The organism is uncultured Veillonella sp., from assembly GCF_963534045.1.
Lineage (GTDB): Bacteria > Bacillota > Negativicutes > Veillonellales > Veillonellaceae > Veillonella.
This window is the reverse complement of sequence record NZ_CAUSQT010000004.1, coordinates 1-57671: the sequence shown is the minus strand read 5'-3', so window position 1 is coordinate 57671 and position 57671 is coordinate 1. Positions and strand designations below refer to the sequence as shown.

The window sequence follows — 57671 nt, the reverse complement described above, 5'->3', positions numbered from 1 at the left end:
ATTTGGATTGCTATGGCTAAAGAAAAGATTGATCATGAACCAATCGCAATGGATTTACATATTCTCTACGAAGATGATGATTTACTCATTGTTGATAAGCCGGCCGGTGTTACAGTAAATTCAAAGAACCAAGTATCTCTTGCTAATGGCATTGCATACTATTTCAAGGAACATGGTATTAAGCGCAAAGTACGTTTTTTGAACCGTCTTGACCGGGATACAACAGGTTGTATTGTAATTGCTAAAAGCGGTCTGGCTCAAAGCCTTTATCAGCAACAGATGGATGATAATACCTTTGAGAAATGGTACATGGCAATCGTTGAAGGCATTGTCGAATCAGATGCAGACTCTTTGGTGTTACCCATGGCAAGAAGTGTTGACGGCGTTCACTATGAAGTGAATTCAATGGGAAAAGATACACGGACTGATTTTACCGTTTTACACCGCTATCCTAATGGAGCTGTGGATAACTCTGTGTATAACTTACAAAATACTGTGGATATACCCCGTGAAAATGTGGACAGCACATTAAATACTGTGGATAAACAGGGTGGAATTGTGGATAATTCTGTGCATAACTTAGGCAATCAGCCTTGTACAGCAGTGGCAGTTCGCTTATATACAGGTAAAACACATCAAATCCGTGTGGCCTTTAGCCATATAGGTCATCCTTTAGTAGGGGATACATTGTATTGGGCAAAATTTACGGGAGAACCATTTGCACTACGGGCAATGAAAGTTGTTTTTACACATATGCGTTCTGGAGAGCGTATAACCGTTCAAGCTTAACTAGAATAGGGATTAAGTAGTTGAACAGACTTTAAAATACATAAAAGTTTCTAATTGAGAAATGAGAATGACTGATAAGTTCAGTAAAATCAATGGATTTCATGAAAATATATCGAAAAATATAGTGACAAATGATAATCCATAAGCTATAATACAAATAAACGTACACATATAAATTATTTAATATTGTACATATAGTATGTAAGAGGTGTAATAGTATGATTTTACAAGAAAATAGTGCTGAACGTAATCGGGGTATTACGCTCGCCAGTATAAAGGGCATTATAGGTAATGTAGTGCTTGTCATTTTTAAAATGATAATAGGATTGGCATCGAATTCCATCGCCATAATCCTTGATGCGGTAAATAACTTAACAGACGTTCTTTCCTCGGTGTTGACAATTGCAGGCACAAAACTAGCTGCAAAAGGAGCCGATAAGGAACATCCATTTGGACATGGTCGTATAGAATACATGACCACCATGGCCATTGCTTTCATCATTCTCGGTGCAGGTATTGGTTCCCTTAAGGAATCGATTGATAAAATTCTTCATCCAGAGGTATCCACCTTTGATATTCCAAGTCTTGCCATCATCGCTGTTGCTATCGTTGTAAAGGTTGTGATGGGGCGATACATTAAGTCTCAAGGTGAAAAATACAAATCTGATGCCCTCGTAGCATCTGGTATTGATGCTCTCTTTGATGCGGTGATTACCTTTGCCACATTAGTATCCGCAGGTCTCGTTTATTTCTTCAATGTAGATATTCAAGGCTATGTAGGGGCGCTAATTTCCCTCTTAATCTTGAAAGCGGCCTATGAGATTCTTCGCGATATGTATAATCATTTACTTGGTGTTCGTGCCGATGACGATCTCATCCGTAATATTAAGGAAACCATTGCACAACATCCAAATGTAGGCGGTGTATATGACTTAGTGCTAAATAGCTATGGACCAGGTGAAGTGATTGGTTCTGTTCACATTTCATTGCCAGATTCGATGACAGTGGGAGAGGTTCATCCTTTAACTAAAGGAATCGCAGTTCATCTTTATAAAAAGTTTGGCATTAATATGACTGTCGGTGTATACGCGGAAAATAAACCAAGCGTAGAAGTTCTTGAAATCAAAAAAGCGCTAGATCAAGTTATAAGCTTGTATACTAATGTAGTTCAAATCCATGCTTTCTACGTACGAGAAGATAAAAAGATTATCTATTATGATATTATCTTTAACTTTGACGAAGAAGATCCACATGGTACATTAGAAAAGATTAAAGCGGAACTTCATAACCGTTATCCAGATTATACACAATTTGCTATTGTAGATACGGATTTTAGTAACTAATTTTATATAAGAAATGACCGATATTGACCACTGAACAGTGGAAAATATCGGTCATTTGCATATAGGATAGATACTTGATAATTATACTTTTAATTACTATAATAAATTGTATAAAATATTGTTGATATCATATATTGCCAATAGTATGGAGAGAGATATGAATAAATTTATATTATCCACATTAGCAGTTATGACTGCGGTTAGTATTTGTGGCATGCAATCTATAGATGCTAAATCAGTTAAACCAGACCCAACCATGACTATGTTACAAATGCCGACGAATGATGAAATCTCGGTAGGTAATGGTACTACAAAAGAAATCAATAAACAAACACAAACAATGGTAAATAATGTGGCCGTATCTACTAAGTCGATGATTAAAAAGAATTGGAAAACCATTTATATTAAGGCAATACCATCTGAAAATATAGTCCGTTTCTATTATACGGATACGATGGGTCAAGTTTACAGTGGTCAAACAATTAAAAATACTGGTTTATCTAAGGGAAAATATAGAGCTGGCGCATTACGTCAGTCTCAGGCGGTGCAGGACTTATATAGGTATCTACAACAAACGAATCAAGAAATCCCTAGTTCTATAGATATTATCGTTACCAGTCAAGGTCGTCGTATTCGAACCATTATGAATTACGATGAAAATATAGGAGATAGTTCAATCTATCAACAAAATTATGAGCAAATTAACTTTCCTAATTTAAAATAGTATGGATATAGTGAAAGCCCCTACCTCATCGAGGTAGGGGCTTTGTGTTAAATTACATAATCATCGTGATCATCTGTTGTTTGTTTTTTAGATTGTTTTTTAGCACCTGCAAGGTCTAAAAGTTCTTCTTCAAGAGTATCTTCATCCCCTGTATTGAGCATGGAATAGAAGGCCCATAAGATAATAAACCAAACTGGTGTAAAGAATAAGGCAACTCTTGTATCATCATTCAAGGCCAAGATAACAAGGATGAATGCAAAGAACGCAAGAATTAAATAGTTCATCACTGGATATAGAGGCATTTTAAATTTAGATTTTGCTGCTAATTCAGGATTTTTTTTGCGATATTTTAAATGGCAAATAACCATGATAGCCCAGATGAAAATAAAGCAGAATGTAGAGATGGATGTAATCATAACAAAGACTGCTTCCGGCATAACATAGTTAAGTACGACCGTAATAAGTAGTACCGCAGCAGAGAAAATTGTCGCTTGGTATGGTACGCTACTATGTGTTAAACGACGCATTGATTTAGGTGCGTGACCGCGTTTAGCAAGAGCATAAATCATACGACCTGTACTAAAAATACCGGAGTTTGTAGCCGATGCTGCAGAGGTAAGCACAACAAAGTTGACGATACCTGCCGCTGCTGTAATACCAACTGCTGTAAATACGGCTACGAATGGGCTGGCTGCAGGGTTAACGGCCGTCCATGGGTAAATACTCATGATGATAGCCAAAGAGCCAATATAGAACAAAATAATACGCAATGGAATATTATTGATGGCCATTGGAATAACCTTTTCAGGATTTTCAGTTTCACCTGCTGTCAAACCTACAAGTTCAATGCCTGTGAAAGCGAATACAACCATTTGGAAGGATAAGATAAAGCCCATCGTTCCATTCGGGAACCATCCGCCGTAATTCCATAAATTACTAAAGGCTGCAGCAACACCTGCATCGGTGCTAAATCCAGAGAAAATCATGATTAAACCGATGATGATAAGGGATACAATGGCAATAACCTTGATCATGGCAAACCAGAATTCCATTTCCCCAAAGTGCTTTACAGCGGTTAAGTTCATGAGTAATAGAGCTATTAAGACGACGAGGGCTGGTACCCATTGCGGTAGCCATGGTATCCAGTATTGCATATACAGTCCGACGGCCGTTAAATCGGCCATGGCCAGTGATAGCCAACAGAACCAATATGTCCATCCTGTGATGAACGCAGCGCGATCACCTAGATAATCCTCTACAAAGTCGATAAAGGAATGATGATTAAGATTAGATAATAATAATTCCCCTAACGCTCTCATTACAAAGAAACAAATAAGACCAGTAATGAGATAAGCAAAAAGAATGGATGGACCGGCCAAATGGATGGCTCGACCGGAACCTAAGAATAAGCCTGTACCAATGGCACCGCCAATGGCGAGCAACTGTACGTGACGATTCTTAAGGCCCCGTTCTAACTGATTCGTATCAGACATGATAAAGACCTCTTTTCTACAAACTACCTATAAATATAAAAAGCCATGGATGACCATAACTTTTACAATCTATAGAATATATAAAACTATTTTCTTATCATACAGTATCTATTATAAAAAGTCAAATGTATTTTTACAGTAGACATATCATGTAAATAGTATTATTAATATACGAATAAAAGAAAGAGTATTCATACTTTTAAAAGCATACTATGAGTTAAAAGGTTTTCAGAATTTGTTATAATAATTGATAGAGTATCTTTTACGTAAAATCGTGGAGGTCATTATGAGACGACAAGACCGAAGAATTACAGATATAGACGAAATTAAGAGCATTTTAAACAGCACTCGCATCATTCACCTAGGCATGATGGATGGTGATTACCCTTATGTAGTGCCCTTACATTTTGGTTTTGAATTTATAGATAACGTGCTTTATATCTATGTGCATGGCCATCATGAGGGAAAGAAGTTTGACTTGATTAAAGCAAATCCTCATGTATTTATCGAAATTGATGGCAGTGATGAGGCCCTTGTTTCCGGTGGAGATATTCCTTGTGCCTATAGTTCAGTTTATTCCAGTGTGATGGGCCGTGGAGAGGCTAGCTACTTAGATACTGTTGATGAAAAGTCTCATGGTTTACAGGTATTGATGAAGCATCAGACTGGTCGTGAGTTTACTTTTACCGAAGCTATGGTTAACTCTGTAGGTGTAGTTCAAATTAAAGTGTTAAACTATACCGCAAAGAGACGAAGACAGCTTGAGGAAGATGTTATTATGCCTCCCTTAACTAAATAATAATCCGACATCCTATTGAACTCTATTATGATATAGAGCTTACTAGGATGTTTTTTTATCGAACTCGTAAGTCCTAGAGACATTATTGTCTTATAACTATGCATGCAAAAATGGAAAGATAAAAGTTCTATGAAGTAGCTAGAGATACAGAATCGGTTTCTTGATTTTGATATAAATAAGAAAATATATCATTATATGTGAGAACTATATTATAAATTTTTATAATAGGAGGGAACATGAAGAAACTTATGGGGAAGTCAATTTTTGCTGCCATAGCTATGGGATTACTATCAACAAGCTATGTATCGGCAGATACTGTTGACCAGACTGTATCTACTAATAATACTGAGGTCGTATCTAATTCTAAAAATGGTACGCCTAAGATAAATAATGCGTCTGCCATTATCCAAAAACCAAGAGCACAATTAGTAGGCTGGCCTTTGATGACTCAAGATAGTGCTCGTAACTTCAAGGGCGTAGTAGAGGCTGCTGAGAAATTGCCGTATGAGGCTGAGGTACCTAGTTATATTCCTTATGGATATCAGCTGTATACAGCGCGTCTCGATCGAAATGATGTACTAGAGGTTGTATATCACAAAAGAAATGCACCTATCTATCAGGCTGGGAAAAAATTTATTACTAATGTTATGGCCTATCGAATGGGCTATTCTGTGGATACCGTAAGAGATACAGCGTATATTCCTGCTGCGTATGGCGACTTTGAATGGTCTGAACAAGGTACATCTGGTGTGGTGTATTATACGGGTAATCCTGAAACACATATGGTTCGGAGCATTACGTGGGCTCAGAACAATATGGCGTACTCCCTATTCTTCTTGGACCCTGTGAAAGCAGCTGATGCGGAATTCTATAAGGAACATATCGTGCCTGTTAAAACTATAGATAGCTCACGCTATGAACTATTAGGAAACTATCCGGTTACGAAGATTTCTGCTAAAACGCTTAAGTTAGGACATAATTTTAAAAATGTTGAGCCTAGAATGGATGGTTTACAATGGCGATTTCATGACTGGCCTATAGAGAATACACAAAAGGCTCATACCTTTAAGGGAAAACTAAGAGAGGCAGCGCAGAATCTTCCATATGAGATTAAAGCACCTAGCTATATCCCTTATGGCTATGAGGTCTATGCAGTACGTCAAGATAAAAATGATGTATTAGAGGTTGTATATTTTATAAAAAATGCCCCTAACTATCGAGATGGCAAAAATAATCTTGCTAGTATTTTTGTTTATAGAATGGGCTATTCAGTGAATGATGTAAAGGCTGTACCATATGTTCCTGATGAGTACAAAGACTTTGAATGGTCTGACCAAGGCGAATCTGGTGAAGTCTTTTACACTGGTGATCCAGCAGCACAACTAATACGTAGTATTACGTGGACAAAGGATGGCATGGCGTACTCCTTATTGTTCTTAGAACCTGTGAAAGCAGTTGATGCTGAATTCTATAAGGATCATGTGGAGATTGTAAAAATATAGATAACTCATGTAGCAATTTATTTGGAACAAAGCGGTAACGTGCGTAACCGCTTAAAGAGGAGAGAGTATGAAGAAAATAATAAGATCTGTTATTTTATGTGCCACGATGGCTGCAGCAGTAACTACGTTTGGTGTACAGCCAGTTAGTGCTACATACCCATTAATAGATAAAAATGGGAACACTGTTCCTGTTGAACGAGATGTAGATAATCAGAAAACAATTGATGATAATAAAAAATTTATGGAGCGTTATCGATGGTATGATCAATTTGATAATGGTGATATAGTACATCATAATGTTGATGCAAGTACAAATGATTTTGGCTATGATTTACAAATTCCATCTTATATTCCTAAAGACTATGCAGTACGCGATGTAAAGGCCAAGGACCATGATGTATTAGAAATCGTTTATACAGAAACAGGCCATGATGGAGAATATGGTCCGAAATTAACCTTCTCTAATACAGATATTGTATACCGCATGGGTTGGGCTATCGATACGGTGGTAAAGCCTATATTAGAAAAGACAAAATATAATGCTAAGGATGCAGTTAGCTTTATTACTCCTAATGAAATCTCTGTACATACGTTAGGTTCTAGTAAAGACGCTATTCAGATTGCTTACTGGGAAAAAGCTAATAAAGTGTATATGCTCTACTTTGCTTCTTCAAGAAACCAAAACTTTGTAAGCAAAATTGTAGACTCTGTAGGCCCTTTGAATAACGTAGCCGCTGATGATACTCGATTACGTGGTGATCGCAATGATAAGCAACATGTTGAAGAAAACGATGCGAAAAAGGTTAAACCAAATGATGAGCCTGAATGGCCTCCTTATGAAACAATCGGATTGCCATGGCGTACACATACGAATTCCGTATGGCCTATACTTACCAGTAAATCCAAGGGCTTACCAAGTGGTGTAATTGATGCATCTCATAAGGTGTCCTATGACGTATCTGTACCAAGTTATTTACCGCTGGGCTATACATACTATGCTACACATTTTTATGACAATGATGTATTAGAAACTGTATATTGGAAGCAAGGTGAAGAGTATCAAGAGCGCAGTGGCCGTTGGGTAAATCATACTATGGTCTTCCGCATGAGCTACTCTATGGATACTGTATGGCCTGAAGAATATATTCCAATGGAGTACCATGACGTACAGTGGACTGACTCTACCCCAATAGGTGATGTTCACTATACAGGGGATGTAGATAAGGGATTAGTACGCAGTGTTACGTGGTACAAGGATAATATGGCTTACTTCTTGTTCTTCCAAGTGCCTGTGAAAGCATCTGAAGCAGACTTTTATAGAGAGCATGTAGTGCCATTAAAAGATATCGATCCAAGTCGTACAGATTTAATCGGTGTAAAAACAACTCGTTAATACAAAGCAGTATATAAAAAAAGAACCTATCTCCTAGATATTTTACTAATATCTTTAGAGATAGGTTCATTTAGTTATGTTAGAAGAATACGTAACGGATGATTACGAGTACCGCCAATACGTACATAATCCAGTTAACTTCTTTTGCACGGCCTGCAATGATTTTGAGTAGAGGATATGCAATAAGACCTGCAGAAATACCGTTTGCAATGCTGTATGTGAAAGGCATCAAAACGATAACGAGGAATGCAGGGAAGCCTTCTGTCCAATCATCGAAGTCGATATTGCGGATAGCACCTAACATAAGGGCACCAACAATGATAAGAACAGGAGATGTGGCTGCATTTGGCACTAAGGATACCAATGGAGCCAAGAACAAGCAGATTAAGAAGAGAACGCCTGTTGTAACAGCTGTTAAGCCTGTACGGCCACCAGCACCTACACCTGCTGCACTTTCAACGAAAGCAGTAATCGTAGAAGTACCGAGCAATGCGCCAGCACTAACGCCGATAGCATCGACAGTCATCGCTTTACCAAGACCTGGGAATTTACCAGATTTAGGATCTGCAATCTTTGCCTCTGTAGCAGTACCGATTAAAGTACCCATAGAGTCGAATAATTCTACGAAGGTGAAGGAAAAGATAATCGTGATTAAGCCCATGTGGAGTGCACTAGGAATATCTAATTGAAGGAATGCTGCTTTTGAGAAATCAGGCACTGCTAATACAGTGAAGTTCTCAGGCATTGTGGATAGTCCTGTTATATAGGATACAATTGTTGTTACTAATACGCCAATCAAGAGAGAACCTTGAATTTTACGAGCCATCAATAGGGCTGTAAAGATAAGGCTGAATAGTGCCAATAATGTTTCTCCACTATGTAAGTTACCTAGTGTTAACAGTGCTTCCGATGCTGGAGGGACTAAATTACCATGTGTTTGTACAACTTGGCCTAAGGAATTAGGAGACAAACTGATGGAAATCGCCATCAAACCGGATAATTTTAAGCCGATAATGGAGATGAAAAGCCCGATACCAACGGTAATAGCGACCTTCATAGAGGCCGGTATGCCTACAACGATCATTTGTCGTATCGACGTCAGTGTTAAGACGAGGAATACGAGGCCAGAAATGAACACTGCACCTAGTGCCGTTTGCCATGATACGCCCATACCGAGAACTACGGTAAAGGAATAAAAGGCTAAGAGGCCAACCCCTGGAGCCAGTGCGATTGGATAGTTAACAAATAAACCCATAGCAATCGTTACGAGGCCACCACCTAAAGCTGTAGCGATGAGGACTGCATCCTTGTCCATGCCGGCAAGACTCAAGATGTTTGGCGCCAAAAATAGGATGTACGCCATCGTGATGAACGTGGTTATGCCTGCTAAAATTTCGGTTTTAACAGAGGTCCCTCGTTCATTGAGTTTAAATAGTTTATCTAACATTAGATAAATCCTCCCTGTATGAAATTATAAATCATATCAAATAAAAATATTTCGATATACTTATAGTGTATCATATTTCCCACCATTTTTTGTATGAATTTATGTTATACTATACATATATTGTGAATGACTTAGAGGTTAACTTATGAAAATATCTACAAAAGGGCGGTATGCCTTGCGAATCCTTGCGGATATTGCAGAACACGGAACGGAAAAAAACGTACCAATCCGTGAAATCGCAGAACGCCAAGGATTTTCAGATAAATACTTAGAAGGAATTGTGTCTCGTTTATCCGCAGCGGGCCTCGTAAAAAGTGGACGCGGTAAATACGGTGGATATCGATTGGTTAAAGATCCTGCTGAATATAATGTATATGAAATCTTATATGCTGCAGAGGACTCCATTGCTCTCGTATCCTGTTTAGAGGATGACGTAGAACCATGTCCTATGTTTAATGATTGTTTGACTGCTCCATTATGGCAGTATTTACAAGATGAGTTCCGCCATGTTATGGAACGCGTTTCATTGCAAGATGTAATGGACCACAAGTTTCCCGTGGAATAATTGATAGAGTCGCGTTTTATATGCGACTCTTCTTTATATATTTTTATTGTAAAGGCATATTTTTATACACGTTTATATATGGAAAGAAGGCGAAAGATGAGTACAATCGCAGATGATACGCGTGGTGGCATGCGAAATGTATGGATCATTACGGCTGCTATGACGGTATTAGCTATATGCTACACCATGATTATTCCTTTTTTGCCTATATATCTCTTGGAATTAGGTGTTCCAAAGGCTGATGTAGCCCTTTGGTCGGGACTCGTTTTTGGGATTACCTTCCTCATTGCCGGTATTATGGCTCCTATTTGGGGCAAAATCGCCGATAATAAAGGGAAAAAACGGATGGCCTTACGAGCAGGTTTTGCCATTGCTTTCTGTTATGTATTGATTGGTTTAGTTACTGACCAGTATCAATTGCTCATGGGTCGAGCCTTGGTTGGCTTTGCCAATGGATTTTATCCAGCAGCGATGACCATGGTATCCCTTAGTGTCGATGAGAAACAGGTAGGCCGAGCACTTGGCATATTCCAAACTGGTCTTATTTTAGGCAATGTCATCGGCCCATTTTTAGGTGGTGCAGTTGAAAGCGTCGTCGGTATGCGCCCCGTATTTTATGTTTCCGGTGTGGCCGTATTCATTGCTACCTTGGCGGTATTGTTCTTTGTGAAAGAACCAAAATTACATGCTACAGGTGCTGATGGAAAAGAACAGCCGGCTCAACTTACTAAATCTACATCCTTACGTGAAGACTTTAAAGTAGTTCAACAACAGCCTGTGTTAGTACGACTGCTTTGGATTTTCTTCTTCATGCAATGCGTCATTATGATGTTGCAACCTATCTTGGCCCTTTATGTAGGGGATATACAAGGTACCATGGAAGGGGCTGCTATTGTGTCAGGTACCATTCTTAGTATCGGTGGTTTGGCAGGCTCTTTAACGACAAATCTTTGGGTACGCCTCGGCGAACGCCGTGGTTATTTTAAGACCATTTCCTATTGTATGATGGGCAGCGGTGTTGTTTTGTTGCTCCAAAGCTTACCAGTGGGAATATGGTGGTTTGGTGTGTTACAAGTACTAATCGGTTCATGTATTGTAGGGATAAATCCATCCTTGAGTGCAGCTGTAACTCTCAATACAGATCCAAGCTTTAGAGGTCGCATGTTTGGCATGACGACGACGGCTCAACAGTTTGGGTCCATGGTAGGTCCTGTATTTGCTAGTATTGTATCGACCTATGTGGGCATATCTTACGTATTTAGCATTACCGGATTATTATTGCTGTATATGGGCTTTCAGTCTCGAAAATTATCTAAAAAACATGAATAATACCATGTTGAGTCATAGATCGTATTAAGTGAATCATTTGTTTTGTATGGGATGCAAAGGAGTTGTTATGGTCCGTATCGGTCAAACTGTACTAGGAGAAAAAGGTACAAAGATATGCGTGCCTATTGTGGGCACAACGATGAAAGAAATTCTAGATGCTACTGCGGTGGCATGTAATACACCTTGTGATGTGGTGGAGCTGCGCATTGATTATTACGAACGAGCTCACTCTATCGATGCGATTATTGAATTATTGATGCTCATAAAGCCTCAGTTAAAAGGTCGTGCACTACTATTTACATGGCGCACGAAGGGGGAAGGTGGCGAGAAATCTATTTCCTCCCAAGATTACTTTATAATGTTAGAACGTCTTATCCCAACGGGGCTGGTAGATGCTATTGATATTGAATTATTCTTTGATCAAGAAAGAATGCTCAAAACCATAGAATTCGCTAAGGTTCATGGTGTAACAATCGTCATGAGTAATCATGATTTTAATGGTACACCAAGTAGAGACGTTATTGTAAATCGACTCATTCAAATGAAAGAATTTTTGGCTGATGTACCTAAGATAGCTGTTATGCCTCATACAACAGGTGATGTATTAACGCTCCTTGAAGCGACAGCCGAGGTGAAATCTTTGTATCCATCAGATCCAATCATTACCATGGCTATGGGCCCATTAGGTGCTATTACACGCGCTTCGGGAGCTTTATTTGGCAATGCTATGACCTTTGCCTCTGCAGGCAAAGCATCTGCACCAGGCCAAATCGATGTGCATGAACTAAAACGAATTCTTGACACCATCGACGTAGATGGCGTATTCGACGAACAACAACATAAACGCGTTAAAGTACATTAAAAAGTCGGCGAGAGCCGACTTTTTTTATTTGTCTTGTAGTTCTTGTAATATATTCATACGAGATGGTCGAATATAGAAAATATAGATGTAATTACCTATAACTTTATATAGAATGAGATACTTTTTGTGTGATAATTTTCTGTATTTTGTCTCACTATTTATAATAGGGTATCGTTCCGGAAAGGTTGTTAGTGAAGATATTTTTTTATAGATTGATTCTAATTCTTTTCTGATGACGGTTTTAGCTGTAAGTCGCTGCTCTAATGAAAGTTTGAGACTTACCATGTCAGATTTAGCTGTAGGAGTCAAAATTATTGTATATCTCATTTTAACCTCCGAACTTATAAATCCTTAAGGAGCTCATTAAAGACTTTTTCAGCAGGTTCGCCAATTCCCTTTTTTGCTTGATTAAGTCCTATCTCTATTCTTGTGCTTAAATCTTCTTTAGTCCATAAATCATCATTTATAGCATCAATCCATTCTGGGCGATGGATAGTGGAAGGAATATCGTTAGTGAATTGTATTTGTTTTGATACAAGTGTGACAGTTTGTGATATAGTTAATCCCATCTCTTTTAAGATAGCTGTTGTTAGTGTCTTAACTTTAGGGTTTATACGGATATTAAGTATGCCCGTTTTATCAATTTTATCAAAAGAGATTTCTACCTCATCTTTGGTTGTTGCAGTTCCGTATGTACTTATAGTATCTGATGCTTTTAATGTAGTTTTTGGTTGTTCATATGTGCCATTTTTATTGAGTGTGCTTGGTGCAGGTGTATCATCTATAGTTGTTGTTGGTAAAGCAATGGCAAATGGGATACGGCGTTCTTTTATAATTTGACAAAATAATGCGTCTAGCATGGATGTATAGGATAGACCTTGTGCTTTTAATATGCTAGAAACTTCTTGTTTTAGATCTTCGTTGATGCGGACTTGTAGGTTTACGGTTTTCATAATTCTCTCCTATTATTTTTGATTGTAACTGTAATATTTTGGTCATTTTATTGCTCTTATAGTGAAAAGTGTTTAGGTTTTTTGAATTTTTGCTGTAATTACATTGTAATTGCAAATAAGAGTTTTTACAAATATATATAATACATAAGAAATATAAAAAAGCAGTACTTATCCTGAGAATAAATACTGCTTTTAGTGCTATATCTATGAAGTTGAGATATGAGTTTTAGTTTTATCTAGAAATACAGATGAATAATTTTTTAGAGTAAATTAGTTTCAAAGTCTTCTAGGATAGCCGCTACTGTTTCTGGAGCATTGCGCTTGTGTTCTACGATGCATTGAGCGAAGCTTTCATACATTGGTGTACGAATTTCTTCGAGTTCGCGTAAACGGTCTAGACCACCACTAGAGAGTACGCGACCAGTGGTAGATAGGTTTTCTATAGGTTGCGTTAGTTGGTAGATACGACCATTTTGGCGTAGGTGCGCGAAGTTTTTAGGCACTGTTACACAGCCACCTCCGGTAGAGATAACAAGACCTGTTTGGGTACCGAGTTTTGCAATCATTTCCGCTTCTTTTTCACGGAATGCTGGTTCCCCTTGTTCCGTAATATAGGTAGAAATATCACCGATTTCTTTTTCTAGTTCTTGATCTACATCAACCCAGGTGCGACCCATTTCTTCGCCAAGGACTTTACCAACTGTTGTTTTACCTACACCAGGCATGCCAATGAGGATGATATTTTCCTTTTCACGTCGCATATCGCGCAAGATTTGCTCGATTTCTTTCGTGCCAAAGCTTTCACCTTGGAAATGGTTAGCCGCCTCAACGCCTTGTGCCACAAGGAATGGCAAGCCATCACAATGAGGAATTTCCATCATTTCTGCTTGTAACAGTAAAATAGTACGGCGTGGATTGTAGATGAGGTCTACAACGCCTTCCAATTTAGAAAACTGTGTAATATCGATGAGATTGGCTGGATTATGAGGATACATGCCGATAGGTGTGCAGTTAATAATAATCTGCGCTGTTTCATAATAGTTTGGCGCATCACTATAGAATGGAGCCGTTTTGCGAGATAAATGAACGATGTTTTTAGCACCTAAATCTTCAAGAGCTACGTGAACGGTAGCAGAGGAAGCACCATCGCCAAGGATGATACATTCCTTGCTAGCTACATCGATGCCTGCATGTTGTAGGGTAAACACGAAACCATCATAGTCTGTATTATAACCGTGCCATTTGCCATCTTTGCGAACCATTGTATTTACACAACCGATGCGTTCTGCGCGAGGGTCAACAACATCACACGCTTCAAGGGCATTTACCTTGTAAGGAATTGTAATGTTAATGCCTTGTAATTCTGGATCAGCGAAGAACTCTTGTAATTGGCTTGGTTCGCGCTCAAATAATTCATAATTTGTATTCCCTAATGCACTATGAATGCGAGGGGAGAAGCTATGGCCCAACGTACGGCCAAGTAAACCAAATTTCATAGGACCTCCTAGGTCAATATACATAGAATGGCTAATAGGCTGGTACCTATTAGCCATTGGAATTTTATAACTATATTCATTGTACTATATATGCCCTTATAGGGACTAGTACGGATGAATGTATTAGTTTTCAGGGTAGTTGCCGAGTAAGCGGAACTTATCTTGTGACGTATGAAGCTCTGCTAGAACGGATAATACCTTAGGATCCGCTAGGGATGCTTCTAAATCGAGGTAGAACAAGAACTCGAAGTTATGGCCTACGATAGGGCGAGACTCAAGTTTTGTAAGGTTGACACCGATGTTAGCGAACTTAGTAAGCAATGTACCAAGACCACCTGGAGCGTGGCTTGCTGTGGTTACCACAGAGATTTTATTAGCCCCTGGATACACATGGAAGTCCTTGCTAATGCAGATAAAGCGTGTATAGTTGTTGTCGCTGTTTTGGATGTTGCGCATCAACGGAGACAAGTTGTACAAGTCTGCACATTGAGGAGCTGCGATAGCGGCTACACCTGGGTCATCACTAGCTGCTACAAGCTGTGCAGCACGAGCTGTATTATCAAAGGAGCGCAATTCTACACCTTCTAATTTTTCTAGGAAGTGGCTACATTGGCCTAATGCTTGTGGATGAGAGATAATCGTATGAATATCTTCTAGCTTTGTGCCCTTTTTCACGAGTAGGTCGTGAGAAATCCATAGGCGTGTACCGCGTACGATATAGCATTTACGATCTTCTAGAAGGTCATATACTTCTTTTACAGAACCATTAGAGCTATTTTCGATAGGCAATACACCGAATTGACATTCACCAGACTCAACGGCATCGAATACGGCGCGGAAGCCTGTTACGTAGTGAATCTGGCTAAGTGGTAATAATTTATCACATGCCACTTGTGCATTGCTGCCGAATACGCCAGCACAAGCTACGCTGCCTCGTTGAGGCGGTAAGGTAGGGGATTGCTTAATGGCTTTTTTCATTTTTACAGTAAATTCGTTGTCTTGGAATAATTGCTCAGACTGATACGTACGGCTCAAGCTGAATAAGGCTTCGAAGAAACGACGCGCATATAAATCAAGGTCAGGACCTGCATCTCTCGTTACTTTATCGAGAATATCGCGCTCCCGTTTAGCATCGTAAATAGCCTTATTCATCTCTTTTTTCGCTGCTGCTACGTCTTTGGAGAGTTCCATGCGCTCTTTGAAGAGGGCGAGCATTTGGTCATTTATATCGTTAATTTTAACGCGTACTTCATCTAAGTTCATGGTCAATATCTCCTAAGAAATCAAGAATAACGAGGGCCGTTACAGCTTCGATAACAGGTACTGCACGAAGGGCCACACATGGGTCATGACGACCTTGAATGGTGAGCAATGTGTCCTCTTTTTGTGAAAGTGATACAGAATGTTGTTCTTTATAAATTGATGGTGTTGGCTTGATACCTACTTGCATAACGAGAGGCAAACCATTGGTAATACCCCCTTGGATACCACCGCTATTATTGGTAGATGTTGTAATCTTGTCACCGTCCATGGTGAAAGCATCATTCACTTCGGAACCAAGCTGAGCACACATATCGAAACCACCGCCGAAGGATACGCCCTTGATGGCTGGTACGCCAAAGATAACGCGAGCTAAACGGTTTTCGATGCCGTCGAAGTTTGGATTACCAAGGCCAATAGGTAACCCTGTGGCAACGACCTCAACGATACCACCTGTAGAGTCGCCGTCCTTTTTGAGCTGCATCACAAGATTTTCTACTTCGGTGCGCTTTTCTGGATTAACCATAGCAATCGGCTCTGTAGCGATATTAGCTAATGCTTTCATATCTGGATGAACCATATCGATAGGAGCATCTTGGATCGTTCCTACTTGTTTTAAATGGCCGTGGATTTCGATACCTTTTTCGCGTAATAGTTGAAGGGCAATGCCACCAGCTACGCAAAGTGGTGCTGTAAGGCGAGCTGAGAAATGGCCGCCTCCGCGCATATCTACCTTATCACCGTAGCGCATACGAGCTGTAAAATCCGCATGAGATGGGCGAGGGATATCGCGCAAGTTATTGTAATCGCTAGAATGCTGCGATGTGTTGCGGATCATAAATGCCAATGGAGAACCACTGAGCATACCGTCTACGATACCTGCTAAAAACTCAGGTACATCGGCTTCCTTACGTTGTGTTGTTAATTGATTTTGCCCTGGCGCACGGCGCTTTAAAAAGGCTTTTAATTCATCGATATCGATGGTATGTCCACAAGGTAGACCCTCTACAATACCGCCAATGGCGTACCCATGAGAAGCGCCAAAGGTAGATACCTGTATGGTTTTACCGAAATTAGATGCCATTATATTAACTCCTACTATATAGTACGTACTATTTCTATTATCTGTTAGATTACACCAGATACGATTAGAAATCTAAACTGGTTGTGCATTACCGCCCAGTAAGTTCCAGTCCTCGAAGAAGTCTGGATAGGATTTTGTGATAGCTTCGCTATCTTTTAAGGTAACAGGATTTTCACTGATGAGAGCCATTAATGTGCCAGCCATAACGAGGCGATGGTCATTTACGCAATCACCTTGGCCACCTTTAAGTATACCACTTCCGATGATATATAGATCATCACCGTCTTCACGAACTGTGCCGCCTAAGTCTCTTACGAGATTAGCAACGGCTACAAGACGATCCGATTCCTTTAAACGTAGGCGAGCACCCTTAACAAAGGAACTTTCACCAGAAATAGAGCAAGCTAGGGCCGCCATAACAGGTAACATATCAGGCATTTGCTCGAGATCTGCATGAATTGGTTTGGAAGCGCGACCGGTGACTGTTACATTTATACCATCCCAGACAACATCACAACCAGCATCAATCATAACTTGCATGATGCGGCGGTCAGCTTGTACAGAATTTTTGTTCATACCTGTAATAGTAATTGGTTTGCCCGTCATACTAGCTGCCACCATCCAAATCGCTGCATTAGACCAGTCGCCTTCGATTTGGTAATTATCACGACCAATGAAGGAGGCACCAAATGGGATTGTGAAAGCCTCGTTAATATTGGTATCTGGTAAGGTATGCTCTACCTCTACACCAAAATCGCGCATAGTTTCAGTTGTTAATGTTACATAATCGCTAGATTGTAGTGGCGTAGTAGAGGTAATAGTAGATAAGCCGATTTGAGGAGCAGCCAACAATAATCCAGAGAAGAATTGGCTACTCACATCGCCTACCATAGCGAAATTACCGCCTTGGAGACGACCTGTCATAGTAAATGGCGGTTTATCTTGAGAAAATGTTACGCCATGCGCTTTCATTTCGCCTAGCATAGGTTCTAGCGGACGATCTGGTAAACGACCTTTGGCATCTACATCTACATCATTACAGATGGATGCTGCTACAGGTAATAAAAGGCGTAACGTAGTACCTGATTCGTGCGGTACTACATTGCCCTTTGCTGGAGCTGGGCCAGGAGTGACGGTAACAACTTTATTTTCATATACTACGTGAGCACCTAAGCTTCGCAAGGAGTCCATTGTTGCATCGATATCCTTAGAGGTACGACTCAGTAATATAGTAGATGGAGAGGTAGCAAGAGCTGCACAAATCAAGGCGCGGTGTGCATGTGCCTTTGCTGGGATGGACGCAATCGTCCCTGTAGGGATGGCGTTCGTTACGGAATGCATAGAAATCTCCTTTTACGTCTTAGTCTAAATAGGTGGCAAGTTCTTCGTGGGTGACTACCTTAAGCTCACTGTGGCCATAGCTCGTTGGAACCACGATTTTAATAGTAGCCCCTTCACTTTTCTTATCATGCTTAGCAGCGGCTAGGATTTCTTTCTTTGTTATGGTCGTGCTAGTTGGTAAATCGTGGGCTTCGATGAGTGCTTTTAATTTATCTAGAGCCTCAACATCTAGTTCCCCATGTTTAACAGCACCTTGCGCCATGAGAACCATGCCAATAGCGACAGCATAACCATGATGAACATCGAAATGACTCGCTTTTTCGATGCCATGACCAAAGGTATGACCTAGGTTTAAGAGGGCACGAACACCGGATTCGCGTTCATCTTGCTCAACGATATCCGCCTTTGCTTGAACGCAGCGAGCGATAACGGAACTCACGCTATCGCGATGTTGTATTAATGGTTTGTGTTCGAGTTGTGTTAATAGTCCTGGTACATCGAGGAACCCATATTTGATAATTTCCCCACATCCATTTTTCCATTCCATGTCTGGCAATGTATTGAGCGTAGTTGGATCACAGAGGACGAGGATCGGTTGTTTGAAAGCACCCCAAAGGTTTTTTCCAGCTTTGAGATTAACCGCTGTTTTACCGCCTACAGAAGAGTCTACAGCGGCTAATAGAGAGGTAGGGACTTGTACATAATCGATACCTCGTAGGTAGGTAGCTGCTGCAAAGCCTGCCATATCGCCTACGACACCACCGCCGAGAGCGATAAGTAGGTCTTTCCGAGTTAATGATTGATCAGCCATGTATTCTACTAAATCGATGAGTTGATGGGCGTTTTTAGAACTTTCACCAGCAGGAAAAACATAGTCACATACATTGTAACCAGCATCTGTCATACTTGCTTTTACAGATTCCAAATAATGTGATGCCACGTTACTGTCGCTGACGATGATAACACGGCAACTTGGTTTAAGTGGTTTAATATAATCGGCAATGCGTTCTAGAGACCCTGCTTCGATGACGACATCATAAGGGGTAGACGCGTTGATATGGATGCGAGTCATAATAATTCCTTTCTTAAAAGAATAAGCTAGTATCTATTATAACGGATACTAGCTTATTTGTGTGATATTTAAGATTATTTAGTGCATTCTACCAATGCTTTACGCAATGCGAATACTTCTTTCATAAGGCTAGTGAATTGATCTGGGCGTAATGCTTGAGGGCCATCGCACAATGCTTTGGATGGATCGTTGTGAACTTCGATCATAAGGCCGTCTGCACCGCCGCCTACGGATGCAAGTGAAAGTGGGCGAACCATACGGCTCATGCCTGCTGCATGGCTAGGATCCATGATGATTGGCAAGTGAGATAGTTCGTGCATCATAGGAATGGCTGTTACGTCTAATGTATTACGTGTTTTAGGTTCGAATGTACGAATGCCACGCTCGCATAATACGATTTGATCATTGCCTTCAGACATGATGTATTCAGCAGCCATCAACCATTCTTCGTATGTAGCAGATAGACCACGTTTTAACAATACAGGTTTTTTCAATTTGCCTACTTCTTTTAAAAGTGTGAAGTTTTGCATGTTACGAGCACCGATTTGAAGCATATCTACATTGTCGAAGTATTGCAATTGGGAAATATCCATAACTTCGGATACGATAGGAAGACCAGTTTCTTTTTTAGCTAATTCTAAAAGTTTCAAGCCTTCAGGACCCATGCCTTGGAAAGAGTATGGAGATGTACGAGGTTTGAACGCGCCGCCGCGAAGAATTGTAGCACCTGCATCTTTACATGCTTGGCAGGATGCGAGTACTTGTTCTGGTGTTTCAACGGAGCATGGACCAGCCATTACTGCGAAGTGACCGCCACCGATAAGTGCACCGCCTACATTGATAACGGAATCTTCTGGGTGGAATTTACGGTTTGCTTTTTTGAAAGGCTCTTGAATACGTGTTACTTTATCTACGAAATCAAGGGATTCAATTTGACGGGAATCAAGAGATGCTGTATCGCCGATAAGACCTAAGATATTATAGTGGGCTCCTTCTACTGGATGGATAACAAGACCTTTCGCTTCTAATTCATTGCGTAATTTTGTTACCTCTGCTTCTGTAGCTGTTGTTTTTAATGTGATGATCATAATAAGTCCTCCTCAAATAACAATGCGAATAGTGGGGCCAACCATACGGGATAGCAAATAAAAAAGGGCTACCCGTATTTTAATACGGGTAACCCTTTTACTATTCTAAGCAACGATTGATGATTTCTAAATTAGCGTAGCTCAAATAGTTCCTTACCCGTACGTTGGATAAAGAACCAATAAAAGTATTGTTTTGCTACTGTGCTAATTTGGTTAGTCATCTTATTGTTGCTCCTTTCTAAATTTGATGTGTATAGTATAAACCCAAATGATAAAATTATGCAATACCTAAAAATAAATTTCATGGAAGTTTGAAAAAATAATGTGTTTACTGAGTTGTTAGAAAAACAGATATAATAAGGTGTTTCGTATAAAAATGATTTTGCTATTCGTGAGTAAATTGTAGTATAATGAGTCTATAAAGAGAGCCAATCAACGTGTCGGTAGCGTTAGGCTCATCTAAAATTTTGGTAAAAATGATGCGCCTAACGTGTTAGAGGTCTAGCCACCTCAATACGTTAGGCGTTTTCATTACCTTATTTAACTAAGGCAATGATAGTAACTACGGATAACAAAATTATGATAACTACATATGTAATTTCATGTTTTGTCATAGTATCACCACCTTTCGGTGATGAACCTAACTCACGTCAATTGACTCTCTTAGAAATAGTATAACAAATATGATATTACACTAATAGCGATATATGAGTAACTGTGGGAGGCAATATGATTATTCAAATTTTAAATACAATTAACGATGACATTAAACAAATTCGTACAGATGTGTTCATGAAAGAACAAGGTTTTGAAAATGAATTTGATGAAATTGATGAAACCGCAAAATTCGTACTTTTATCTATAGATGGCAAAGCTGTTGGTACCTGTAGATTTTTCCCCAGCGATATAGAAGGGGATGCTCATATTGGTCGTATGGCAGTACGAAAATTATATCGTGGTCAGAATTTGGGATCAAAAATCATGCTTGCTGCGGAAAATGGAATCCGTCGCGATGGATTTAAGACCTGCTCCTTGTCGGCCCAAGTACGAGCTAAACCATTTTATGAGTCTCTAGGATATGTGGCTGAAGGTGAAGAATATCTAGATGAAGGCTGTCCACATGTGATGATGCGGAAAGTGTTGTAGTTGGGGATAAAAAATGGATGCTTTCGCAGTTTTGCTGTGAAAGCATCCATTTTTATTATCCTGCTGTATATGGACTAAATCATCCTGCAAATAGGTAGGAGTTTCTTTTATACTAAATCATCAAAATCAAATGCTGCTGCTTTTGTATAGTTTGTAACTTTGGCTTCGAAGAAGTCTGTTTTTGTGCTATTCAAGTTGGAGAAGCTTTCAATCCATTCCATAGGATTGTCCTTGATTTCAGGATATAGATGAGGTAAGCCAATTGCTTCTAAGCGGATGTTTGCAAGGTATTTAATGTAGCGTTCGATAAGAACGTTATTAAGGCCGAGGATTTTATCATCAGTGATGTATTGTCCCCAAGCGATTTCGTTCTCTGCACCTTGGCGAATCATATCCGTAATTTTTGCTTCTAGTTCAGGTGTGAACAAGTCAGGGCGTTCACGGCGTAACTCGCGGATGATGTTTTGGAACAATACAAGGTGAGTTACTTCGTCGCGGTTGATATATTTGAAGATAGTGGATGTAGCTGTCATTTTACCTTGGCGTGCCAATGTGTAGAAGAAGCTAAAGCCAGAGTAGAAATAAATACCTTCTAAGATATAGTTAGCAATGATTGTATGAATAAGATTTGCTTCGCTAGGATCGTCGCTAAAACGTTGGTATGCATCGGCGATGAAGCGGTTACGTTCAAGCAATGTTTTATCTGTACGCCATTCGTCATAGATTTTGTCACGTGTAATTGGGTTTGTTACAGTATCTAAAATGTAGGAATAACTTTGGGCGTGAATTTCTTCTTGGAATGCTTGGATATTCAATAAAGATGCCACTTCAGATGCCGTAATATAACGGCTCAAGTTCGGCAAGTTTTCAGATTGAATAGAATCAAGGAAATTCAAGAACGCAATGATTTTGTCAAATGCACGGCGTTCGTAATCTGTTAAGTATGGGAATTGCTTAACGTCTTCGTTCAAGGAAATCTCTTCAGGAATCCAGAAGTTGTTAAGCATTGTACGGTACATTTGGTTAGCCCAGTCATACTTGATACGGTTCCATTCGCGAAGGTTTGTTGTGTTGCCGCCAATCATAGATTGCGTGCCACGTTCACCATGTTCGTTGAAAATCAGTTTTTTATCCATAGTGGACTCCTTTATATTATCTGTGAAGTAATAATATATTAACTATTTTACTACTATTTTTACGAAGAGCAGCTAGTGCACTCATCCATTTCAAGGGATTGGTTACGGATGTAGTAGATTGTTTTAATCCCTTGTTTGTACGCCTCAACATAAAGGTCGAGAATTTCTTTTGCTTTCATTTGAGGTGTGATATACAAGTTGAAAGATTGTGCTTGGTCAATATGACGTTGACGTACGCCACAAGCTTTGATAGACCATTGTTGGTCGATTGTATGCGCTTCTTTGTAGAGCCAGAACGTTTTATCGTTCAAATCTGGTGCAGTTTTTGGAGTGAAAGACCCTTTTTTCTCTTCGATGAAGAATTTTTTGAAGATAGGGTCGATACCAGCCGTTGTGTTCGCAATGTTGGAAGTAGAACCGGTAGGAGCTACGGCCATCAAATAACCATTGCGAATACCATATTTGGCAACGTCGGCAGCCAATTGCTTCCAACGGTCGGATGTGTAGCCACGACGTGTGAAGTATTCACCGGTTTCCCATTCGGAACCTTTGAACGCAGGATAAGCACCTTTTTCTTTTGCTAGTTCCATGGACGCTTTGATTGCATAGTAAGCGATGTTTTCGAACAACTTATCCGCTGCTTCGATGTGTTCATCGGATTCCCATTGGATATTGTGGTTTACTAGATAGTGGTGGTAACCGGAAGTACCAAGGCCGATAGCACGGTATTTATCAGATGTCATGCGAGACTCTGGAACAGGTGCTTGGTTGATAGAGATAACATTGTCCAACATACGAATTTGAAGAGCAATGTTTTCTTCCAATTCTTCGTCCGTAATGCGACCAAGACTGATGGAATTCAAGTTACATGTAACCATGTCACCTGTATTGGTTTTCGTAGTGATAGTACCATCTTCGTTGATGATTTCTTCTACAAGGTTTGTGAAGCCAACGTTTTGTGCGATTTCGTGGCATAAATTGGATGCGTAAATCATACCTGCATGTTTGTTAGGGTTTGCAGAATTTACAGTGTCGCGGAAGAAGATGAATGGAGTACCTGTTTCAACAGCAGAGCGCATGATTTTTTTCATCATGTCTAATGCTGGAACTTCAATGCCGTGCAAGTTAGTGTCTTGTTCACATTCAAGGTAACGTTTTGTAAATTCTTTATTATCATTTGTATCGTAGTAGTCCTCTAAGGCGTAGCCTTTCACAGTCAAGACTTCGTGAGGGTCGAAGAGGGTGAAGTTTTCACGAGCTAATAGGCGTTCCATAAAGATATTTGGAATGGAGATGGCCGGGAAGATATCATGAGCTTTACGACGATCATCGCCATTGTTTGTACGCAGCTCTACGAATTCGTAGAAGTCCTTGTGCCAAATATCAAGTGTTACTGTAGCGCCGCCCTTACGTTTACCCAATTGGTCTACGGCAACAGCTGTATCGTTGTACAAGCGAATCCAAGGAATAACGCCACCAGAGGAGTTTTTGAAACCGCGGATATCGGAGTTTAATGCACGAACCTTGCCAAGGTAGATGCCAAGAGCACCACCGTGTTTAGATACGCGAGAGAATTTGCTATTTACATCGTAAATGGACCATAAATTATCGTCTACACCAGAGATAAAGCAAGAGGATAGTTGATGGAATGGTGTACCCGCATTTGCTAATGTAGGTGTAGCAGTTGTCATCTTTAATTGGCTCATTAAGTCGTAGAATTTTTTAGCGAATTTTACTTTGTTTTCCCCTTCTACCAATGCCAAGTGCATAGCGATAGCCATGAAACGTTCTTGTGGCAATTCATAGATTTCTTTATTGAAGCCTTTTACTAAGTAACGGTCAGCTAACAATTTAAGGCCTTCGTAGTTAAAGAGGTAGTCTCGTTTAGGTTTGATATAATCGCCCAATTCTTGAAGTTCTTCAGGTGTATATTCTGTAACGAAGAAGTCTGCGTATTTCTTCTTTTCTACAAGCATATGTACAAGATTTGGGAAGTTGCCGTAGCCGAAAGCTTTATAACGGCGAGTGATAGCAGCTTCTTTATAGAGATCGAACAAGAAAAGGCGGGCTGCTACGAACTGCCAATCTTGGTTCATTTTATTAACTTGGTTACCAAAACCGTCGTCTTTTTTAGAGATAACTTTTTCGATAGCTGTTTGTACTAAAGTTTTTTGAATTTCTTTAGTCGTCATACCATCAACGAATTGTAATTTCGCATCCATTTCCAATTCTAGTGGATCACAAGAATCTAACCCCAAGCATGCGAAGGCAATCATTCGTTTAGTTTTCTCTACGGATAGCGGTTCAAAATGGCCATCCCGTTTCTTGATCATAATCTCCATTATGGTTCCCCTTACATTGTAAATCTATGTAAAATCATTTGTAGAGCTAGCGTAACTCATATATAATCCCTTACGCTATATCTAATCAGAAAAATAAGAAAACTACTATATATTGTAGTTTTCTTATTTGCTAAATACATTATGTAATGATTATAGCGAAAAAAATCTATATATTCAATATTGACTTTTTTAAATTTATAAATGTAGTTAAATTAATTTTATCGATCTAGTTGTAAATAATTGAAAGTACTTTCATTCTCTATAATATTGTGATTTATTTTATTAAAAGACTACCTTACATGTCTTATAATAAATATATACTAATAAGGAGGTAAGACATGAAGTCTATCGTTATATATTCTTCCCTTACAGGCAATACAAAACAAGTGGCAGAGGCCATTACTAGCGTATTACCAGAGGGCACACCATGTGTGGCTATGAAAGAATTGCCATCAGATATAGCATCCTATGAACTTGTTTTTGCGGGATTTTGGGTTGATAAGGGTACAGCTAATAAAGAGGCCCGCGATGTACTGGGTACATTGCATAATCCGCACATTGCGTTGTTTGCAACGGCTGGCGTGCCTCCACACATGGAGCATGCTAAGCAAAGTTTGATCAATGCAGCAGCGTGCTTACCAGAAGGAGTGGTGCCTGTAGATACTTTCATCTGCCAAGGTAAGGTTGACCCTAAGGTTATAGAAATGATGTATAAAATGTTCCCCAAGGGACACAGTCATGGTCAATCGGCTGACCGTGATGCACGTCATAAACAAGCGGCTGTTCATCCAAACGAGGATGACTGTAAGGCAGCCCGTCAATTTGCTAAACATGTCTTAGATGTAATTTAAAACGATAAACAGCAGTGCTACACAAGAGTACTGCTGTTTTTGTCTTTTGAGGCTATAACGTATTGACGAACGTTTTTACGTACATTACGATAAAGATATACTGATGTAAAGAAAAGAGGTCGTATATATGGAATTCTCGTACTTTTTACCTGTAAATATTCAATTTGGTTGGAATAAAGTAGATAGTGTTGCTGAATTTGCTGCACCGTACGGCAAGAAAGCACTCATTGTAACCGGTCGCAGTAGTGCGAAAAAATCTGGTTTATATGACCGCGTTGTGGCTAAGCTTGATGCGGCTCATATTGACCATGTCCTTTTTGATCAAGTCGATGCCAATCCGTTGACTACAACAGCGTTAGACGGTGCTGCGTTAGCTAAATCTGAAAGCTGCGATATGGTTATTGCTATTGGTGGCGGGTCCATTATGGACTGCGCAAAGGGCATTGCTTTTATGGCTGTGAATGACGACGACATTAATGACTATATCTTCAACCGCAAAACGAGTGATAATGCGTTACCTCTTATTGTGATTCCTACAACCTGTGGCACTGGTTCTGAAGGAAATGGTTTTGGTGTCCTTACAAATCCTGAAACAGGAGATAAGAAATCGTTGCGCTGTAATGCTATCGTGCCTAAGGTTTCCATTGTAGACCCTGCTGTAATGGGGACTATGCCACCTCATGTGTTGGCATCTGTTGGTTTCGATGCATTGTGCCATAACATTGAGGCGTACACTTCTAAAACAGCGCAACCTTTCACCGATGCACTAGCTCATTATGCAGTAACATTACTAGCACAATATCTTGTACCACTATATAAACATGTGAAAGCCATTGCGAATAGTAAACCAGCGGTACTCAATGAAAAACAACTTACAAAAGCGTGGGAGTCCGTTACATTGGCTAGTACGATTGGAGGCATGGTTATTAACGCGGCAGGTGTTACACTCGGACATGGTATGGAACATCCTGCTAGTGGTCTTAAAGATATTACACATGGCGTGGGCCTTGCCGTTATCGAGCCCGTTGTAGTGGAATACACATGGAGTGCTAACCCTGAAAAATTCAATTCATTGGCACGAATATTCAACCATGGTGACGGTTCTGAACTCGGTGAAGCATTACGCCTTATCGTTCATGAATTAGACCTTACCACAAATCTTACAGAGTTAGGGTTTACTAAAAAGGATATTCCTTGGCTTGTAGATAATGTATACGTAGTAGCTGCAGGAAATATTGCTAATACAGTGGCTGAAGTAAGTCGTAACGATATAGAAGTATTGTATAAGAAAATGTTGTAGTCACAGAAATATAGGGAGAGAGCTTTGGTTCGCATATTTTATGGCCTATTAACTGCATATATAATTATGCTATTTATTGTGGCAATGCTATTTAATATAGCACCTATAACATATATTGTATTTGGCATAGCAATAGTATTGAGTTTATTATTACAATATGATTGGTTTAAGAAACATACTTTATCTGAAAAAACACATGTTAAATTGATTTGCTGCGTATTTATTATATTTAATTTGTGTTTAGCTGGACTTGTTGCGGATTGGCTTAAGTACGATACTCAAATGACTCTTGAACAAACCGATGGATTTGAGTTTAGTACTATGGACTGGCAACGAGGTTGGCCAAATGATGACGAGTTGCCGGAAGGGCTAAAGCGTCCTAAGAACCTTCCTGAAGGTATTTCAAGGGCCTCTGCATCTGGCGATAGCTTAGCTTGGGCAAATGCATATCCTACAAGATATACCGTATTAGAAGGAAATTCTACAGTTATTGCACAGTATGAGGAGATTGCTAAGGAACACGCTGTGTATCAAGCGCAAATTGATAAGGATGGTATGTTACGTGATTTAAATACGGGAGAACGAATACCGTCTATCTCTCACCCTAGTGAATATAATATTATCGAAAGTATACATGAAGAAACAATAGACCTACCTAAACGAGATTTTATTGAGTGGTTACGCTTTGCACCAAGAAAAGAAACAAAAACATTGGTAAATCAGACAACCAGTTCTGTTAGTAATCATAGATTATATGTCTTTGTTGATGATGGAAATACTAAAAGACCTCATTTCGTAGAACTTTTGATTAGTAATGATGGGACACGGGCTGTGTTTTATCAATCTAAGTAATTGGTATTGTTGTGGAGAGAGTGAATGCGACAGTGTGTATTATATCTAAAGGAATTATTTTTAGGTGCTCCTTATAGAAAGAGTATATGGTTCTTTATAACTCTTTGGGTACTAACATTTTTGTTCTCGGATGAGATATCATATTCTGGATTATACTATCTAATTTTGTTAGTAGCTACGATTGTATTATTGTTTGAAAAATGTAGCGTAATTGATAGTGAGAAAGGTATACGAAAAAGCTTTTTAACATATTTTTATGTAATCTTCTTTCTGTGTATGCTTCCTACATTAGTTGTTACTCTAGTATTTTCTGCTGTAAGGATATCCCATTATGATACACAACTATGGCACTCTACATGGCCCTCATCTAAGGCAGGGTATATTCCGCATCCCTTACAAACACCTAAGTTTTTACCAGAGCGTGTGAAAGTGGTTTCTTCTGCTGAAGTAATTGGAATGGGTGGAAATAAAAGCTGTTTAGTATTAGATGGTGATAAGGATACGATTTCACAATTTGAGGAAACTGTTAAATCTAATGCTTGGTATTCGTTTATAAATGGTAGGGATAAAGATACTACAGTTGAAGTACTTAATTCGTTTACATATCCAAAAGATAAAAATGTATTGGTTAGTGATGTAAGCAATTATTATGAGATTATTACAATTCGACGACAAAATTGGAAATTAGTTCCCTGGATAATTAATGGTACACAAAGTGTCGGTGATGATCCTAACGAAGATTATTATTATAGTACGCGGATATCGGCTGAGAAATATATAGTATATGTTGTTTACCATAACTTTGATCAAGACCAGCCGAGAGCCATTTACTTTATGTTTAATCCTGAGCGAACTCGGATGATTACTATGGACATAGACGTTTATCATTAGCTTTTGCTAGAGTGTCTATATAAAATTTGAAATAATAATTGAACATATTACAATATATTCAATTATTGTAATTGACAATTTTAAAACATATCTCTATAATGGGTTTTATTAAGAGACTCGGATGTGACGATTATCCCAGCCCCTAGGGCTGGGGTTTATTTATTAGTCTCTAGTAGTTTTATTAGTAGAGAGGTGTTTTTATGGCAGACCAAAGTAATAAAAATGTTGATGCCTTAGCGCAAGAGATTACCTTGAAAAGTCGTGGACAAGGTAAATTACGTCAATTTATTTTATGGATGGGTGCACTCATTATCGGTGCTGTTTTAGGATGGCAACATATTCCTGTTCTTAATGACTTATTTAATTTCATTGCTGCAGTATTTACGCATTTATTCCAATTTATTGCAATACCTACTGTATCACTAGCAGTTATTACTACATTATCCATGTTGGGTGCAAAAAAAGATACAGGCCGTATCTTTGGGCATGCTGTAACTTATACATTGTTAACAACAATTTGTGCAGCCGCTGTTGGTCTTGGTTTATTCCTCTGGATTGCGCCAGGTAATTTACCACTTGATGTAATCGGTGCTGGTGCAGCGCAAGTACCTGAAAAATTAGGTCACGTAACATATTATGATCATTTCTTATCCGTTATTCCTAACAATATCTTGAAACCGTATTTAGAAGGTAACGTATTATCTGTTATGTTCATCTCTGCTTCTGTTGGTTTAGCCTTTGCATTCATGCCTCGTACAGAAGGCCGCGAAGCAGTATTGAAAGTGTTATTCGGTTTACAAGAATTACTATTTACATTGATTAGAGGCCTACTTTACGTTTTACCAATCGGTATCCTTGCTTTTGCAGGCCAATTATCTGCACAAATTGAAGCGGGCGTAATTGTTGGTGCTTTAGGTAAATACACAGCTGTTGTAATCGGCGGCAACTTGATTCAATTCTTTATCGTAATTCCATTGTTCTTGTTATTCCGTGGTTTAAACCCTATAGACGTATTCCGTAAAATGTCTCCAGCCGTAGCTGTTGCATTGTTCACAAAATCTTCTGCAGCTACATTGCCTGTAACATTAGCATCTGCAGAAGACAATTTGAAAGCACATCCTTCTGTAGCGCGTTTTGTATTACCAATTTGTACAACAATTAACATGAATGGTTGCGCAGCTTTCATCCTTGTTACATCCTTGTTCGTAATGCAAAATGCAGGCATTGAACTAACAGCTGGTACTATGGTGGCTTGGCTCTTCATCGCTGTTCTTGCAGCCATCGGTAATGCAGGGGTTCCAATGGGTTGCTATTTCTTAACTTTATCCTTGATGAGCTCCATTGGTGCACCAATCGGATTACTTGGTATTATCTTACCAATCTACACGATTATCGATATGATTGAAACGGCCGAAAACGTTTGGTCTGATGCATCTGTATGTGCGATGGTAGATAATGATTTGAAAGGCACGTTAGACGATCCTGACTCTCATGATGACATGCCTCAATTCCAAGGTGCGTAGATTGTACTTAATAAAAGCATAATATATATAAATAGGTTACCTCTTGTATGTGAGGTAACCTATTTTTGTCTTCAAATAATAAATTATAAATTGTGCCATTTGTACTATTTTCTGGAAAACTATTATTGGTATAATGAAGAAAAGGGGGATGACTATGGACAGACAATTAAGCGCATATCTAAATGGACGAGAGCCGCAAGTGACCACAGATATTGATGTTATAACTGCAGCGGTAGCAGTGCCATTGCTTGAAATTGATGGTGAGGATCACGTCCTATTTACGGTGCGTAGTCAGACCTTACGTAGACAGCCTGGTGAAATTAGTTTTCCTGGTGGCCATTGTGAAAGTTCCGATAAAACCGGAGCTGATGCGGCTATTCGTGAGTGCTCGGAAGAATTAGGAATAGATACGGATCAAATTGAATTATTAGGCTCCTTAGATTGTTTAGTATCTGCTATAGGTGTTAAACTGCATGCTGTAGTTGTACGTTTACATACCGATGAATTTACGCCTAATCCTGATGAGGTAGGTGAAATCTTTACGGTGCCACTTTCGCATTTACTTACTATGGAACCTACCGTGGGGCACTTAGATATCGGTACTAAACCACTGCGAGATTTTCCATTTCATTTATTAGAAGGATACCAAATAGACTGGAAAATTCGGCAGAATTATTCTGTTTATTTTTATCCCTATAAGCAATATACGATATGGGGATTAACAGGTCGAGTACTCAAAAATTTCTTGGATTTATATCGACAAGGTAAGACTATAAACAATGAAAGATAATGAAATAACTTCATTTGATAAAGAATTGATAAGTTCCTTCAACCTAAGTGCTTAATACCTAGTGGCCTTGGCAGATGTTATGAAATTATAAATTTATACAAGAAATGCCCAGTTTTAAACTGGGCATTTTGTCATATATGTATTGAATTAATGTTGTACGTTTCGTATATCATCTAAGATGTGTTCAAAATCTAAGTGATTTTGTTGTAATACATCTTCAGGTTTGTATCGGTCGTAGAACTGTTTGGAAATACCATAGTTTAAGACCTTCATAGACGTTTTTCCATAATAGCTAGCAATTTTTTGACCATAGCCACCTTCGAGTTCACCGTCCTCTAAGGTGATGACGATATGGTGGTCCTTTGTTAATTCATGTAATGTATGGGTGTCCAAACTAGAAATGCAAAGTGGTTTTATGATGGTTGGTGAGATATGTGTTGCCTCACGTATTGCATGACTTAGTTCGACAGCCTTATGGTAGAAATTACCGACACCTATGATTGCGATTGTGTTACCAGATTGAGTTATGTCATACGATGTGACAGGCTTATCTATTGTATTGGATTGAGCTGTATCGTTGATTGGTGTTCCTACCGGAATACGGATGGCAATAGGATGATTGTGGTGCTCTAATCCATAACGAATGGACGATTCTAATTCCGCTACTGTTGTAGGTGCTAGGTACATGAGATTTGGCATGTTACCGAGCATGGAAATATCGTTGAATCCAAGATGTGTCATATCCTTATTACCATAAATCGATGCGCGGTATACGAGAATCAGTGCATTGCTATTGTTAATACATAGGTCATTTATGATTTGATCATAGGCGCGTTGTAAAAATGTACTGTAAATCGGTAAAATTGGCGTGCCCCCGTTGTGTGCAATACCAGCAAGTAATGTTGTAGCATGTTCTTCCGCAATGCCTACGTCGATGTATTGAGCACCTAGTTTTTCTCGGATATCCTTCGTCAAGCAGAATCCGCCAGGTGTAGCAGCCGTGACGATGCAGGCCGCTTTGTTTTGCTCTAGTGTTTCAATTAGTTGCTTTGCCACAATGGATTCATAGCTGTTAGTATAGCGTTTCTTTGTTTCCCCTGTGTCGATATCAAAACCAGATGGATTGTGAAAGCCTTCGGGATTTGCAATGGCCTTGTCGTAACCGTAGCCTTTTGTCGTATGGATGTGGAGCACTGTTGGCGTTGTCTCGTCTTTACAGTCTTTTACCGCATGGATTAGGGATGTTAGCGAATTGCCATCGTCGATATAACGATATGAAAAGCCAAGAGCTTTAAAGATATTATTAGGGCTTTCACCATTAGTCTCACGCAATTGTTGAAGATGAGTATATAACCCGCCGTGGTTTTCAGCGATGGATTGTTCATTATCGTTGATGATAATCAAGCATTGGGATGGCATGGTAGCTAAGTGATTTAATGCTTCATAAGCTTCTCCGCCGGATAGGGCACCATCACCAATCATGGCGATAATTGGATGTGTTCCATGATGTAAATCGCGGCCAATCATAAGACCGCAAGCTAAACTGAGACTTGTGGAAGCATGACCTAAGTGGAATGCATCGTGAGTGCTTTCAGCAGGATTGCTATAACCGGATATGGTATGAAATTTGTCCTTATTTTTAAATCCTTCGTGACGGCCTGTTAAAATCTTATGAGCATAACTTTGATGGGAAATATCAAATATGAATTGAGCATCATCAAGGCCGAACACATGATGCAAAGCAACAATAATGTCAGTGGCTCCTAGGGAGGAACCAATGTGACCGCCAATGTGTGATGTTCTATGGATGATTAAGTTTCGTATATGTTGTGCGATGACCTCGAGCTCTGCTAGTGAGCAGTCGCGCAAATCGCTAGGAATTTGAATGTCTGTCAGTTCCATAGGTCTCCTACATGATCCATACTAATGGATAAATCAATTACAGTTAATGAAATATATAACTCATTAATAGCTATTATAACATTATAGAGTAAAATTATTTATAAATAAAAAGGTAATTCGATATATTTAGATATATAAATAAGTAATAGCTAACCATATTAATTAACTATTATTCTAGTAGGAATTAAAATGCTATACTGTGAACATATCATTCATAATTGATGCGTTATGATTATCGTATTTTACTATATAGGAGGTCCTGTATGAATAAATTATTTGCCTTTGCTGCAACGGCTGTATTAGGTGCAGCATTATTGATTAGTGGATGTGGGTCATCTACGAATAATGAAAGTTCCAGTGGTTCTAAGCCTGAAATTTTGAAGGTGGCTGCAAACCCTGTGCCTCATGCCGAAATATTAGAACAAGTTAAACCTATTTTGGCTAAAGAAGGTGTAGATTTACAAATTATTGAATTTACAGACTATATTCAACCGAACATGGCATTGTCTAGTCATGAAGTAGATGCAAACTTCTTTGCAAACGTACCTTACCAAAATAACTATAATAAAGATCATGGTACAAATTTCGTAAGCTTTGCACCTGTTCATATCGAACCGTTAGCTATTTATTCTCAAAAAATTAAAGACTTGAAAGATTTACCGAATGGTGCAAAGGTGGCTATTCCATCTGACCCAACAAATAGTGCACGTGCACTTCTCTTGTTGCAAAGCGCTGGTCTTGTGACTTTGAAAGACCCAACTGGTTTGACAAACACACCGTTTAACATAACTAGCAATCCTAAAAATATCCAAATTACAGAATTAGAAGCGGCTCAAATTCCTCGTTCTATTCAAGATTTGGATGCAGCAGTTATCAATGCGAACTATGCATTGCCAGCTGGTCTTAATCCTACAAAAGATGGCTTATTCGTAGAAAAAGCAGATTCTCCATATGCAAACCTTCTTTCTGTAAATCCTGGTGATGAAAATAAACCAGCTATTCAAAAATTAGCGAAAGCATTACAATCTCCAGAAATTAAGAAGTTCATTGAAGAACATTATAACGGTGCGATTATTCCAGCATTCTAATTGATTGATTAATTACCTACTCGTGCATGGTGTGTTGTAATATACCTTTTTAAGATATAACTCTAACTCTATATGTAAAGTGACTGTTATGAAATAGCCTCTTATTACTAAAAATAGCTATTAGTTGATTGTGTATCAAATCAACTAATAGCTATTTTTGTATATTTCTCAAGAAAAAGCCTTTATTTTATTAAACATCAATAGATTTGACATATTTTTTTCTGTATGAATGGGGAGATATCAGAGGGGATAACCTTTTTGGCAATAAATTTATTTCTATAGTGAAAGCTAATAAACCTCACATTACTAGATATGAGTTTTGTGTTATACTTTTATATAGAATAATATCGAATTAATAGAAGGTTAGTTGGCACATTAGTTGCGGACTAGAGATTAGAATGAAAGATAAGTCAGTATTACCAATCGAGGAACAATTAAATAGATTTCTTCAACCAAAATGCCTGATCCCAGGTGGTCTAGGCCTATGGGAAAAATATTTCCGTAAGATTTGTACGGCTTGGGGCGAGATCAATGGTGAAATCCGACCACAGCATATCATATTTTCTGCTGACAATGGCTGTAATATGGAAGGTTATGTAGGCTATAACTACGAGGTGACGCAGAAACAATCCCGTAATATGCTCTTAGGTCGTTCATCGGCAACACAGTTTTGTAACTTTAATAACATTCCCTATGAGGTTGTAGATGTAGGAATTGCTTCAGATGATGGTATCGGCGTGGATCGCAAGGTCGCAAAGGGAACAAAGAATATTTTAAACCACCCTGCTATGACTGAGGCTGAGTTTAACCGTGCCTTTCAAGCAGGATATGAACGAGTTGAATATTATGTCGAAAAAGGGATAAATCTATTTTCCTTTGGTGAGATGGGGCTCGGGAATACGACAACCTCTGCTTGTGTGTTATCTGCATTAACTGGTGCAGATCCAACTGAAACGGTCGGACCTGGTTCTTGGCCGAATAAACCAGATTTGATGAAGCGTAAAATTGATTTTGTCCGTGCTGTACTAGATAAACATAAGGCTCGTATCGTTTCTAACAGTGAAGCTGAACGAGTTCGTAAAATAGTAGCCCATGTAGGGGGCTTTGATATAGCTGCTATTCTTGGAGCTATGCTAGCTTGTGTTAAGTTTAAAAAGCCTTTTGTTATTGATGGTTTTATTACAGCTGTAGCAGCGGCTTGTGCAGTACACATGAATGATCGCGTTAAGGACTATGCATTACCATCTCATCATTCCCGCGAAAAAGGTACTGAGCTTGCTTTGTCTGAAGTAGGGATTACACAAGATATGGTACCTATCCAAGCACACATGTCAATGGGGGAAGGTACAGGGGCTATTTTGATGGTTCAAATGTTAAAAACCACACAGTATATGTTTGTAAACGTAGGGACCTTTGCAGATTTGATGAAATTATAAGGAGGACGAATGCAAATAAATAAATACTTTGATATACATTTTGAGCGAGCTGATGATGCAACTATCGCTAAAAGACTGATAGGTGGTGCTAAGATTAAGGGACCTGCTTTGGTTATCCTGATCCTTTCCATGTTTATTGCCTCTATTGGGTTGAATATGAATAGTACGGCAGTTGTTATTGGTGCTATGCTTATATCGCCGTTGATGGGACCTATTTTAGCAACTGGTTTTGGCTTCGCTACGCTTAATTTTACAGTTGTAAAAAGTGCTATTTTAAGATTGTCCTTACAGATTACGATTGCGGTTTTGGCATCTGCTTTATATTTTCATATTTCTCCCGTTCAGACGGCTACATCTGAACTATTAGCGCGTACAGAGCCGAATATTTTTGATGTATTCATTGCTATATTTGGTGGGTTAGCTGGGATTATTGGGCAAACGCGTAAGACTTTAGATAATGTTATACCAGGTGTTGCGATTGCAACTGCACTTATGCCACCACTGTGTACGGCAGGATATGGACTTGCTAATGGAAATTGGCACTATTTCTTTGGGGCTAGCTATTTATTCTTTATAAATGCATTCTTCATCTTCTTTGCATCTTTTATTGTTTTAAAGGGTGTATATAGTTTGCCATTCCATAAACAAGCAGAAGAGGTTAATCGTCGTAACCAGTTAATATTTCTCGTGATTGGTCTTATTATGGCTATACCAAGTATTTATGCAGGCTATGATATGACCATCAAGTATTCTGAGTCAAATCATATGGAGCAGTTTATTAAGAATGATATTAATCAAGAGGGACGTCGACAAGTGATTGATTATTCATTGGATCAAACGAATAAGCTAGTAAACATAGTAGTTATAGGAGCTCCTGTGACTTCAGAGGAGCGAGCCCAGTTGGATGATAAGTTACAGAAAGATGAGTACTTGCAACCTTATACATTACGATTTGTTAATAGCGTAGATGAGCAAAAATCTGCTGTGGATAAGACGAACTTGAATAAATCTTCAGAGAGTCTTGAAACATATAAAAACTTGAGTAATCTGTACCAGCCGACTTATCAATTAGTAAGTGAAACGATAAATACTATGAAAACGACAGAAGCTGAAGCAAAGGCGTTATTCCCGTTTGTAAGCAGAGTGGAAGGCATGCCTTTGATAGATAATTTAGAACAGCCTAAAGCGAATCGCTATATGGTGATTATCTATACCACGTCCACTGTATCTGATGCAGATTTGGAACGAATAAAAGCTTGGTTAGAGGCTAAATTATCAGCACCTGTAACTATTTCTGTGGAGCAAACAACGTCAACTTTATAATTGAATCTTTTGATTTTGATTAGATTGTTTATTATATAGAGTGATATTTATAACGGTACTAAGTTTGATTGTACCTATTAGGTATATTACCTAGTAGTACGGGGAACCATCTTAGTACCGTTTTTATGTACTTGGCATAGCTAAATGTAATTACTCTTATCTTGCTATAGATTAAGGTTATTTTACGCACATTTTTTTTCATTCTAAAGTGGTATAATAAAAGATAAACGACATACAGGTTTTTAGTAAATTTCTATATATTTTATTAGGAATAGTCATGTTCCATATACCACATTGGAATATGGCAAAACCTAGAATTAATCTCTGTTTGTTGTATAATATATTTAATATTTAATTTTTTAGATGTGTAGTTAAAAGCTTTATTATTTAACTTTTACTTAAATGTATGAAGAAAAATGGTGCGAGCGTACTAATTCTTCATTTTTTTCAAGAGAGGTATATATGCAAAAATCCTTACGTATGGGGATCGATGTTGGCTCTACAACGGTCAAGGTCGTTTTGTTGGACGAACAAGATAATTATTTGTATAAAAAATATATCCGACATTACGCCAATATTTTGGATACTGTTCATACATTGCTACAAGAGGCTCAAGTGGGCTATGAAGATGCAAAAGTACATGTAGCAATTACAGGTTCTGGCGGTATGGCGATGGCTGATAAGGTGCGTATACCTTTTGTACAAGAAGTAATTGCCGAAACAAAGGCGATAAAAGCGTTGTACCCACAAACTGATGTTATTATCGAACTTGGTGGTGAAGATGCTAAGGTTACGTATCTAGGTCGTACTGCAGAACATCGCATGAATGGTTCTTGTGCCGGTGGTACAGGTGCTTTCATAGATCAAATGGCAACATTATTGCAAACTGATGCATCCGGCCTTAATCAATTGGCGATGAATGCGGATACTATTTACCCAATTGCCGCTCGTTGTGGTGTATTTGCGAAAACAGACGTACAAGCATTGCTAAATCAAGGCGCGTCTCATGAAAATATTGCAAAGTCCGTATTTCAAGCCATCGTTAACCAAACGATTGCAGGCCTTGCATGTGGTCATAAAATTGAAGGAAATGTAGCCTTCCTCGGTGGTCCATTGACATTCTTATCCGAATTACGTCAATGCTTCTGCGACACCTTAGAACTCGATGAAGCACATCGTATCATCCCTGAAAATGGTGAGTTGTTTATTGCCCTAGGCGCAGCTCTCATGAATGATGAATGTCGTGATATTACAGTAGGTGAATTGACGAAGGAAATCGGTGCGCTTATTGGTGTACCAATGGAAGCAACCGATCGTGTGGATCCGCTATTTAGAAATGAAGCGGAATTAGAAGAATTCCGTGCACGTCATGCTAAGGCGGTAACACCGAAGGGTGATATTAACGATGCTGAAGGTCCGTGTTACCTCGGTATCGATGCGGGTTCTACGACGTTGAAAGTCGTCTTGATCAATAGCAAGAATGAAATCATCTTCTCTCACTATGGCCCAAATCATGGTAAACCATTAGAAAAATCCCAAGAACTAATAGAGAAAATCTATAGCTTATTGCCAAAAGGGGCTTACATCGCTCATTCTGGTGTAACTGGATATGGCGAAGCCTTCTTGAAACGCGCTCTTGGTATCGATATTGGGGAAGTAGAAACAATTGCCCATTATCGGGCTGCTCAATTCTTCTGCCCTGATGTATCCTTCATCTTGGATATTGGCGGTCAAGATATGAAATGTACAAAGGTACGCGATGGATACATTGAAGACATCGTATTGAATGAAGCCTGCTCCTCTGGTTGTGGTTCCTTTATTGATACCTTTGCTACATCCTTGCGTTTGCCGATTGAGCAATTTGCCAAGGAAGGTTTATTGGCACCTATGCCAATCGACTTGGGGTCTCGTTGTACCGTATTTATGAATTCCAAGGTAAAACAGGCGCAAAAAGAAGGGGCTACTGTACCGGATATCGCCGCTGGCCTTGCATATTCTGTTATCAAGAATGCATTGTATAAGGTGCTTAAGGTAAAAGATCCTAAGGAATTAGGTGACCACATCGTCGTACAAGGTGGTACATTCTATAATGAAGCGGTGCTTCGTGCCTTTGAAAAATTAATGGGCGTCGAAGTAATTCGCCCTGATGTATCCGGCTTGATGGGTGCTTATGGTATGGCATTGCTCGCTTCTGAAGCGGCAGAAGAGTTACAAAATCAACATAGCACATTGCTTGATAGTGACGGTTTGAAATCCTTGCAAGTGTCTACATCCATGCGTAATTGCGGATTGTGCTCTAATAATTGTATGCTTACCATCAATGCATTCTCTGATGGCCGTACCTATGTAACGGGTAATCGTTGCGACCGAGGTGCCGGTGATATGATTCAAGAGAAACATAAGCCTGTTCCCAATATGGTAGACGTAAAATTACGCCGTTATTTTGATTACTTCCTCAAGAAAAATATTCCTGAGTTTGAAGGTAAATTGCGTATTGGTATTCCTCGCGTCCTCAATATGTACGAAGATTTTCCGTTTTGGTTTACATTCTTCAATCAATTAGGCTGCGAAGTGGTATTGTCAGATTATACGACGAAGGATCAATATAATAAAGCCATTGATACGATTCCTTCCGATACAGCATGTTATCCTGCTAAGGCCGTTCATGGTCATATTCGTGATCTTGCCCAAGCCCAAGTTGATTTAATCTGGTACCCATGTATTCAACATGGTCCAAAGGAATTTAGCCACGACAATAATTACCATTGCCCTATGGTTATTTCTTACCCAGAATTGATTCGAAACAATATGCAAGATGTGATGGGAAAAACGCCATTTTATGCGCCATTCTTGCCACTAGCAGATAAGAAATCATTGGTGCCTGCTTTGGTGAAAGCCTTAAAAGATTTGCCATTCTCTAAATCTGAAATTTCTAATGCCGTTGAGACTGCTTGGGCCGAACAAGAAAAATGTAAGGCTGACTATCGCGAGATGACAAAGAAAACTGTATCTCGTCTCGTAGCAGAACAAGTGCCTACCATCGTATTGGCTGGTCGTCCATATCACTTAGACTCCGGTATTAATCATGGTATCCCAGAGCTCATTACCTCTCTTGGTATGGCGGTTCTTACCGAAGATGGTGTAGCACCATTAGGTAAGGATATTAAACATCTTCGCGTTGTAGACCAATGGTCATACCATAGTCGTCTATATCATGCAGCAGAATTTGTAAGTCGTACGGAAGGCTTCCAAATTGTTGAGTTGAACTCTTTCGGTTGTGGTCTTGATTCCATTGTGGCAGACCAAGTAAAGGATATCTTATCTGCAAAGCATAAGATTCATACATTGCTTAAAATTGATGAAGGTACAAACTTAGGCGCTGTCACTATTCGCTTACGCTCCTTGCAATCCGTAATGGAACGGAGTATGCGTAAACATCATAATCCAGAAGCTCCTATAGAGACCGTTATTGATGATACACCAGCATATGATTATGAACGCGTTGTCTTTACCGAAGAAATGCGTAAAACCTATAAGATTTTGGTGCCTCAAATGTCACCTCTTCATTTCCAACTATTGGAGCCAGTGCTTAAGTCTGAAGGTTATGACTTTGATATGTTGCCTGCTCCAACTCGTGAAGATGTAGAGATAGGTCTAAAATATATCAATAATGATGCATGTTATCCTGCTATCATCGTTGTAGGCCAATTGATGAGCGCCTTATTGTCTGGTAAATACGATGTTAATAAAACAGCTGTTATTATCTCTCAAACCGGTGGCGGTTGTCGTGCTACCAACTATATTGGTTATTTGCGTAAAGCCCTCATCGATGCAGGTATGAAACAAGTTCCAATTTTGTCACTTAATGCGAGTGATATGGAACGTCAACCAGGCTTTAAATTGACTAAATCCTTCTTACATCGCATGATTCAAGCCGTAGTATACGGCGATGCGTTGATGCAATGTGTATTGGCTACGCGTCCTTATGAAATTAATCCAGGATCTGCAGATGCATTGTGCGATTATTGGGTTAAAAAATTACGGGAACGTATTACAAAAGCTAATATATTCCAATATAGTAAATATATTAAGAACATCATTGAAGACTTTGACAATTTACCAGTTGATAAATCTAAGCCGAAACCTCGTGTTGGCGTGGTAGGTGAAATCTACGTTAAATTCCATCCAAGTGCGAACAACCATATTAATGAACTTATAGAGAAGGAAGGTGGCGAGGTTGTAACCTCTGGTCTACTAGACTTTTTCTTATACTGTGCTATGGATAGTACATATCGTGCTAAACACTTAGATGGTACATGGCTTTCCGGATTCTTTGGATCCTTGGCTCGCGAAGCGTTAGAATTATACCGCTTGCCATATGCAAAAGCTGTTGCAGCATCCAAGCATTTTGATCCGTTGCAACGGATGACGAAGGTTGCAAAAGAAGCGGCTCATTATATTGACCTTGGTAATCAATGCGGTGAAGGTTGGTTCCTTACAGGTGATATGATTGATCTTATCGAAAAAGGTGCGAAACAAGTAGTTTGCTTGCAACCATTTGGCTGCTTACCTAACCACGTTAGTGGTAAAGGCATGGTAAAAACATTATCCGAAGCATATCCTGATGTGCGCATTGCAGCCATCGACTATGACCCAGGTTCAAGTGCGGTAAACCAAGCAAATCGATTGAAATTGCTGTTAGCAACAATGTTTGAATGATAATGTAATAGTCAATTATATAATTACTGAATATAAAAAAAGCGTCCCTAGTGATATATCCCCTCTTTACTGGACAACCAGTAAAGAGGAGATATATGAGGGACGCTTTTTTATGAAATTGATGAATCTTCTTTAATCATTGTATAGAAGCATACTAATGCTAATACAGCACATACAACCATAACAATCCCCATAGGGATACCAGTATGACTTCCACCAATACCAACTAATGGCGATACGAACCCGGCTGAAAACATGCCTGCAAATCCTAAAATAGCAGAGGCGCTACCTGCTTGGTGTCCATATTTCGCCATTGCCATAGAGAACCCTGTTGATCCAAATACAGATACGGTACAAACTGTAAAGAACAGAATGACACTGGTTATAATAAAGGACCAATTAAAATACATTGCACAAAGGAATAGGATAGAACCAATCGTTAATTGCAATAGACTAGTATGTAAAATGGTTTTTATTTTTACCACATTACTTACTTTGGCACTGATTACGCTAGCGAGGATAATACCGCAACTATTAATCCCGAACATATAACTAAACTCTTGGGCAGATAAATTGAATATATTTTGATATACAAAGGATGAACCCGAAATATAGGCAAAGAAACCACCAAAGGCGAATAGCTGAACTAGAGTCTGGCCTAAGAAAGAATTATCTTTTAGTAGAGCACCGTAGTTTTTAAATGCTGTTGCTATACCACCGGAAATACGCTTTTCTGATGGTAGGCTTTCAGTAAAAATGAAAGAGCCCATAAGTAACACTGAAGAGAAAACGGCGAGGACAATAAAAATAAAGCGCCATGTAGAAAATAATAAAAGCTGACCACCTATAAGCGGTGCAATAACAGGAGCTAATCCGTTGACGAGCATGAGTAGAGACATGAGTCGCATTAATTCCTTACCAGATGCAAAATCTCGGGAGATGGCCTTAGCAATAACAACTCCGATAGAACCTGTTAAACCTTGTAAAAATCGTGCAACCAGTAAAATCTCAATATTGGGCGCAATAGCACAGAGTATACTAGCGATTACACAGAGGATATTGCCAATGATGAGTGGTTTTTTTCGCCCAAATGAGTCACTAAGAGGACCGCCAATTAATTGACCAATAGCGATACCAAAAGTCATAATGCCAATTGTCATCTGAATGAGAGATGCATTTGTATTAAGTTCATGAGGCATGATTGGTAATGCTGGCAAATATAAATCAGTACCAAGTGGTGTGATAGCCGTAAGAAGCCCTAGAAATACGACAATGAATATAGATATTTTCTTTGTAGACTCCATAAAATCTCCTATATTAAAAAAGGGAAAAATAAAAGTCTGCGAATCGCACTTCGCAGACTGCATTTAATTTTATCTATTTAATAAGGGTATTGTAACATGATTAATAAGAAAAAGCTATAGGTTTATAAATGAGTAACAAGGGTATTGCTTATTAGTATTTGAAATAAAAAGAACAGCTCACGAATGAGCTGTTCTTTTATATTACCAAATCTTAGAAGAAGATGTGGTGAATTTCATGGATGAAATGTTGACCGAAGAAGGAGATACAACCATGCATGATGATGAAGATGATGAAGTATTTGAACGCGCTGTTCATGATAACACTTGCTTCGATTTCATGTTCTAAGTTGTGAGCTTCTTCCGCATTGATTTCTTTGTGGTTTTCTAAGTATGCTTTCAAAGCAGGACCTACGGCACCAATAGAAATCGCAATGGATTGTGGCGACAACATTTTGCCGATACCAGCTGCACCGGAGTTAACAGCTGCTAACCAGAAGCCAAGATCTTCATAACCAACAGGGTTTAAGCCTTGAGCTGCTGCGATTTGAAGTGGTCCAAACAATACGTTGGAGTTTGTACCGGAACCTGTTAAGAACGCACCCAATGCACCTACGATAGGAGCGAATAGAGGGTACAAAGTACCTGTACCAGCAACCATTGCTTTCGCAATATCTGCAGTCATACCAGAGTATGTCATCAATTTAGCTGTCATAACAACTGTGATGATTGTAAGGTATGTGAATTTTAAGTTTTTAACTGTGCTACCCAATGTACCAAAGATTTCACCAGCTTTTGCTTTTTGGATGAAACCACCAACGATACCAGCGATGAAAATCATGATACCAGGAGTTGCAATCCATACGAATGTGTAAGGTTTTGCACCAGGACCTTGGTAAATAGGTACAGATGTTTTAATGGATGCAAGAGGACCATTAATTGCAGGGAATAATTTAGAAGTTAATAACAATAATACGAAGATTAAGATGAATGGCATTGCAGCCACAAGGCCTTCGCCACCAGAAACTTTAGGAACTTCGCCAGTTTGTTTAACTGCGTATTGAGGATCATTAGGAGGCATAATTTTTGCACAAGCGATGATCACTGCCATGATTACGATGGATGCAGAAATTACGGATAATTCAGGACCCATTACGGCATTGATTATAGTTTCAGGAATAGCTAATGCTAAACCGGAAAGTAATGTTACAAGGAATACGCCTTTTAACGCTTTGATACCGCCACCGATAATCATAACTACGAAGAAAGGAGCGATAAGGTTAAGCAAGAATAATTGTACGGAAATGAATGTACCTAAATGGCTTGGATCAAGGCTTGTTAAGGAAGCCAATGTAGTTGTTGGGATACCAATGGAGCCGAATGTTGTTGGTACGGAGTTTGCAACGAGACATGCGATGATAGATTTTAGTGGGTCAAAACCTACGGCAACCATCATAGCAGCTGGAATTGCAACGGCAGTACCAAAGCCAGCCATACCTTCCATGAAAGCACCGAAGCCCCATGCAAGTAATAATGCAAGTACACGAGTATCAGATGTTACAGAGGAAAGCATGGTTTTAATAGTTTCCATAGCTTTCGTATGTACTACCAAGTTGTAAACGAAGATAGCTGCTGTAATAACTAATAAGATTGGCCAAATTGCCAATGCGGCACCTTCAAGGGCACCAGTGACCATAATAAATGGGTCGGATTGGAATGCTGTAATAGCGATGATGAAAGAACCGATTGCAGCAACACTTGTTGCTTGCCATGCAGGTAATTTCAAGATGGATAACGCTACGATCAACCAAATGATTGGAGATAGCGCTAATAGAACGGTGAGAGCACTCATTTCTAAAATCATCCTTTCAAGAAAAATAAAAATATATGCTTAACAGGACGATGTAGCAATAATCAATTTAATTGATGAGTAATTCGCTATTGGATTAAGTTGTAAAAGTTCAGTAATAATAAAAGATTACAATAAAATAACAGATATACTTATCAGAAAAAGTGATATATCTCTTAAAATTTTTTAACCTCATAGCTTATGAGGTTAAAAAAATATAAGAGAGGGGACATAAACAGTGTTTATGTCCCCCTCTGTACTAACTACATGTCCGTGTTAGGGCCAACACTAATTAGATATTAGTAGTTACCTTTGAACATTGTAGCAGGAGCTTCTGGTACATAATCGCCGAAGTAGGATTTGAAGTCTAAACCTAATTCATTGCAAAGATCTTGAACTTCAAGCATTGTACCGTTAAGTACAGGAATGCCTTCAGCTTTAACTTTAGCAACAGATTCATGTTCTTTTTCGCCATGAGTATAGATGCGGTCTTGACCTTGAGCTTTAGGAGCTTCACGTAATTCTTGTAAGAATTGAGAGAAGTGTTTTTTGATTTCAGCTGGGTCACCGAAGAATTCAGGGTTGATAGCCATGAAGCCGTGGCAGATATTGGATTTGCCGCCAACCATACATTTATTGGAAGTACCACCTTGGGAAAGGATGGAGGAGAACAATTCAGCAATCATGCCGTTACCATAACCTTTGTGGCCGCCAAGAACTTCTGTAGCACCACCTAAAGGAAGGATACCGCCGCCTTCATGACGGGAAATGTTGCCCAATACTTCAGCTGCGTCAGTGGAAGGAACGCCGTCTTTGTTAACAGCCCAGCCATCTGGAGTAGCTTTGCCCATTTTGTTGTACATTTCAAGTTTACCACGAGTTACTACTGTAGTGGAGCAATCGAAGAAGAAGTCAACAGGATCAGCTGGTACAGTCCAAGCGATAGGGTTGGAACCAAGCATAGCTTTACGAGCATATACAGGAACCATGATTGCTTCGGAGTTTGTACAAGAGAAACCGATTAAGCCTTGGTCGGATGCCATTTTAGCATAGTAACCAGCGATACCATAGTGGTTGGAGTTACGTACGGATACGATACCAACACCGGATTTTTTAGCTTTTTCGATAGCCATTTCCATAGCTTTGTGGCCCAATAATTGGCCCATGCCGTCATGACCGTCGATAACTGCGGAGATTGGAGTTTCTTTTACGATTTCAGGTTTTGCATCGATTTTAATCAAGCCGTTGGAGATACCTTTGTGGTAACGTACCATACGTTGCATACCATGGCTTTGAATACCGAATAAGTCGGAAGTCAAAAGTACGTCTTGAATGATGTCAGCTTCTTTTTCGGAAAAACCGAATTTTTGGAAAGCGTCCATGCAAAGTTTGTGAAGTGTTTCATAAGGGAAAAGTACAGTGTTTTTAGCTTCTGCCATTGTTAAAACCTCTTTTCAGAAAATATGACCTGATATAGTTGACTCCACTCCGTTATATCAATGAATGTGATATGATGTCCGGTGAGTTCTATATCCTCTCAAATGACAATGTCAGTATAGCACACAAAGTTGAGTTATTGAATAGTTTTACATAACTTAATGCATTACATAATTTGCATAACTTACGTGAAATTTATCACACAGGTTAACAAAAATCACTGAAATAATCGATAATACCTTGAAATTATAAATTATGACTTTTAGTAATAGATACATTCCTGAACGTAAAAAATGGTACTTTTATGCGTTGCTTATCTGTTTGTATTGTAGGGGAGAAACTATAAATAAATACTGAAAAGTATCGATATTTATTGTGTATCTACATGGTACACATTAATAAAAGTTATAACGACACACACTTATTTTGATAAGTGATTTTGCTATATGCATTGATATACAATGTATTCATTGATACGAAGTTTGAAAAATATCGATATTCGTTAATTTTATTACAGATATAGTGGTGTATGTATGATACTATAATTATACATATAAAATTACTGATATAAATATGATGATAAGCGAGGTGCTTATATGAAAGAATATAAGAGCGTATGTCCTTATGATTGCCCAGATGCTTGTGGGCTTATACTTACAGTTGATGACAATAAAGTAATAAAAGTCCGTGGTAATAGAGAGCACGCTTTCACACGAGGTACATTATGCCCTAAGATGGCTCATTATGAGCGTGTTATTCATTCGCCTAAACGTTTGACGACACCATTACGACGAATTGGTAAAAAAGGTATTGGTCCAGATCAATTTACACCTATTTCGTGGGACGAGGCCTTAGACAGAATTGTAGAAAACTTCAAACATACTATTAATACCTATGGTAGTGAAAGTATTCTTCGCTATTCCTATGCGGGGACCATGGGGGCTGTAAATAGTCCTGCAGCGGATTATTTCTTCCGTTGTATTGGCGCTACTAGTCAAGACAGAGGGATTTGTTCTCCTGCGAAACAAGCAGCATTTAAGTCTGTTTATGGAGACACAGTAGCTATCAAACCACAAGAAGCACAACATAGTGATTTGATTATATTATGGAGCCTTAATGCGACGGCTACAGATGTACATATATTACACGATGTGAATGTAGCAAAACGTAACGGCGCTTTTGTATGGATTATAGATACCCATAAAACATATACTTATGATCAAGGCACACATCATGTGTATGTAAAACCCGGTTCTGATGGTGCATTAGCACTTGGTATGATGCATATCATACATCGGGATGGTCTTGAGGATACTACATTTATTCAAGCATATGTGCAAGGTTATGATGAGCTAGTACGAGATGTATTGCCTAAATTTACTCCAGAATATGTTTCCTCTATATGTGGTGTACCGGTTGAAATCATAGAAGAACTAGCTCATGCCTATGCAAAAGCCAAGGCCCCATTTATCCGTCTTGGTAGTGGTGTATCCCGCTATGGTAATGGAGCAATGAGTTGCCGGTGTATCAATGCCCTCCCGGCTGTGGTAGGTGCATGGCAACATTTAGGTGGTGGCTTATTATCTAGTTCTAGTAGTAGCCAATATTTTAATAAATCATTTATGCAACAACCTAATACACCAACGCCGTCTAAACGGATGATGCCGATGATATTATTAGGGGATTTGTTGACAAATCCTAAAGCGCTTCTAGAGCATGGATTAGAGGATACTAGTGGTGGGGTGACCGTTCACAGTCTATATATCTTTTCATCAAATCCAGCTATAACGGCACCAAATCAAAATCTCGTTAGACAAGGTCTTATGAGAGATGATTTATTTACCGTTGTGCATGAACGCTTCTTTACAGATACATGTGCATATGCAGATATTATCTTACCAGCCACGAGCTCTGCTGAATCCGATGATATTTTTAACTCTTACGGACACTATACAATTGCGGCTAGTTACCAAGCTATTCCTCCGGTTGGTGAATCGAAATCTAATTGGCAAGTTATTTCGGAACTTGCTCAGCGTATGGGCTTAGATGATCCTTTCTTTGCCATGACAGAACGAGAACTAATTGAGCATATGGTTCGCAATTCGTCTAAACTTTCACAAGACGAACAAGATGCCATTTTACGTGGCGACTTGGTTGAAGTAGCATTGCCAGACAATTATAAGATGGATTTTAAAACGCCGTCAGGCAAAATCGAAATCTTAAATCCTCGAGAATCCATTCCGTTGATTACCTATACAGAACCTTATGGTGATGATGAACCATTCTGGTTGATTATCGGTAATGATATACGTATATTAGATTCTAGTTTTTGTGAATTAGAATTTGATGATTCTGAATTGATGAAGCTACGAATGCATCCAGATGATGCTGCATTATATAACATTAATAATAGTGATGCTGTGGAGATTTATAATAATCGAGGGGCTGTTCGTATTAAAGTATATCTAGATAATACGGTACAACGAGGTACACTTGTGACCCTTGGTGTATGGTGGCAATCTCAGTCCAGTGACGCTAAGGTAGGAATCAATGCTGTAACTGCATCTAGACCGACTGATGAAGCATGGGGGAGTACATTCTACGACGTGCAAGTTAATATTCGTAAGGTATAATGAAAGTTCGATATAATTCGATTTTGTTGTTGAACCAGATTACCATATCATATATAATGTTATCTAATATGATAGTGTAGTACGAAGGGAGATAACCTTATGGATGGAAAAGAAAATCTATCACTGCGCGCCTATTTAGCCATAGGCATGATGTTATTCGCTCTATTCTTTGGTGCGGGAAATCTTATTTTCCCGGCCGCATTAGGTCAACACGCAGGGTCTAATGTAGGATGGGCATTAGCTGGTTTCGTATTAACTGGCGTAGGATTACCGTTACTTGGCGTTATGGCCATGGGCTATTCCGGATGTAAAGACGTTGAGGAACTAGCAGGTCGTGTACATCCTATATATGGTCTTATTTATACAGTGGCCTTATATTTAAGTATTGGTCCTATGTTTGCGACACCAAGAACGGGTACCGTTGCTTATGAAATTGCAATCAAGCCATTTTTGCAGGGCATGACTTTGGATATGCAGCCGTTATTCCTCGCCATATTCTTTGGAATATCCTTGTGGCTATCGATTAGTCCTCAAAAGCTTGTTAATCGTATTGGCAATGTTTTGACACCTGCATTATTACTTGTAATTTTGCTATTGATTATCAAATCTTTTGTTACACCGATTGGGGCATATGCGGTGCCTCAACCAGCTTACGCGACTAATGGTACAGCCGTATTGCAAGGCTTCCTCGATGGCTATAATACAATGGATGCATTGGCTTCTGTGGTGTTTGCTATTCTCGTCATCGATTTTGTACGTCTTACAGGTGCCACATCTCGCGATGTTATTACGAAAACTGTGATGGAGGTTGGTGCTATTGCGGTAGCATTACTCGGCATTGTGTATATATTCATTGCGAACATCGGCGCTACAAGCGTAGAGCGATTTGGCTTGTTTGATACAGGTGCACCGGTGTTAACAGCTAGTGCGGACTTCCTCTTTGGGGGAACTGGTCAAATTATTTTGGCTATCATCGTTCTATTAGCTTGCTTGAGTACAAGTATTGGTCTTATTACTTCTTGTAGTACATATTTCCACAAACTATATAGCAAAGTTAGCTATAAAATGTATGTTGTCATATTCTCTGTGGCTGCATTTGCACTTGGGCTGTTCGGATTGAAAACAATCATTAGTGCAGCTATTCCAGTGTTGATGTTATTGTACCCGTTGACGATTGTTATTATCTTGTTAGCCTTAAGTGATACTATTTTTGGCGGTCGTCGTTGCGTATATGGTTGGACTATTGGATTGACCATGATTTCTGCCTTAATGAGCGGTCTTGAAACTGCTGGTTGGGCACCTGATGCCATCGAAGGTTTGTTTACCCAATATATTCCGTTCCAAGGTATTGGTATGGGCTGGGTAAGTTTTGCAATCCTTGGCTTTATCATAGGTCTTATTCATAAGGGCTTGGTTTCAGATACAACTAAATAAATGTAGAATGTTACTCGCATTCTCCTTTTATACTCTATTGGCTCAGTCCTTCTTAGAAGGATTACAGTAAAAGAAAAAGGGGGGATGCGAGTGTTTTGTTTATAGTGATAAACATCTTTTTTCAAATAGTATTTCCTAGTATAATGTTTAATAAGAAATGAAAGATCGTTTTTAGTAAGCAGAGGTAGTTATGAACGAAATCGTAAAAGGTGGTTTGTATCGTCATTTTAAAGGCATGTATTATTACGTATTAGATGTGGCTACACATTCTGAAACGGGTGAAAAATTGGTGGTATATCAGAAACTGTATGATGAACGCGATTTATATGTACGCCCCTTGGACATGTTTTGTAGCGATGTAGATCGAGACAAATATCCTGATGTGAAACAGCAAAAACGCTTTCAATTAATGAGTGGACGAGATGAATAGTGTTTATAGGGTAGAGTTAATAGTTTGTATATGAACTCGTATATAGCGATAGATAGGAGGGCTTGTGGAACAAAAATTTTTCTTTTTTGATATCGATAACACATTGGCTGTATGGCCGGAAGGAAAAATTCCAGATAGTGCTCAGTATTGTATAGATGAATTGCAACGGCGTGGCCATTTAGTATCGATTGCAACAGGTAGGATACAAGTCGATGCTATGCGTTTTGCCGAGCAAGCTAGAATTACGAATGTAGTTGCTGATGGAGGTCATAGTATAACCATTGATGGGAAATTGGTATCTATGATTGGCATGAATCGAGATATGTGTATTCAATATTTAGAATATCTTGAGTCAAAGCATATCCCATGGGCTGTAACAGACCGTAATAAATTGGGGCGCATTACACCGTATAAAGAAATATTAGAATGGCACCCTGATTGGGACGTGTTTAAAACTGTAGTGGATCCAGAGTTCGACTTTCACAGTGTAGAAGATTTCTATAAAATCTATGTATTTTTCAAAGATGGCGAAGAAGAGGAAAAAGATATCGAGCATATGACGCATAAACTTATTCGCTATGGTGATGGGTGCGTTTTATATGAACCTATGGAAAAAGCATTGGGTATTCGCGATATGATCGGACATTTCCATATGAAGCCAAATCAAGTTGTCGTGTTTGGTGATGGCTATAATGATTTGTCTATGTTTAGACCGGAGTGGTTAAACATTGCCATGGGAAATGCTCGTCCGGAGCTTAAATTAGAGGCCGATTATGTTACAACTGACTGTGATAAGGATGGTATTTACAATGCATGTAAGCATTTCGGATGGATTGATTAATCGTTGGTATAAGACCATTTAGATTATAAATTTTTATAGAATTTTAAAGAAATTCATAGTGAAAACATGATATACTAATAAAGAGCCGCTCATGGGTTGAGCGGTTTTTCTATGTATATATAATTTGGGGAAATTCTATATTTTGTGAGGGATTATCATGAATGTTAAAAGAATATTAGGTTGTGCTCTATTGGGGGGCATGATGGTAGTAACCGCAGCGTGTGGCAACAATAGTGCAGATAAAACGATTACACCTGTTGCACAAGCTGAAACGGTTAATAAGATGCCTAATTTTACAAATGCTCCAATTACAGATGAATATGCTGTTTTTGATACAAATTATGGACAAATTAAAATTCGTTTGTATGGCTCTAAAGCGCCTATTACCGTTAAAAACTTTGACTACCTTGTAAAAAAAGGCTTTTATAATGGCGTTACGTTCCATCGTGTTATCGATGGATTTATGATTCAAGGTGGCGACCCAACAGGCACAGGTGCAGGTGGCCCTGGTTATGAGATTCCAGATGAATTTTCTAATGACCTTCATTTTAATAAAATGGGGATTCTTGCCATGGCAAATCGTGGGCCGAATACAGGTGGTTCGCAGTTCTTTATTACCTTGGGACCTACGCCGCATCTCGATAATAAACACACCATTTTTGGTATAGTTGTACAAGGTATGGATGTGGTCGAAAAAATTGGTAAGGTGAAAACAGATAAAAATGATAAGCCTGTTGATCCGGTGATTATTAATTCGATTACCATTGAACCAATTAAGGATGACGCTAGTAAATAAGATGGATCAGGAACAATTTTTTACGTATATTGTGCGATGTGCTGATGAAAGCTTGTATTGTGGTTGGACAACGGATATAAAAAAACGCTTAGATGCTCATAATGGTGTGATAAAAGGCGGGGCTAAGTATACGAAGTGTCGTAGACCAGTGTATTTGGTTTATCATGAAAGCTTTCAAAGTAAACAAGAAGCACAGTCGCGAGAATATGCTATTAAACATCTCAATAGGGCGCAAAAATTACAGCTCATAGCGTCGTGTGAGGATAGAGAAAAAGAACGTATAAATCTATTGAAATAGAGTGTACAAAACATTCAAAACGACCCTTGTTTGTGCTATAATATATTGATATGTTATGACCATGGAGGAGAAAAACATGAAGCGGGTTCTAGTATCCGTAAAAAGTGTACAACGAGACATAGATGGGCAGGATACCGTGGTGGAATTAATTTCTCCAGGTACTTCACATGAAAAGAATGGAGTCCAATATATTCGCTATGAAGAATCGAGCGTAACAGGTCTTGAAGGGGTTAAGACGACCATCAAGATTTACGAAGATTCCATTGTTCTTTTGCGTACTGGTGCGGTGAATATGCGACATCAATACATTCGCGGTGAGGAACGAGAGTCCACATATGAAACGCCATTAGGCGATCTTCACATGGCTGTAAAAACACATGAATTAACAGTAGACTTTCACAATGGAACGGGTCGTGTTCATCTCGGATATGATATTTCCATAGAAGGTGAATGGCAATTTTATAATCAGTTAGATATAGACGTGCGGGAGGATACAGAGCATGGACATGAAGGAAATCCTGAAATCGGGGATTGAACAGGCATTACAAGAAACGATTAATAGTGGTGGCTTACCAGCTGGGGAATATCCAGAAATCGTTCTCGAAGTGCCACCTCAAAAGGAGTTCGGCGATTTTTCTACGAACATTGCTATGCAATCCGCTCGTGTGGCTCGTCAAAACCCTCGTGCTATTGCAGAGACATTAATTAGTCATATGGATTTTGACTGGCTTGAACGTGCTGAAGTAGCTGGTGCAGGTTTTATCAACTTCTTCTTAAAATCCGATATGGTGTATGATACCTTGAAAGCTATCTTGAATGCTGGTGATCAATACGGTGTGCAACCATTGCGCGCGCGCGATACGATTCAAGTAGAATATGTAAGTGCGAACCCAACAGGTCCATTGCACGTAGGTCATGGTCGTGGCGCTGCTTATGGTAGTGCTCTTGTAAACTTGTTGCGTGCTGCAGGGTACAATGTACAATCTGAGTACTACATCAATGATGCGGGTAATCAAATTGATAATATGGCGATTTCCATTGAGTACCGTTTCCAAGAATTGCAAGGCGCTACATTGGTATTCCCGCCTAAGCGCAACGAAGATGGTTCCATGCCAGAATTCGATGTTCCAGAAGGGGCTCTCGTGTTCCCTGAAAATGGTTACCGTGGACCAGATATTATTGAAACTGCGAAAGCGATTGCAGAACGCGAAGGCTTTGATACATTAAATGCTATGAACGAAGCAGATCGTATTGCTTTATTCAAAGAAGAAGGCTTAAAAGAAAAATTAGCTCGCTTAGAGGAAACATTAAGCAATTTCCGTGTTACTTTTGATAATTGGTTCTCTGAACGTACTGTTCATGAAACTGATGAAATTCATCACTCCGTAGAGGCTTTAAAAGCTCTTGGCAAGGTGTATGAAAAGAATGGCGCTTTGTGGTTGAAATCCACTGATTATGGCGATGATAAAGACCGCGTAGTCATCCGTGACAATGGTGTGCCTACGTATTTGGCAGCAGATATTGCATACCACCGCAATAAATATGATCGTGGCTTTAAAGAAATGATCGACATTTGGGGCGCTGACCATCATGGTTATGTGTGTCGTGTAAAAGCGGCTATGGCAGCCTTTGGTTATGACCCAGATAAATTGACTGTATTGTTGTTACAAATGGTAGCATTGTTCCGCGATGGACAACTCGTTAAATTATCTAAACGTAGCGGCGATAGCGTTACATTAGATGAATTGATTGAAGAGGTTGGCGTAGATGCATCTCGTTACTTCTTCTTGATGCGTTCTCTAGATAGTCAACTTGATTTCGATATTAACTTGGCAAAATCTCGTAGCAATGATAATCCTGTGTATTATATCCAATATGCTCATGCCCGTATTCATAGTATTTATAACCAAGTGCGTGAAGCAGGCATTGCATTTGGTGATTATAGTGAAACTGATTTCACAACGCTTACAAGTGAAATGGAATTAGAATTAATTAAGAAATTAGCTGAATATCCAGAAGAGGTTGTTCAATCTGCCGAACATCGTGCACCTCATCGTATTGCTCGTTACTTATACGATTTGGCAAGTATGTTCCACTCCTTCTATCGTCAAGGTCGTATCATTGGCGTAGATCCAGCGTTGCAACAAGCTCGTCTTGGATTAATCACAGCGATTGCCCTTGTACTTCGTCAAGGCTTAGGTATTTTAGGTATTTCCGCTCCGGAAAAAATGTAGTAGGTGGGAGGCATCATGGCAACTAAGTATATTTTCGTAACAGGCGGCGTAGTTTCTTCCTTGGGAAAAGGGATTACGGCTGCATCTTTGGGCCGATTATTGAAAAACCGTGGTTTTAATGTAACTATTCAAAAATTTGACCCATATATCAATATCGATCCTGGTACAATGAGTCCTTACCAACATGGCGAAGTATTTGTAACCGATGATGGTGCTGAAACAGACTTGGACTTGGGTCACTATGAACGCTTTATCGATATTAATCTTAGCAAGCGTTCCAATATTACTGCTGGTAAAGTATATTGGTCCGTTATCAATAAAGAACGTAAGGGTGACTATTTAGGTAGCACTGTACAAGTTATTCCTCACGTTACAAATGAAATTAAACAAAATGTATACCGCGTAGGTAAAGAAGATAATGCTGATGTAGTTATCACTGAAATCGGTGGTACTGTCGGCGATATTGAAAGCTTGCCATTTATGGAAGCAATTCGCCAAGTCAAAAAAGATGTAGGTCGTAACGATGTATTGTATATTCACGTTACATTAGTACCATATATCAACGCAGCAGGTGAATTAAAAACAAAACCTACCCAACATAGCGTAAAAGAATTGCGCGGTATTGGTATTCAACCAGATATTTTGGTGTGCCGCAGTGAAAAACATATTTCCGACGAAATGAAGGAAAAATTGGCATTGTTCTGCGATGTAGAACCAGCGGCCGTAATTGAAAACCAAACGTGTGATTCCATCTATGAAGTACCATTGATGATGCAAGATCAAGGCCTTGATGATATTGTTATTAAGAAATTGGGCCTTGAAGAACGTCCTTGTGATATGACTGCATGGAAAGAAATGGTTCATAAAATTTTGAATCCTAGCAAGGATATTACAGTAGCTATCGTAGGTAAATATGTAGCTTTGCACGATGCGTATCTTTCTGTAGCAGAAGCATTGAGCCATGCTGGTATCGAGACTGATACTAAGGTGAACATTCGTTGGATTGATTCCGAAGAACTTGATGATATTTCTGTAGATCCTAAAGAAGTATTTGAGGGCATTGATGGTATCGTTGTTCCTGGTGGCTTTGGTTCCCGTGGCGTAGAAGGAAAAATCCGTACTATCAATTATGCTCGTGAAAACAAAGTTCCATTCCTCGGTTTATGCCTTGGCATGCAATCTGCTGTAATGGAATTTGCTCGTAATGTATGTGGCATGGAAGGTGCTACATCTAGCGAATTTGATGAAGATGCAAAATACAAAGTTATCGATTTGATGAGTGATCAAGTCGATGTAGATAAAAAAGGTGGCACAATGCGCCTTGGCATCTATCCATGTAAATTAGAAGCGGGTACAAAAGCGCGTGAAGTATATGGCGAAGACCTTGTATACGAACGTCATCGTCATCGTTATGAATTCAATAATGAATACCGTCAACAATTGAATGATGCAGGCCTTGTTATTTCTGGTACATCTCCAGATGGTCGTCTTGTTGAAAGTATCGAAGTTAAGGACCATCCATTCTTCGTAGGTACACAAGCGCATCCAGAATTAAAATCTCGTCCGAATAATGCACATCCATTATTCCGTGGATTTGTAGATGCGATTTTGGAACTTAAAAAATAGAGAATAGAAATGGGATCTATTTTATCTATTATAGGTTTATTTATATTAGCTGCACTCAAACTAGAGCAGTTTGTATATGGTAAATCGGGGAAACAACAATCTACAACTGGCCATATGGCGCGGCGTGGTATTGCTAATTTAGCAGGATTAATCGCGTTTGATTATTCTACTGTGAGTAGTAAGTCCGTTGTAGTACGTAAAAAGAAGGAAGATACTCAGAAATGAGTATCTTCCTTCTTTTTTTGCTGTATCGAAAAAACTTGCAAAAATATATCGATATATTTAAAAATAACACTTGATATTTTAAATGATTAGTGTTATTATATAGACAAAGATAGATATAGATTTGATGTAGGTACATCAATAGAACATATAGTAATCGTTATTTAGAAATATAAAGGAGGACACAATGTCTATTATTGGTAAGAAACTCCCTGAATTTACACTTGATGCTTTCAAGAAACCTGAATTGGTAAAGGTAAGCACTGCAGACGTTTTAGGTAAATGGTCTGTATTCGTATTCTATCCAGCAGATTTTACATTTGTATGCCCTACTGAATTAGAAGACGTACAAGAATCTTATGCAGAGTTAAAAGAATTGGGTTGCGAAGTTTACTCCGTATCCACTGATTCTGAATATGTTCATAAAGCATGGTCTGATGCTTCTCCAAGTATTAATAAAATCGAATACTACATGTTGGCTGATAAGAAACACGAATTAGCTGATTTCTTCGATGTATTCGATCCTGAATCTGCTATGGCATACCGCGGTACATTCGTAGTTGACCCAGAAGGCATTATCCGCACAGCGGAAATTCACGATATGGGTATTGGTCGTTCTGCAGAAGAACTTGTTCGTAAAGTACAAGCTGCTCAATTTGTAGCTAAACATGGCGATCAAGTGTGCCCTGCACGTTGGAAACCAGGTAAAGATACATTAACACCAGGTCTTG

At 39.1% G+C, this 57671-nt stretch carries 47 protein-coding genes (1 of these 47 running past the window's edge); 31 read left to right on the top strand and 16 right to left on the bottom strand.

Annotation, left to right across the window (positions count from 1 at the left end; translation table 11 throughout):
* The 3 genes from RYP29_RS01965 to RYP29_RS01955 all read left to right on the top strand — a co-directional run.
* On the top strand, window positions 1–789 hold the 3' portion of the coding sequence (locus RYP29_RS01965; RefSeq protein ID WP_311531963.1) for an RluA family pseudouridine synthase. 219 nt of this gene lie to the left of the window's left edge; 789 of the gene's 1008 nt are visible here — the last part of the coding sequence; the start codon falls outside the window, past its left edge; it ends in the stop codon at window positions 787–789.
* 218 nt (window positions 790–1007) lie between these two features.
* Window positions 1008–2132: a cation diffusion facilitator family transporter gene (locus tag RYP29_RS01960; protein ID WP_311531961.1), complete on the top strand. Its 1125-nt coding sequence runs from the start codon at window positions 1008–1010 to the stop codon at window positions 2130–2132.
* A gap of 157 nt (window positions 2133–2289) precedes the next feature.
* Window positions 2290–2856 (top strand): immunity protein YezG family protein, encoded by a 567-nt coding sequence (locus tag RYP29_RS01955; RefSeq protein ID WP_311531960.1) that lies wholly within the window; start codon window positions 2290–2292, stop codon window positions 2854–2856.
* 47 nt (window positions 2857–2903) lie between these two features.
* Here RYP29_RS01955 and RYP29_RS01950 read toward each other — a convergent pair whose 3' ends face one another.
* Entirely contained in the window at window positions 2904–4349 is a 1446-nt protein-coding gene (locus tag RYP29_RS01950; protein ID WP_311531958.1) for an amino acid permease, read from the bottom strand.
* A 286-nt stretch (window positions 4350–4635) separates the two neighbouring features.
* Here RYP29_RS01950 and RYP29_RS01945 point away from each other — a divergent pair, with 286 nt between their 5' ends.
* From RYP29_RS01945 to RYP29_RS01935, 3 genes are all read left to right on the top strand, one after another.
* Entirely contained in the window at window positions 4636–5148 is a 513-nt protein-coding gene (locus RYP29_RS01945) for a pyridoxamine 5'-phosphate oxidase family protein (protein ID WP_311531957.1), read from the top strand.
* Window positions 5149–5384: 236 nt separating this feature from the next.
* Window positions 5385–6650 (top strand): hypothetical protein, encoded by a 1266-nt coding sequence (locus RYP29_RS01940; RefSeq protein ID WP_311531956.1) that lies wholly within the window; start codon window positions 5385–5387, stop codon window positions 6648–6650.
* Window positions 6651–6717: 67 nt separating this feature from the next.
* Complete coding sequence (locus RYP29_RS01935; RefSeq protein ID WP_311531954.1) at window positions 6718–8043, top strand: hypothetical protein; 1326 nt, start codon at window positions 6718–6720, stop codon at window positions 8041–8043.
* Window positions 8044–8122: 79 nt separating this feature from the next.
* Here RYP29_RS01935 and RYP29_RS01930 read toward each other — a convergent pair whose 3' ends face one another.
* Entirely contained in the window at window positions 8123–9490 is a 1368-nt protein-coding gene (locus RYP29_RS01930; protein ID WP_311531953.1) for an NCS2 family permease, read from the bottom strand.
* Between the two features lie 145 nt (window positions 9491–9635).
* Between RYP29_RS01930 and RYP29_RS01925 the strand changes: the two genes are divergently transcribed.
* The 3 genes from RYP29_RS01925 to aroD all read left to right on the top strand — a co-directional run bounded on the left by RYP29_RS01925 (window position 9636) and on the right by aroD (window position 12246).
* Window positions 9636–10055: an RrF2 family transcriptional regulator gene (locus tag RYP29_RS01925; RefSeq protein ID WP_311531952.1), complete on the top strand. Its 420-nt coding sequence runs from the start codon at window positions 9636–9638 to the stop codon at window positions 10053–10055.
* A gap of 96 nt (window positions 10056–10151) precedes the next feature.
* Window positions 10152–11384 carry an MFS transporter gene (locus tag RYP29_RS01920; protein WP_311531951.1) on the top strand — a complete coding sequence of 411 codons (1233 nt, stop codon included), beginning with the start codon at window positions 10152–10154 and terminating at the stop codon, window positions 11382–11384.
* A gap of 67 nt (window positions 11385–11451) precedes the next feature.
* Complete coding sequence (gene aroD, locus RYP29_RS01915) at window positions 11452–12246, top strand: type I 3-dehydroquinate dehydratase (RefSeq protein WP_311531950.1); 795 nt, start codon at window positions 11452–11454, stop codon at window positions 12244–12246.
* Between the two features lie 24 nt (window positions 12247–12270).
* On the opposite strand, the gene RYP29_RS01910 is transcribed toward aroD, so the two are convergent.
* The 8 genes from RYP29_RS01910 to aroF all read right to left on the bottom strand — a co-directional run bounded on the left by RYP29_RS01910 (window position 12271) and on the right by aroF (window position 20540).
* Entirely contained in the window at window positions 12271–12573 is a 303-nt protein-coding gene (locus RYP29_RS01910; RefSeq protein WP_311531949.1) for a type II toxin-antitoxin system RelE/ParE family toxin, read from the bottom strand.
* Window positions 12574–12587: 14 nt separating this feature from the next.
* Window positions 12588–13199, bottom strand: a complete 612-nt coding sequence (locus tag RYP29_RS01905) for a type II toxin-antitoxin system RelB/DinJ family antitoxin (protein ID WP_311531948.1) — start codon at window positions 13197–13199, stop codon at window positions 12588–12590.
* 260 nt (window positions 13200–13459) lie between these two features.
* On the bottom strand, window positions 13460–14695 hold the full coding sequence (locus RYP29_RS01900) for a shikimate kinase (protein WP_311531947.1): 1236 nt from the start codon (window positions 14693–14695) through the stop codon (window positions 13460–13462).
* Window positions 14696–14818: 123 nt separating this feature from the next.
* Window positions 14819–15958, bottom strand: coding sequence for a prephenate dehydratase domain-containing protein (locus tag RYP29_RS01895; protein WP_311531946.1), 1140 nt, complete (start codon window positions 15956–15958; stop codon window positions 14819–14821).
* Window positions 15945–17039, bottom strand: a complete 1095-nt coding sequence (gene aroC / locus RYP29_RS01890) for a chorismate synthase (RefSeq protein WP_311531945.1) — start codon at window positions 17037–17039, stop codon at window positions 15945–15947. Before aroC ends, RYP29_RS01895 begins: the two co-directional genes overlap by 14 nt.
* A gap of 72 nt (window positions 17040–17111) precedes the next feature.
* Window positions 17112–18380: a 3-phosphoshikimate 1-carboxyvinyltransferase gene (gene aroA / locus RYP29_RS01885; protein ID WP_311531944.1), complete on the bottom strand. Its 1269-nt coding sequence runs from the start codon at window positions 18378–18380 to the stop codon at window positions 17112–17114.
* A 19-nt stretch (window positions 18381–18399) separates the two neighbouring features.
* Complete coding sequence (gene aroB, locus RYP29_RS01880) at window positions 18400–19452, bottom strand: 3-dehydroquinate synthase (RefSeq protein ID WP_311531943.1); 1053 nt, start codon at window positions 19450–19452, stop codon at window positions 18400–18402.
* A gap of 74 nt (window positions 19453–19526) precedes the next feature.
* The gene (gene aroF / locus RYP29_RS01875; protein WP_005379643.1) at window positions 19527–20540 is read right to left on the bottom strand and encodes a 3-deoxy-7-phosphoheptulonate synthase; all 1014 of its coding nucleotides are present in this window, start codon (window positions 20538–20540) and stop codon (window positions 19527–19529) included.
* A 729-nt stretch (window positions 20541–21269) separates the two neighbouring features.
* Between aroF and RYP29_RS01870 the strand changes: the two genes are divergently transcribed.
* The gene (locus RYP29_RS01870; protein WP_311531942.1) at window positions 21270–21686 is read left to right on the top strand and encodes a GNAT family N-acetyltransferase; all 417 of its coding nucleotides are present in this window, start codon (window positions 21270–21272) and stop codon (window positions 21684–21686) included.
* A 107-nt stretch (window positions 21687–21793) separates the two neighbouring features.
* Here RYP29_RS01870 and RYP29_RS01865 read toward each other — a convergent pair whose 3' ends face one another.
* Window positions 21794–22822, bottom strand: a complete 1029-nt coding sequence (locus tag RYP29_RS01865; RefSeq protein WP_295227018.1) for a ribonucleotide-diphosphate reductase subunit beta — start codon at window positions 22820–22822, stop codon at window positions 21794–21796.
* Window positions 22823–22881: 59 nt separating this feature from the next.
* Window positions 22882–25164: a ribonucleoside-diphosphate reductase subunit alpha gene (locus RYP29_RS01860; RefSeq protein ID WP_311531939.1), complete on the bottom strand. Its 2283-nt coding sequence runs from the start codon at window positions 25162–25164 to the stop codon at window positions 22882–22884.
* Between the two features lie 338 nt (window positions 25165–25502).
* Between RYP29_RS01860 and RYP29_RS01855 the strand changes: the two genes are divergently transcribed.
* The 6 genes from RYP29_RS01855 (at window position 25503) to RYP29_RS01830 (ending at window position 31371) form a co-directional block, all read left to right on the top strand.
* Window positions 25503–26015: a flavodoxin family protein gene (locus RYP29_RS01855; protein ID WP_311531937.1), complete on the top strand. Its 513-nt coding sequence runs from the start codon at window positions 25503–25505 to the stop codon at window positions 26013–26015.
* Window positions 26016–26142: 127 nt separating this feature from the next.
* Window positions 26143–27315 (top strand): iron-containing alcohol dehydrogenase, encoded by a 1173-nt coding sequence (locus RYP29_RS01850; RefSeq protein WP_287509393.1) that lies wholly within the window; start codon window positions 26143–26145, stop codon window positions 27313–27315.
* A gap of 24 nt (window positions 27316–27339) precedes the next feature.
* The gene (locus tag RYP29_RS01845) at window positions 27340–28167 is read left to right on the top strand and encodes a hypothetical protein (RefSeq protein ID WP_311531934.1); all 828 of its coding nucleotides are present in this window, start codon (window positions 27340–27342) and stop codon (window positions 28165–28167) included.
* A 24-nt stretch (window positions 28168–28191) separates the two neighbouring features.
* Entirely contained in the window at window positions 28192–29058 is an 867-nt protein-coding gene (locus RYP29_RS01840) for a hypothetical protein (protein WP_311531932.1), read from the top strand.
* A gap of 200 nt (window positions 29059–29258) precedes the next feature.
* The gene (locus RYP29_RS01835) at window positions 29259–30581 is read left to right on the top strand and encodes a dicarboxylate/amino acid:cation symporter (RefSeq protein ID WP_287509398.1); all 1323 of its coding nucleotides are present in this window, start codon (window positions 29259–29261) and stop codon (window positions 30579–30581) included.
* A gap of 154 nt (window positions 30582–30735) precedes the next feature.
* Window positions 30736–31371, top strand: coding sequence for a CoA pyrophosphatase (locus RYP29_RS01830; RefSeq protein WP_311531930.1), 636 nt, complete (start codon window positions 30736–30738; stop codon window positions 31369–31371).
* 147 nt (window positions 31372–31518) lie between these two features.
* Here the strand turns inward: RYP29_RS01830 and RYP29_RS01825 are convergent, their stop codons facing one another.
* Window positions 31519–33273, bottom strand: coding sequence for a 1-deoxy-D-xylulose-5-phosphate synthase (locus tag RYP29_RS01825; protein ID WP_311531928.1), 1755 nt, complete (start codon window positions 33271–33273; stop codon window positions 31519–31521).
* 263 nt (window positions 33274–33536) lie between these two features.
* Between RYP29_RS01825 and RYP29_RS01820 the strand changes: the two genes are divergently transcribed.
* From RYP29_RS01820 to RYP29_RS01805, 4 genes are all read left to right on the top strand, one after another.
* Window positions 33537–34361, top strand: a complete 825-nt coding sequence (locus tag RYP29_RS01820; RefSeq protein WP_287509402.1) for a MetQ/NlpA family ABC transporter substrate-binding protein — start codon at window positions 33537–33539, stop codon at window positions 34359–34361.
* Window positions 34362–34759: 398 nt separating this feature from the next.
* Window positions 34760–35797 carry a nicotinate-nucleotide--dimethylbenzimidazole phosphoribosyltransferase gene (locus RYP29_RS01815; RefSeq protein ID WP_311531925.1) on the top strand — a complete coding sequence of 346 codons (1038 nt, stop codon included), beginning with the start codon at window positions 34760–34762 and terminating at the stop codon, window positions 35795–35797.
* Window positions 35798–35806: 9 nt separating this feature from the next.
* A complete protein-coding gene (locus tag RYP29_RS01810) occupies window positions 35807–37120 on the top strand; it encodes a DUF389 domain-containing protein (protein ID WP_311531923.1) in 1314 nt (437 codons plus the stop codon).
* 462 nt (window positions 37121–37582) lie between these two features.
* Window positions 37583–41839 (top strand): acyl-CoA dehydratase activase-related protein, encoded by a 4257-nt coding sequence (locus RYP29_RS01805; RefSeq protein WP_311531921.1) that lies wholly within the window; start codon window positions 37583–37585, stop codon window positions 41837–41839.
* A 110-nt stretch (window positions 41840–41949) separates the two neighbouring features.
* Here the strand turns inward: RYP29_RS01805 and RYP29_RS01800 are convergent, their stop codons facing one another.
* The 3 genes from RYP29_RS01800 to RYP29_RS01790 all read right to left on the bottom strand — a co-directional run bounded on the left by RYP29_RS01800 (window position 41950) and on the right by RYP29_RS01790 (window position 46428).
* Window positions 41950–43143 (bottom strand): multidrug effflux MFS transporter, encoded by a 1194-nt coding sequence (locus RYP29_RS01800; RefSeq protein WP_311531919.1) that lies wholly within the window; start codon window positions 43141–43143, stop codon window positions 41950–41952.
* Between the two features lie 211 nt (window positions 43144–43354).
* Window positions 43355–44992, bottom strand: coding sequence for an L-lactate permease (locus RYP29_RS01795; RefSeq protein WP_119982335.1), 1638 nt, complete (start codon window positions 44990–44992; stop codon window positions 43355–43357).
* 296 nt (window positions 44993–45288) lie between these two features.
* The gene (locus RYP29_RS01790; protein ID WP_005384047.1) at window positions 45289–46428 is read right to left on the bottom strand and encodes an Ldh family oxidoreductase; all 1140 of its coding nucleotides are present in this window, start codon (window positions 46426–46428) and stop codon (window positions 45289–45291) included.
* A gap of 594 nt (window positions 46429–47022) precedes the next feature.
* Between RYP29_RS01790 and RYP29_RS01785 the strand changes: the two genes are divergently transcribed.
* The 11 genes from RYP29_RS01785 to RYP29_RS01735 form a co-directional block, all read left to right on the top strand.
* The gene (locus tag RYP29_RS01785; RefSeq protein ID WP_311531917.1) at window positions 47023–49059 is read left to right on the top strand and encodes a molybdopterin-dependent oxidoreductase; all 2037 of its coding nucleotides are present in this window, start codon (window positions 47023–47025) and stop codon (window positions 49057–49059) included.
* A 99-nt stretch (window positions 49060–49158) separates the two neighbouring features.
* Window positions 49159–50493 (top strand): branched-chain amino acid transport system II carrier protein, encoded by a 1335-nt coding sequence (gene brnQ / locus RYP29_RS01780; RefSeq protein ID WP_311531916.1) that lies wholly within the window; start codon window positions 49159–49161, stop codon window positions 50491–50493.
* 190 nt (window positions 50494–50683) lie between these two features.
* The gene (locus RYP29_RS01775; protein WP_227068434.1) at window positions 50684–50923 is read left to right on the top strand and encodes a DUF1653 domain-containing protein; all 240 of its coding nucleotides are present in this window, start codon (window positions 50684–50686) and stop codon (window positions 50921–50923) included.
* 64 nt (window positions 50924–50987) lie between these two features.
* On the top strand, window positions 50988–51764 hold the full coding sequence (locus tag RYP29_RS01770) for an HAD-IIB family hydrolase (protein ID WP_311531914.1): 777 nt from the start codon (window positions 50988–50990) through the stop codon (window positions 51762–51764).
* A gap of 157 nt (window positions 51765–51921) precedes the next feature.
* Window positions 51922–52560 carry a peptidylprolyl isomerase gene (locus RYP29_RS01765; RefSeq protein WP_311531912.1) on the top strand — a complete coding sequence of 213 codons (639 nt, stop codon included), beginning with the start codon at window positions 51922–51924 and terminating at the stop codon, window positions 52558–52560.
* Between the two features lies 1 nt (window position 52561).
* Window positions 52562–52858: a GIY-YIG nuclease family protein gene (locus RYP29_RS01760; RefSeq protein WP_005375599.1), complete on the top strand. Its 297-nt coding sequence runs from the start codon at window positions 52562–52564 to the stop codon at window positions 52856–52858.
* A gap of 76 nt (window positions 52859–52934) precedes the next feature.
* The gene (locus RYP29_RS01755; protein WP_311531911.1) at window positions 52935–53393 is read left to right on the top strand and encodes a DUF1934 domain-containing protein; all 459 of its coding nucleotides are present in this window, start codon (window positions 52935–52937) and stop codon (window positions 53391–53393) included.
* Window positions 53359–55092, top strand: a complete 1734-nt coding sequence (argS, locus tag RYP29_RS01750; RefSeq protein WP_311531909.1) for an arginine--tRNA ligase — start codon at window positions 53359–53361, stop codon at window positions 55090–55092. Before RYP29_RS01755 ends, argS begins: the two co-directional genes overlap by 35 nt.
* A 15-nt stretch (window positions 55093–55107) precedes the next feature.
* The gene (locus RYP29_RS01745; protein ID WP_311531907.1) at window positions 55108–56718 is read left to right on the top strand and encodes a CTP synthase; all 1611 of its coding nucleotides are present in this window, start codon (window positions 55108–55110) and stop codon (window positions 56716–56718) included.
* 9 nt (window positions 56719–56727) lie between these two features.
* Complete coding sequence (locus RYP29_RS01740) at window positions 56728–56943, top strand: hypothetical protein (RefSeq protein WP_311531906.1); 216 nt, start codon at window positions 56728–56730, stop codon at window positions 56941–56943.
* Between the two features lie 184 nt (window positions 56944–57127).
* A partial coding sequence (locus RYP29_RS01735) for a redoxin domain-containing protein (RefSeq protein WP_311531905.1) occupies window positions 57128–57671 on the top strand: 544 nt, incomplete at its 3' end.

Bases quoted from the DNA above. Each gene is read 5' to 3' on its own strand.
- RYP29_RS01960 (WP_311531961.1), top strand. From the start codon at position 1,008: ATGATTTTACAAGAAAATAGTGCTGAACGTAATCGGGGTATTACGCTC.
- RYP29_RS01955 (WP_311531960.1), top strand. From the start codon at position 2,290: ATGAATAAATTTATATTATCCACATTAGCAGTTATGACTGCGGTTAGT.
- RYP29_RS01950 (WP_311531958.1), bottom strand. From the start codon at position 4,349: ATGTCTGATACGAATCAGTTAGAACGGGGCCTTAAGAATCGTCACGTA.
- RYP29_RS01945 (WP_311531957.1), top strand. From the start codon at position 4,636: ATGAGACGACAAGACCGAAGAATTACAGATATAGACGAAATTAAGAGC.
- RYP29_RS01940 (WP_311531956.1), top strand. From the start codon at position 5,385: ATGAAGAAACTTATGGGGAAGTCAATTTTTGCTGCCATAGCTATGGGA.
- RYP29_RS01935 (WP_311531954.1), top strand. From the start codon at position 6,718: ATGAAGAAAATAATAAGATCTGTTATTTTATGTGCCACGATGGCTGCA.
- RYP29_RS01930 (WP_311531953.1), bottom strand. From the start codon at position 9,490: ATGTTAGATAAACTATTTAAACTCAATGAACGAGGGACCTCTGTTAAA.
- RYP29_RS01925 (WP_311531952.1), top strand. From the start codon at position 9,636: ATGAAAATATCTACAAAAGGGCGGTATGCCTTGCGAATCCTTGCGGAT.
- RYP29_RS01920 (WP_311531951.1), top strand. From the start codon at position 10,152: ATGAGTACAATCGCAGATGATACGCGTGGTGGCATGCGAAATGTATGG.
- aroD (WP_311531950.1), top strand. From the start codon at position 11,452: ATGGTCCGTATCGGTCAAACTGTACTAGGAGAAAAAGGTACAAAGATA.
- RYP29_RS01910 (WP_311531949.1), bottom strand. From the start codon at position 12,573: ATGAGATATACAATAATTTTGACTCCTACAGCTAAATCTGACATGGTA.
- RYP29_RS01905 (WP_311531948.1), bottom strand. From the start codon at position 13,199: ATGAAAACCGTAAACCTACAAGTCCGCATCAACGAAGATCTAAAACAA.
- RYP29_RS01900 (WP_311531947.1), bottom strand. From the start codon at position 14,695: ATGAAATTTGGTTTACTTGGCCGTACGTTGGGCCATAGCTTCTCCCCT.
- RYP29_RS01895 (WP_311531946.1), bottom strand. From the start codon at position 15,958: ATGAACTTAGATGAAGTACGCGTTAAAATTAACGATATAAATGACCAA.
- aroC (WP_311531945.1), bottom strand. From the start codon at position 17,039: ATGGCATCTAATTTCGGTAAAACCATACAGGTATCTACCTTTGGCGCT.
- aroA (WP_311531944.1), bottom strand. From the start codon at position 18,380: ATGCATTCCGTAACGAACGCCATCCCTACAGGGACGATTGCGTCCATC.
- aroB (WP_311531943.1), bottom strand. From the start codon at position 19,452: ATGACTCGCATCCATATCAACGCGTCTACCCCTTATGATGTCGTCATC.
- aroF (WP_005379643.1), bottom strand. From the start codon at position 20,540: ATGATCATCACATTAAAAACAACAGCTACAGAAGCAGAGGTAACAAAA.
- RYP29_RS01870 (WP_311531942.1), top strand. From the start codon at position 21,270: ATGATTATTCAAATTTTAAATACAATTAACGATGACATTAAACAAATT.
- RYP29_RS01865 (WP_295227018.1), bottom strand. From the start codon at position 22,822: ATGGATAAAAAACTGATTTTCAACGAACATGGTGAACGTGGCACGCAA.
- RYP29_RS01860 (WP_311531939.1), bottom strand. From the start codon at position 25,164: ATGGAGATTATGATCAAGAAACGGGATGGCCATTTTGAACCGCTATCC.
- RYP29_RS01855 (WP_311531937.1), top strand. From the start codon at position 25,503: ATGAAGTCTATCGTTATATATTCTTCCCTTACAGGCAATACAAAACAA.
- RYP29_RS01850 (WP_287509393.1), top strand. From the start codon at position 26,143: ATGGAATTCTCGTACTTTTTACCTGTAAATATTCAATTTGGTTGGAAT.
- RYP29_RS01840 (WP_311531932.1), top strand. From the start codon at position 28,192: ATGCGACAGTGTGTATTATATCTAAAGGAATTATTTTTAGGTGCTCCT.
- RYP29_RS01835 (WP_287509398.1), top strand. From the start codon at position 29,259: ATGGCAGACCAAAGTAATAAAAATGTTGATGCCTTAGCGCAAGAGATT.
- RYP29_RS01830 (WP_311531930.1), top strand. From the start codon at position 30,736: ATGGACAGACAATTAAGCGCATATCTAAATGGACGAGAGCCGCAAGTG.
- RYP29_RS01825 (WP_311531928.1), bottom strand. From the start codon at position 33,273: ATGGAACTGACAGACATTCAAATTCCTAGCGATTTGCGCGACTGCTCA.
- RYP29_RS01820 (WP_287509402.1), top strand. From the start codon at position 33,537: ATGAATAAATTATTTGCCTTTGCTGCAACGGCTGTATTAGGTGCAGCA.
- RYP29_RS01815 (WP_311531925.1), top strand. From the start codon at position 34,760: ATGAAAGATAAGTCAGTATTACCAATCGAGGAACAATTAAATAGATTT.
- RYP29_RS01810 (WP_311531923.1), top strand. From the start codon at position 35,807: ATGCAAATAAATAAATACTTTGATATACATTTTGAGCGAGCTGATGAT.
- RYP29_RS01805 (WP_311531921.1), top strand. From the start codon at position 37,583: ATGCAAAAATCCTTACGTATGGGGATCGATGTTGGCTCTACAACGGTC.
- RYP29_RS01800 (WP_311531919.1), bottom strand. From the start codon at position 43,143: ATGGAGTCTACAAAGAAAATATCTATATTCATTGTCGTATTTCTAGGG.
- RYP29_RS01795 (WP_119982335.1), bottom strand. From the start codon at position 44,992: ATGAGTGCTCTCACCGTTCTATTAGCGCTATCTCCAATCATTTGGTTG.
- RYP29_RS01790 (WP_005384047.1), bottom strand. From the start codon at position 46,428: ATGGCAGAAGCTAAAAACACTGTACTTTTCCCTTATGAAACACTTCAC.
- RYP29_RS01785 (WP_311531917.1), top strand. From the start codon at position 47,023: ATGAAAGAATATAAGAGCGTATGTCCTTATGATTGCCCAGATGCTTGT.
- brnQ (WP_311531916.1), top strand. From the start codon at position 49,159: ATGGATGGAAAAGAAAATCTATCACTGCGCGCCTATTTAGCCATAGGC.
- RYP29_RS01775 (WP_227068434.1), top strand. From the start codon at position 50,684: ATGAACGAAATCGTAAAAGGTGGTTTGTATCGTCATTTTAAAGGCATG.
- RYP29_RS01765 (WP_311531912.1), top strand. From the start codon at position 51,922: ATGAATGTTAAAAGAATATTAGGTTGTGCTCTATTGGGGGGCATGATG.
- RYP29_RS01760 (WP_005375599.1), top strand. From the start codon at position 52,562: ATGGATCAGGAACAATTTTTTACGTATATTGTGCGATGTGCTGATGAA.
- RYP29_RS01755 (WP_311531911.1), top strand. From the start codon at position 52,935: ATGAAGCGGGTTCTAGTATCCGTAAAAAGTGTACAACGAGACATAGAT.
- argS (WP_311531909.1), top strand. From the start codon at position 53,359: ATGGACATGAAGGAAATCCTGAAATCGGGGATTGAACAGGCATTACAA.
- RYP29_RS01745 (WP_311531907.1), top strand. From the start codon at position 55,108: ATGGCAACTAAGTATATTTTCGTAACAGGCGGCGTAGTTTCTTCCTTG.
- RYP29_RS01740 (WP_311531906.1), top strand. From the start codon at position 56,728: ATGGGATCTATTTTATCTATTATAGGTTTATTTATATTAGCTGCACTC.